This is a genomic window from uncultured Psychroserpens sp. (genome assembly GCF_947492715.1).
Taxonomy (GTDB): Bacteria; Bacteroidota; Bacteroidia; order Flavobacteriales; family Flavobacteriaceae; genus Psychroserpens.
On sequence record NZ_CANLNS010000012.1, the window covers coordinates 1 to 41,913 of the forward strand.

The window sequence follows — 41,913 nt, forward strand, 5'->3', positions numbered from 1 at the left end:
TGATAGTGATGATCCAAACGATCCAACCGATACAGATAACAATGGAGATGGAGAACCAGATGATCCAACGGATACAGATTTACCACAAACAACGTCATTAAATGTTGTTAAGGTTGCCGATATTTTAGATAATGGTGATGGTGTTGTAGGTGTAGGAGATGTTATTACTTATACGATAACAGTAACCAACGATGGAAACGTGACATTAGATAATGTAACTATTGTAGATACGTTTACAGATGCAAATGGTATTGTTTTAACACTTGATTCTGGTCCAATATTTGTAAGTGCAGATCAAGGTAGTGCAGAAGGTGATTTACTTGCTGGTGAAACAGCAACATATACCGCAACATATACAATTACACAAGATGATGTTGATGCTGGTGGATTGATAAATAGTGTTGTAGCAGATGGAACTGGACCAGATGGAACCACTACAACTGATACAAGTGATGATGGAGACGATACTGATGGAAATACGGAAGATGATCCAACAGAAACTATGACAGATTCTGATTTTGAATTATCAGTAACGAAAGAACTTGATATTGCCGAGCCATTAATTGGTGATGAAGTAACGTTCACAATAACAGTGGCAAACGAAGGGTTTGTAACAGCAACAGGAGTTGTGGTAGAGGACATTCTTCCAAGTGGATATACATTCGTTTCAGCCATTACAACGGCAGGAACATATTCTGAGATTGATGGAGAATGGACTGTCGGACAATTAAATCCAGGTCAAGTTGAAGTTTTACAAATAACTGTTGAAGTTTTAGGCTTTGGTGATTATTTAAATACAGCTACGATTACTCAATTTGCTGGTGGAGACGATCAGAATGAAAATAATAATAGTGATTCAGTTGGTGTAGATCCGATATGTTTAACGATTTACAACGAATTCTCTCCAAATGGAGATGGAGTTAATGAGTTCTTTGTTATCGATTGTATAGAAACTTTCCCTAATAATAAATTAGAGATTTATAACAGATGGGGAAATATTGTTTATGAAACAAGAACTTATAGAAATGATTGGGATGGTACTTCAAATGGAAGAGCTGTTCTTAGTCAAGGAGATAAGCTACCAGTTGGTACATACTACTATGTGATTGATTTAGGAAATGGTTCTGAACCAAGAGTAGGATGGTTATACATAAACAGATAATTAATAACGGCAAGATTAAAAACAATATTAAAATGATACAAAAATCATCATTAGTAAAAGGATTAATACTGTTAGTGTTTTGTGCACTAACCATTAATACTAGTTTTGCGCAGCAAGACCCTCAATATACCCAGTATATGTATAATACGATGAGTGTTAACCCTGCTTACGCTGGACAAAGAGAAGTGTTGAGTGTTACAGGTTTACATAGAACACAATGGGTAGGAATAGATGGAGCGCCTCAAACGCAAACTCTTGGAATCCATGCGCCACTCAGAAATGACAAAATAGGCTTAGGTTTATCTATTGTGAATGACGCTTTAGGTCCGGCAAATGAGACTTATATAGACGCTAATTTTTCATATACGATTCGATTGAATGAGTCACTAACCAAATTATCTTTTGGAGCTAAAGCTGGTGCCCATTTGCTCGATACAGATTGGAGTAGAGGTCGTTTCCAAAATCCTGATGCCGTATTTAATCAAAATATTAGCCTGTTTTCACCTACAATAGGTGCCGGTTTGTATTTGCATAATAGAAAATGGTATATTGGTTTATCTGTACCTAACTTTTTAACTACAGAGCATTATGATGATTTTCAGGAATCTGTAGCTAAGGAACGAATGAACTATTACCTCATTGCAGGTTATGTGTTTGATCTTAGTGAAAATACTAAACTGAAACCAGCAGCCTTGGTGAAAGCCGTTTCAGGAGCGCCGTTAATTGCGGACGTGTCGGCAAACTTCTTGTTCAATAAGAAATTCACTTTAGGTGTAGCATGGAGATGGGATGATTCAGTTAGTGGTCTAGCTGGTTTTCAAGTGACGGATGGCTTATATATTGGTTATTCTTATGACGCAACAACCACTAATTTAAATAATTATAATAGCGGTTCGCATGAAATTATGCTACGTTTTGAATTACAGAAAGTAGGTCGAATATTATCACCAAGATTCTTCTAAAAAAATGATTATGAACACACACAAAATTATATGTATCCTAACGTTGAGCTTGGTTTTTTCAATGGGATACGCTCAAAAAGGAAAAATTAGACAAGCGTCTAAAGAGTATGATAACTTAGCTTACTTGAAAACAAGTGAGATTCTTTTAGAAGTTGCTGAAAATGGCTATACATCTGTGGATTTACTACAAAAATTGGCCAATTCATTCTATTTCAACAATCAAATGGAAGAAGCTGCTAAATGGTATGGAGAACTCATGAAAATGGATGTTGATGGTATTGATCCAGAGTATTACTTTAGATATGCTCAGGCTCTAAAATCGATCGAAAACTATTCAGAATCTGACAAATGGATGAAAAAATTTGCTTCTGAAGATAGAAGTGATTTAAGAGGAAGAGCTTTTTCTTCAACCGTGGATTACCTTGCAATGATTGATGAAGCCAGTAGAGATTTCGAAGTTTATAATTTAGATATTAATTCTGAACTTTCAGATTTCGGGTCTACTCAATATAAAAACCAACTTGTTTTTGCATCGTCTCGTGGTGGCGGTAAAAAGTATAAATGGAACGAACAACCTTACCTCGATCTATTTTCAGCAGATAAACAAGAAGATGGTACTTATAGCAACGTTTCGAAATTTGATAATGATGTAAATACTAAATATCACGAATCTACCGTAGCTTTTACACCAGATGATCAAGTCATGTATTTTACACGTAATAATTATTACAATAAAAAGTATAAAAATAGTGAAGACGGTACCAATCGTTTAAAAATCTTCAAAGCGACTCTAAATGACAATGGTGAATGGGATAACATTGAATCGATTCATTTTAATAGTGATGAATACAGCGTTGCGCACCCAACAATCAATGTACAAGGAACAAAAATGTACTTTGCTTCTGATATGACTGGTACCTTAGGGAAATCAGATATTTTTGAAGTCGATATTAATGATGATGGCACTTTGGGAGAACCCGTTAATCTTGGAGCTGCTGTAAATACTGAAGGCCATGAAACGTTTCCGTTTATTAATTCTGAAGGCGATTTATATTTATCGTCAAATGGATTTAATGGTTTAGGCGGACTAGATGTTTTTGTTATTCGTGATTTTGAAAATAAAAGGGCCTTAAACCAGCCAATGTCTCTTGAAAATGTAGGCCGACCAATAAATAGTTCTATGGATGATTTTGGTTATTATGAAAACCTTGGAACGAAAGAGGGCTTTTTTACATCCAATCGAGAAGGTGGTAAGGGAGACGATGATATTTATAGTTTTACAATTCCAGAATGTGAACAGGTACTTGAAGGTACTGTTAGAGATAAGGAGACAATGGAACTATTGGCAGGAGCCGTTGTGACTTTATTTGATGGCAATGGAAATCAATTACAGCAAATGACAGTTGGAAATGATGCATCATATAAATTTGAAGGCTTAGCCTGCGAAATGGAATTTTTAGTTCGAGGAGAAAAAGATACCTACGCATCAGATGAAAAGCGTTTTTCAACTCCTAAGAAAAAACAAAAACTTGAAATAGAATTATTGCTCGAAAAAGATGAAGTAGCTTTAGAGCCATGTGCAGATTTAGCTAAAATTTTGGACATTCCGATTATCTATTTTGATTTTGATAAATATGACATTCGTTATGATGCCGAAGTTGAGCTACAAAAAGTATTAGCTGTGATGAACAAATATCCAACCATTACAATCGATGTTAGAAGTCATACAGATTGTAGAGGCCCAGCAGCATATAACGAAAAATTATCTGAAAATAGAGCACAGTCTACGCGTCAGTATCTTATTGATAAAGGTATTGCAGCAGATCGCTTAACGGCTAAAGGTTATGGTGAATCGCGATTGGTTAACGATTGTGGTTGTGAACCAACAAATAACTCGTCATGTAGTGAAGAAGAACATCAACTAAATAGACGTAGTGAGTTTATCGTAACGAGTATTAATGGTCAAAAGTGTCCAGAAAATTAATCTAGACACCATAATATCTATTAAATAAAAGTTAAAAGCTGTCTATTTATGGACAGCTTTTTTGTTTCTAGTATTTTTTTTAACATTTAGTTGTTATTTTTGTTAGCTATGACAGAAGAACATGTAATTCTTGTAAATGAAAACGACGAGCAGATAGGTACAATGGCTAAAATGGAAGCTCATGAAAAAGCCATCTTACATCGCGCATTTTCAGTATTTATCTTTAATGATAATAACGAACTAATGTTACAGCAACGTGCAAAACATAAGTACCATTCTCCGTTATTATGGACTAATACATGCTGCAGTCACCAAAGAGTGGGTGAAACAAATATTGAAGCTGGAAAGCGTCGTTTACAAGAAGAAATGGGATTTTCTGTAGATTTAAAAGAGACAATTTCGTTTATATACAAAGCACCTTTTGATAATGGATTAACAGAGCATGAATTTGATCATGTGATGATAGGGCATTATAACAAAGAGCCATTGATTAATTCAGATGAAGTCGAGGCATGGAAGTGGATGCCTATAGAAGCTGTTAAAGTAGATATAGAACTTCACCCAGAACTTTATACGGCATGGTTTAAAATCATTTTCGATAAGTTTTACGAACACATTAATATCATCAAGTAATGCGAGTAACAGTTAGTAGAAAAGCACACTTTAATGCAGCGCATCGCTTATATCGTAGCGACTGGAGTTTTGAAAAGAATGATGAAATCTTCGGAAAGTGTAATAATCCAAACTATCATGGTCACAACTATGAACTTATTGTAAGCGTAACTGGAGAAATTGATAAAGACACAGGATATGTCGTTGATATGAAAATATTAAAAGACATTATAAAATCTGAGGTTGAAGATGCTTTTGATCATAAAAATTTAAACGTAGAAGTCCCAGAATTCAAAAATTTAAATCCTACTGCCGAAAATATAGTGGTTGTTATTTATAATAAAATCAAGCCAAAGTTGAATGAGGATTTCGAGATTGAAGTTACGCTGTATGAAACACCACGTAATTTTGTAAGCTATTCTGGAGAATGAAAACTGAATTATATCCCTTAAAATTCCAACCCATTTTGAAAAACAAGATTTGGGGTGGACAGAAGTTAAAATCACTACTTAACAAAACATCTACATTACCTAATGTTGGAGAAAGTTGGGAAATAAGTGATGTAGAAGGCGACACATCTGTGGTCCTAAATGGTGTATTAAAAGGACAAACACTAAAAATGCTTCTTGATCATTACAAATCAGATTTGTTAGGCGATAGGAATTATAAAACATTTGGAAATAAATTTCCGTTACTCATAAAATTTATTGACGCCAAAGAAGACTTATCTATTCAATTGCACCCTAATGATGAATTGGCTGCGAAGCGCCATAATTCTTTTGGAAAAACAGAAATGTGGTATGTTATGCAAGCTGACGATGATGCCAATTTAATTGTTGGTTTCAATCAAGAAATGACAGCCGAAAAATATCTTAAACACCTAGATGATAAAACGCTTACGGAGATTTTAAACTTCGACAAAGTAAAACAAGGAGACACTTATTTTATAGAAGTTGGTCGCGTTCATGCTATTGGAGCAGGTGTTATGCTTGCCGAAATACAACAAACAAGTGATATAACGTATAGAGTTTATGACTGGGATCGTGTTGATGACCAAGGGAACGAAAGGGAGTTGCATAATGATTTAGCCATTGACGCGTTCGATTTTGAAATGGAAGATAATTTCAGAGTTAGTTATGAGCGTAAAAAGAACCAGTCAAATGAAATGGTAAGCTGTAATTATTTTACAACGAGTATGCTTCATGTTACAGAAACGATATTGAAACAAAACACCAAGGATTCTTTTTTTATTTATATGTGTGTTGAAGGTGAGGCAGTTATCGAAACGGAACATGGTTCTGAGTTATTAAAAACAGGGGAAACTATACTACTTCCCGCAGTGATAAAAACCTATAAAATAACAGCTACTAATGCAAAACTATTAGAAGTTTATGTTTAATTTTGTAGCAAATAAATTTTAAAATTATGGCAAATATTAGAGACCTAAAAAAAGACATTAATTTTGTTTTAGGAGATATTATAGAAGCAGTTTATGTGTGGGAATATAACAACACAGATAAAGGCACAAAAGAGAGTGAGGCTATTATTGATGAAGCAATTGCAACGTTTGACGAATTAATTGCGAAGGTTAATGATAAGAGTGTTGAGAATAAAAAAGCACACTTCAAAGCAATTAACAATGAGCTTGAAGAAAAAGGAAGAGCTTTAATTGATAAATTAAACAAATTAGGATAATTTTTTTTAAGAGTGTTTGCAAATTTAGATTTCAATATTATATTTGCACCTCTTAAAAAGCCGATGTAGCTCAGCTGGCTAGAGCAGCTGATTTGTAATCAGCAGGTCGTGGGTTCGAGTCCCTCCATCGGCTCAAAAAAAAATCCCAAACTTAAGTTTGGGATTTTTTTTTATTTATAGATGACTCTAGTCTTGGTTTTCTTTCGCTAGTTCGTCTTGAGCTTCTTGTCGCTCCTTTATAAAATCATTTAACTGTTTGCCGTATTTTGAACTTTTTATATGAGGTGTAAGCGTGTCATAAATTTGTTGTAAATAACTAATACTAGTATTAGGAATTTCGCTAATAGCCAAGTAAGGAGACACTTCGCTATCACGATGGTTCACAGCAAAGTTAATCGTATAACGATATTTACTTTTTAATAAATTGTCAAATTCTGTTTTAAGAGCATTAGTTTTACTCGTGTCATTCTTTTTTTGAGATTCTAAACTCTCTTTAATCATATCTAGATTTCGGTCATTATAATTAGACATCATATTTAAATATTCGTCTAAAACAGTTTGCTGTTTTGAGCCTTTTACGACAGCATCAAAATTAAACTTCTTTAAAGTAGAACTAATTTCCGTGATTCCCTTATCAGCGAAAAAAGCAATCGTGCCATCTTCGTTATCATTTTTGTCTAACTTTAAGAATAAAACTTCTGGTTCCGGTAGTTCCGAATGAAGAACAAAATTAGAGTCGCCATTCACAGCAATAGAATCTAAAGTTACCATGATGGTGTCTTTTTGTTTCTGTAAATAAACAGTCCCTTTTTTTAAACCTTTGACATGGCCATTAAGTGTAAAATCATGTTGTTCCTCTTTTCCACAAGAAACCATTAAAAGTCCAATCAATATAACAATGCAGTACTTCATTTAATTTTTAAATTTTAAGAGAGCAAATATCACATAATTATTTGTGAAATACTAACCAGCGGCAGCTAATTGCATAAGAGCAGTACAGCCTATAGCAGCTATAGTTCCTATAGCGTAACCAAAAACAGCGAGCAGAACACCTACAGTAGCTAATGATGGATGAAAAGCCGATGCTACAATAGGAGCAGATGCGGCACCTCCAACATTAGCCTGGCTTCCAACCGCTAAAAAGAAATATGGCGCTTTAATAAGTTTGGCAACTCCAATAAGTAATATGGCATGAATAGACATCCAAACGGCACCAATAGCAATAAGTCCTAGGTTATCAAAAATAAGAGTTAAATCCATTTTCATACCAATGGTTGCAACCAAAATATAAATGAATACACTACCAAATTTACTGGCACCTGCGCCTTCGTAATTTTTGGCTTTGGTAAACGATAATAGTATGGCAATCAAGGTAGCGATACTAATCATCCAGAAAAACGAAGATCCTAAGAATGTGAATATATTTTTTGTGGTTTCGTTTTCAATACCGTTTACCATATTTTCAAAGAAAGGTGCTAAAAATCCAGAACATAGATGTGCAATACTAACCGTTCCAAACGCAATTGCACCAATAATCATTATATCTGTAAGTGATGGGTTTCGTTTTACTTTTTCTGAAAAAGTCGATACTTTTTCTTTCAGTTCTTCAATTGACGAGGTATCGGCTTTTAACCATTTATTGATACGATTTCGTTTTCCAATTCCTATTAATATTAGCGCCATCCATACGTTGGCAATAACAATATCAACAAAGACCATTCCGCCGTATAATCGTTGATTATAACCATATATTTCTAACATAGCGGTTTGATTAGCACCACCACCAATCCAACTTCCCGCTAACGTAGATAAGCCTCTCCAAACGGCGTCTGGGCCAACACCTCCAACGGTTTCTGGTGATACGGCAGCAATTAATAAAATGGCAATCGGACCACCTATAACAATACCAAGCGTACCCGTAAAGAACATCACTAAGGCTTTCCAACCTAAGTTGAAAACGGCTTTTAGATCGATACTTAGTGTCATAAGTACAAGTGCTGCGGGCAATAAATAACGACTAGCCATGTAGTATAAACTTGAGCCATGCTCTACGATAGTTTTATCATCTGAAATGCTTTCCCACTCTGGAGCAATTAAACCTGTAGTTGTTAAAACGGCAGGTAACATATATGCTACAAATAACCCAGGAACAATTTTATAAAACTTAGACCAAAAATCTGATTTTATAGATTCAGTTAGGAATACAAAGCCTAATGCTAACATTAGTAAACCAAATACAATAGTGTCTTTTGTAAAGAGTGGAGGTTTTATATACGCTGTTGATGTCTTATTAATCACATCAACGTCTATTTTTTGGCCATTTTTATAAAATTCAAGATTATTAATTTCTAAAATTGGCGTGTCAATAAAACTTTCATCTGGCCTTATAACAACCTGAATGAGGTATTCAGAATTTAAAGCAAATACATTTTCAGAATTAAATTTTACCAAGGCACTATAATTCGAAATCTCACTTACCAATCCTTTATTTTCATGACCAAGGATGTCTTTTATTTTAGCAATAGAATCTTTTGTGGTGACTACAAATGAAAATTCGTCAAAACTGAGGTTTTTTGCTGAAATGGGAATGGCAAAATCTTTAGTGCTATTTTCTTCGACGCTTTCTATGGTTAGCGTTTGTGCTTGTAATGTGCTTGAAAATAAGAGTAGTATTAAAAATAAAATGCTGAAATTGGAAACTGCCTTCATATAAAAAGTTTAGATATGCAAAATACCAAAATAAAAGCGCATAAAAAAAGCGACACTGTTAAGTATCGCTTTCGTTATTTTTTTTTGGCTTGGGCGCTCTGTTTTTTTCTTTGAGGTATTGCATAAGCATCCACTCAATTTGCCCGTTGGTACTTCTGAATTCATCGGAAGCCCATTTTTCGATAGCCTTGAGCATATCTTCATTAATTCGTAATGCAAATGCTTTCTTTTTTGACATTTTATTGTTTTATAAAATCTTCAATTGTTGTTACTAATTCTTCAGACAAAGGCACGTTAGGTGTTGTATAAGAAACCATTTGTTCTGTATCTTCTGTTATAGTTTTAAGCGTATGATTCATGTTTTTGATAATAACTAACTTGGAATTTGGGCTGGCTTTATGCAATACTTCTGCGTCTTCAACAAATACTTGTATGTCTTTATCGCCATTTAAAATCAATATAGGCATTTTTAATTTTTTAATTTCGTCTATAGGATTATACTTCATCCAAGATAAAATAAAAGGTTGAGCAGGTTTATTAAATAAAGCCATTAAGTTAGGGTCTACCTTTTCTATAAATCCTTTTTCTGATAATTCGTTGAAATGTGACTTTACTAAATTAGCAATAGAGTCTCCATTTTGTAATCTCACCTGCTTAACAAGGGCAACATCCAAGGGATGACCAGCTCCTGCTAAAGAAATGTATTTGCTTACGTGTGTCTGATCTGCTAACATGGCAACTAATGATCCTTGACTGTGACCAATAAGCGTTATAGATGAGAAACGTTTGTCATCTTTAAAGCTATTGATGACTATGTTTACATCATCAACGTAATAATTGAACCGCGAGTCTTTAATTACTAATTCTAAATTTTCTGTTGTTGCAGATCGTTTGTCATACCTATAAAACGCAATATTTCGAACAGCTAAACTGTCACTAAGCTGCTTAATATAATTTGGATTGGCGCCAGCGCTAGCTTGATTACCATCTCTATCGACATTTCCAGAGCCATGAACGAAAATCACCAATGGTTGTTGGTTTAAGTTGCTGTTGTATGTTAACGTTCCTGGTAATTTAATAGTTCCGTTTTCTAGAAGAATATCCTCAGATATTAAACCTTGTTGAGAAAAACAAGCGTTAGTAACGCCTAAAACGAATACAACATATAAATATATTATTCTTACAATCATGATTTATTTATTTTTCTACTATAAATTAAAATGAAAACTGGAAGCATAACGCTAATGCCAATTGTAACAGGGATAAACCACGACCCTAAATTACTAGGATTGCCTTTAGTAGACTGAATGGTGTGAAAAGCTATTACAGCAAAAATTAAAATGACAAATAAATTTGTAAAACGCAGTATTCTTGTACTTAAACGATAGTTTTTTAAAGCATTGTCTTCTGTGATATTAACCATGTAATTATGAATGTGTGGAAACTTGTTTAAAATAGATAAACCCACAAACATGATAAGACCAAAACTTGGTAAAAGCCATAAAAAAGATTTTTGACTATGCCCATCAACTTCTCCTTTTGCATTAAAATGAGAAGGAATAATATCTGGCAAATCTGAATATGACATAAATGTATAGATGAAAAGTAACAATAATATGGTAACTGTTATTAAATCTACAATCATGTCTAAAGTCTCATATGGGACTTTTATTCTTGGTCTATTCGTTTTCATTTTACCTGTTTTTATCACGTTCAAAAATAACGCTACCCCAACCTTGGGTAATAGTGTTGACGGTCCAACCTTCTCTTGAGTATTGATTGAGTAAATCTTCAAAATGTTTAGTTCTATTTCTAAGACCTAATTTTGGTACAACTACTTTATATTCTTTCATCTTTTTAGCTTATGATTGTTCGTTATTTTTTGATTGATTATCACCTTTAAATACGAGTAATGCTAATACGACACCAATACCTGTTCCTATGGCAGAACCATAAACAACACCCATGGCTATATCACCAATAACGGCTCCTATTGTAGTGCCAATACTACTGCCTATGGCACTACCAATTGCAATACTGTATATTTGATTTTTATTCATTTTAGTGATTTAGTGTTCCCGTGTTTAATACTGGTGAAGCGTCTTTATCTCCACAAAGAATAACCATTAAATTGCTTACCATTGCAGCTTTACGTTCTTCGTCTAAATCTACAATTTGTTTTTTACCAAGTTCTTCTAAAGCCATTTCTACCATACTAACAGCACCTTCGACGATTTTATGTCTTGCTGCTACAATAGCTGTTGCCTGCTGACGTTTTAACATCGCGTTTGCTATTTCTTGAGCATAAGCCAGATAACCAATTCGAGCTTCTAAAACTTCAATTCCTGCAATAGCTAAACGTTCCTCAATCTCTTTTTCCAAGGCATTACTTACCTCATTTACACTAGAGCGTAATGTAATGTCTTCGTCATGGCCTTCATCTGCGAAATTATCATAAGGATACATACTTGCGAGTTTACGTACTGCAGCATCTGTTTGTACGCGAACAAAGTTTTCGTAGATGTCTACATCGAATGCAGCTTTATATGTATTATGTACACGCCATACAAGAATTGTACTTATCATTATAGGGTTTCCGAGTTTATCATTTACTTTTAAACGTTCACTGTCAAAATTTCTAGCACGTAAAGAAATTTTCTTTTTTGTATAAAAAGGGTTTACCCAATAAAATCCATTCTTTTTTACTGTGCCAATATATTTTCCAAATAACAATAGTACACGAGAACCATTAGGTTGTACCATAATAAATCCGGGTGCAATAATAATTGCTATTGGAAGTATTATTAAATACTCTGGGTTTTCTGTTGCAATGGCTGTAACTATTGATCCAAAGAATAATATAAGAAATACAAAAAGCATCAAGTAACCGTTTGCTGGGACTATTATTTTCTCTTCTTTCATCTGATTAGGTTTTAATTAAATAATTCAATATGATATTATTTTGATATCAAATGTACATCAAATATTTTTAATCTACAAATTGAGTTTGGCACGCCATTTGCTATATGTAAATTGTAAATGCTTATGAAGATGTTAGACAAGGAGTGATTACCTTATATAACGGAGTAACATTTATCATTTGGTTGGTTAGTTAGTAAAAACGCATCTCAGACTTTGAGATGCGTTTTTAACATTTAGTATGTAAATGAATGTTATTTTTTCAGTATAAAACTAGATACTATTGTTACGAGTTCTTCGGAAATTTTTCTAAAAGACTCATTGTAAGATTTGGAATTTTCAAGCTCATCACCTGGAATAATAAATAACACATGATTCATGTTCTTTATAATTTCTATTTCAGATTTACCTGAAGATTGATTTAGAATTTTTGCCTCATCCACAGAAACTTGTAAATCTTTAGTCCCGTTTATTATGAGAATAGGCATGTCCAGAGATTTAATAATATCTTGAGGATTGTATTGCATCCAGTTCATGATAAAAGGTTGAACATCTGCTCTAAAAATTGAGCTCAAGGCTTGTGGGTAATTCGTAGTTAATTGACCTTGTTTTAAACTTTCAAATGCCTTCTTAGTGTCTGCCTCTAACGAAGGATCCATTGCAGTTATTTGCTCTGTAATTACTGCATCAATAGATTTACTCGCACCAGCAAGGGAAATAAAACCATCGGCTTTATCTTTAGCGGCCAACATACCAACCAAACTGCCTTGTCCATGACCAATAACATAAACTTTAGAGTAGCTTTCTTGCGCTTTAAAATAATCGATAACAGCTGTTGCATCAGATACAAAATCATCAAAAGAAATATTAGGGTCTATTTTCTTTTTTAGAATTTGCTTTACAATGCGCTTATCATATCTAAAAGTAGCTATGCCTTTATTGGAAAGAGATTCTGCCAGTTTTTTTAACGAATTATTATTGGAGAAATTTTGATTTCCGTTTCTATCTGTAGGTCCGTAATCGGCAATAATAATAGCCAGTGTGGGTTTCTCAACATCATTTGGGACTAATAAGGTACCATCAATTAGTTTATTTACTGCTACTTCTTGAGCCACAAACTTAGGTTTTTGAGCATAGAGCATACTGCCAAAACATAAGAAGAGAACAGCGATGTAATATTTCATAGTCGTTTTTTTTATGATATCAATTATAGATGTACCAAAGTTAACTAAAAATCATAACGAAAATTATGTCTTTTTATGACACTAACTCTAAATTTTTTTAATTTTCAAGACTGCATTTCATCGATGAAATGCAATATTTCATCTTGAAATGTTAAAGTTAAGTGTATTTCATCGATTAATTATGTATTTTAACTTATAAATTAGAATAGAGTTTTATATTTGAAGTGTACTAAAATTTAGTTTTTAGTTCAATGGATTAATTAATTAATATTTGCATATGTGATGGCTTAGTGACCCTAAATCTACCACATATTTAAAAAGCAAATTAGGAGAACCAAGGTTGAGGGACCTTGGTTTTTTCTTTTTATATAATTGATCTCAAATGATACTTCTAAATGTGAGATTAATGCGAGCTCCAATATTTTTTTTGGTCTTAGCAATTTGATGTAACCAAAAGTGTTGCATCTCTCCTTTCATTACCAATAAACTTCCATGGTTTAGGTTGAGCTGGTACTTTTCGGCTTTAAGATGTCTATGTTTAAAATGAAAGGGTCTTACAGCACCAAAACTCACAGATGCGATAATTGGATTTTTACCAAGTTCCTTTTCGTTGTCTGCATGCCAGCCATTACTATCATTTCCATCTCGATATAAATTTAGTAAGACACTGGTAAATTGATGTTTAATTTCTTGTTCTATATCTGTTCTTATTTGAGACAGTTCTGAAGTAAATTGGTGTGGATGCATAATGATATTTGAGTAAGAATACGGTTTATCATTATTGGCGTATAGTGCTGTTAATCTGGGTTGTTTATGAGTTTTTCCAAAAATTGTGATATCATCTTGCTGCCATGATACTGTTTCTTTTAAAGTTTCAAAATAATGATTGGCTCTATCCAAATTATAAAAACAATCTATATAAATGAGTTCCGCATTCGGCAACTTTAATCGTGTTTTTTCTTCGGAAAATAAGTCCATCATTTAATTTTTATCTAAATTAGCTATATCATGAAGATTCACAAAATAATAATTCCTTTGGCTCTGGTGGCCATTTTAGGGTTTACTACTCAAGAAAAAAATGCACTCCCTGAAGGGTTTATACATGTCAAAGATGTTATTCCAGACATTGAAGTTGAACTGCGTTATTATTCTAAAAACAATTTTGTTGGAGATACCATTGTTGGTTACAAAGCCAATACTTTAATTTTAACTAAACAGTCGGCTGAAGCTCTAAAAAAGGTGCAAGACGAACTACAAGATCAAAACTTGTGCTTACTTGTATATGATGGCTATAGACCGCAACGCGCTGTGAATCATTTTATGCGTTGGGCAAAAGATTTAAACGATACTATAAATAAGCAACAGTTTTATCCGAATGTAGAAAAGCGGCATTTATTTAAAGAAGAATATATAGCCTCAAGATCTGGACATAGCCGAGGAAGTACTCTAGATCTTACTATTATTGATGCCAATACTAATGAGCCGCTAGATATGGGAAGCCCTTATGACTTCTTCGGAAAAGAATCTTGGGTAGATCATCCTGATTTAACTAAGAAACAGAAAGCCAATAGACAGTTACTTCAAAGAGTGATGTTGAAACACAATTTTAGAAATTATCCAAAAGAATGGTGGCATTTTACCTTACGATGGGAGCCATTTCCGAAAACATATTTCGACTTCGAAGTAGAGTAATATTAAAACGTACCTTTATATGTAATCGCCTGTTTGATATGGGCTAAATGATGATTGCTATGCCAAGCATAAGTTCCAATAGTTTCATCTAGTCTAAAACGTTGGCCATGTTCGGGATGCACAAACGTTCTTGAGAGTTCTTCTGATGATAAATTGCGTAGTAGTTTACCAAGTTTTGCGTGCAATCCTTTGAGTAAACTTAAAGTGTCTTCCAAATTGTCATCAGTTCCATCAACAAGGTTTGCCCAACGATCTTCGTAATAAGGTCTTATTGTTGGAGCGTCTTCGGTAAGTGCTAGTTTAAAACGTATAATGCTGTTCATATGACTATCAGCACAATGATGAACAACTTGTTTGATGTTCCATCCATTAGGTCTGTAAGGCCAGTTAAGTTGCTCGCTGGTTAAGTCTTTTGTGGTCTCTTCAACCGCCTTTGGAAAATGTTCAATGTCGTTAATCCAATCCTCAATAAGTTCTGAAGAGATGTGTTCTGGTGCATTGAACTTGCCAATTGGGAATTTTAATTTTTCAATTTCTTTTTCAACCATTTTTCTAAATCTTCGTCCGATTTTAGTTTTATTAATTTTTCTATTGCTCGTTCTTTTTCAATACCTGTTTCTTTATTTTTTTTGTAAACCTCAATTAGACTTTTAAGACCAGCTAAATTACCATTGAACGCGCTAGAATCGTCAGGGTTTTCAATAGCATACTTCGTCCAACCTCCTAAAAAAGTCATCAATAAGTCTGGATTTGATTCAATTAGAGGAATCACATATGACGACACTTCTATTGAAACCGTTGGTGATCCCGTCATCCATAGCATTAAAAAAGCGCTCGCGTTCTGTCTTTTAGTTTTTTTCTCGTTTATGGGTGTATTCTCTAACCAATTGATACCATTAATCACATCCTGATTATATTTTTTATAATCTTCAGCAGTGTTTAAAGTGACGTCTTTTGGGATTTCAAAATCTTGAGCTTTAACGGTTAAAGAAATTGAACATAAAAGAAAAGTAGTAAGCAGTAGTTGTAGTTTCATTTGAGATAGTTAATGTTTGATTTAAAAATACTAATTATTTAGTTTAGCATATAACATATGCCTCAAAATCGTACTCTAAAACTAATATTTGGAGTAATTCCTAAAGATAAATTTTCAATCGTAATAATATCACCATCTGTGTTTTCGGCAAAATAGGTGTTTATAATATTTTTTCTATCCAATAAATTCCAAATAGACGCACCAATAGATGCATCCATTTTATTAGTGAGTTTTAGCTGATAAGTTGCTGAAATATCTGTCCTAAAATAATCGCTTAATCTATCGCTATTTGGAGAGGCGTATTCTATTAAGGTATTTGTGTCATCTTGTTGTTGTAAGGGTAAGGTTAAGGGTTTTCCCGAATGCCAATTTACACCTAAGGCCAATTTTAAATCGTTAATAACATAAGTCCCTGCAAACGTAGCTGTATGTCTTACATCAATATTATTTGGAAAAGGATTTCCGTTATTTAAATCGTCAAACTCGTAATCATTTTTGCTGTAAGAGTAACTTAACCATGTACTAAAAGAATCGAATTGCTTATTAATCAAAAAGTCGATACCACTTACTTGATATTTTCCGATGGCATTAGAAAACTGAAACTGGTTTTGAAACCCTTGACTTCTTGTGGTAATTCCGTCAATATCTTTTATAAATGCTTCTGCGCTAATGAGCAGTTTGTTTTTGTTATAATGAATTCCTACAGCGCCTTGAGCACTTTTGATAATGGGAATATCTTCGTTATTAGATAAAATCCAACGACGCTTTTCGATGCCTAAAAAATCATTTTGCAAGTCGATAATTTGAGAAGCAGTCTGGCTTTTTAACTCGGCCAAGAATTCGAGTCTAAAATCGTTGTTTAGTTTATGACTAACAGATAGACGTGGTTCTGTGAAAAATTCTGAAAATTTTTCAATAAAATTAGTTCTCAAACCAATTCTAGCATAAGTACTTTTACTTGTAGAAGTAAATTCGGCTTCGCCGTAAATAGAATGCGTTCTAACCACTTCCTTGACAAAACTTTCCGAGAAAGGATTATCGGTATCTTCGGCATTACTAATGATCACCTCGCTAAATTGATAGCCACCATGTAATTTCAAATGCTCATCAATGTGATTAGTGGCATTAATCTTCAAACCTAAATCATTAACACGATTATCTTGATTGGTACGCTGGCTATTGGCGATGTCAAAATTGGTAGCTTTTAAATCGTAATTAGTATAGTAAAATTGTGCTGTTGTAGTAAGTTTGCTGTTCCAATATTTTAAGTATTCAAAGCCAGTGGCAAAATTATTTTGAATGAGTTCATTTTTTAATGGTGTTTCAGAATTGTCGTTCGACCTTTGATCATATGTGAGGTTATTATTAATGGTCAAAAAGTTAAATCGAAATTGATCTTGATCTGTAATATTGTATAAGAATTTGGTAGCAATATCATAAAAGTAAAAGCGCTCATTGTTTGAAATCACTTCAGAGCCTCCCTGTTGTGGGTTAGAAAAATCACTATCCTGAAATACACGCTGCAAATATTGGTCGTAGGTTGGTGTAAAAATGAAATCGGTTACTGATCGCCTTGCAGAAACTTGTATTTCGGCTTGATCATTTAGCGGCACTTTGGCAAAACCGTCGGCGTGAATAAGGTTGAAACCTGCACCAGCAATAAAATCTTGATCGAGGCTATTAGATTGCTGCATGTCTATAACACTCGAAACACCATCTCCAAATTTAACGCTAGTCCCATTTTTTGAGACATTAACTTCTTTAGTGAGATATGGATTAAAGGCAGAAACAAGACCGAAGAAATGTCCAGATTGATACATTTTTATGCCGTCCCATAAAATTAAATTTTGATCATGTGTGCCGCCTCTTACATTAATATTGGAGACACGTTCATCAACACTAATAATACCAGGAAGGGCCTGTATAGTTTGCAATATATCGGGTTCTATTAGTCCAGGAAGAATGCCAAAATCTTCAGTTTTGATATTTATTTTACCGTCACTCTTTTTGGAAATACCTTTGGTTAAGAAATTTGTAATAACGACTTCCTCCAGCTTTTGGGTAATAAAATTACTGAAAGGATTAGAGCGTTTTGAGATGACGATACTGGTCTTATTAAGAATAATAAAGTCTAGATTAGTTTCAGATTTTAAAAACTCTAGAGCGTCTTCAAGAGATAATTCGTCATCAGGTAATACTGCAGTTTTGTTAGCAATAGTCTGATCTAAATAGGTAAAATTGATGTTGAATTTTAGCTCTAAATGTATAATGATTTCGGCAAGTAGAAGTTTGGTTTTTGAATTGTTTTGCGAATAAATGCAGTTTACATTCAAAAAGAATAAGATTATAAAAAGATAGAAGACACCTTTTTTACTCACGTTTTAGCCTAATGATATTGTCCGTTTTACTATACTTTAATTGTAACGGTAAAGTAATGGATTTTAAGGCAATTTCAATATCATTATGCATAAAACTTCCTGTAAAGTTTTGTGACCCGTCAATATTATTAAATTCTACAGACACATTATATTGTCTTTCAAATTCTGCAATAACTTCCCTGTAAGGAATACTTTTGAATGTACTTTTACGGTTTAGCCATGACGGACTGGTTAATTCTTCTTTTTCTGTAGCAATATAATTCCCATCAATAATTAAAAATGTATCTCCAGGAAGGAGTATTTTTTCTATTTCAGTTGTACTAACACGAACTTTCCCTTCGTAACATGTAACTTCAAAATATTGGTTACGTTGCTTCACATTAAACTGAGTTCCTAGTACAGTTACGTTTCCAAATTGAGTTTCTACTGTGAATTTTTTTCCTTTGGCAACGTTAAAAAAGGCTTCTCCTTCTAAAGATAAACTACGATCCTCATCCCAATTAGAAGCATTAAACACAAGTGTAGACACGGCATTTAAGTCAACTTTAGAAGCATCAGGTAATTCTAGCGATTTGTATTCAGATGCTAAGGTATTTGCAGTGGTGTCTAATGACGTTGTGAAATAGTAGATTCCAAAACAAACAATTAGAATGGCTGCAATTTTAGATAAAGTAGGTAAAAGTTTAAACGATTTATTATGCGTAGTTTTAATCGTATTCCATACAGAATCTAAAGAGGCATCAGTATCCAAAGCGTTTGCTTTAAACCCTTGAAGCTCTAGATTTAGTTTCATTAAATCGTCATAATCCTCAAGTTGCTTGAATGCTTCTAGCTCTTGCGGATTAAGATCGTGGTCTAACCATTTTTGTATGAGGCTTTCTCTATTCATAATATAAATTCACTCATATAACAGTTGAAGTATAAAAACTCCTACCTTTTATAATTCGTCAATATCTTGTCTTAATTTTTTTAAGGCACCATATATACGCTTTTCAACGGCTTTCGTTGAAATACCTAGGATTTCGGCAATTTCCTTAAAGCGTTTTCCTTCAACTCTATTCATTAAAAAAGCAACACGTTGTGCTTCGGTTAAATTAGCAATTGCAAGCTCTAACTTTTCTTTGTATTGTTTTTCTTGAAGAAGAAATTCAGGGTCAATATTAGTGCTGTGTTTTGGTTTAATTTGCCGGTGTCTTAAAACTACTTTTTGATGCGCAAACTCGTTAAGCATCATGTTGTTTGCCGTTGTGAACAAAAAGCTCTTAGCCTTATGCTGAGGTACTTTAGCACAGTTTTCCCACAGTTTTACAAAGGCTTCCTGCATTTTGTCTTGTGGATTAAGCTGACTTCCAAATTTATAATAAAGAAAGTCATACAAGTCCTTCGAGTACTTTCTGAAAATAGATGAGAACAACTGTTCTTCACAAATATGGTCCTTTAGTGGTTTTGACATGTTTAATTTTGGTTGCGCTAAGTTATAAAAATTATTGTGGTAGGAATTTTAACGTTTTAGTTGTTCTATTAAAAATATAAGTAATCGTTAAGTAAACTTAACCGTTAGTTTTAGTTTTTAGTTGGTTAAAAAGGATTGTTGGTCATAGCAATCCTTTTTTTATGCCTTAATTTCAAACTTCGCTTTATAAATACATCACAAATCGTTAAATTTGCATCTTTAAAATTCTATAAACATATGTTTAATAATTTAAGTGAAAAGTTAGATAAAGCATTACACGTCTTAAAAGGGCATGGTAGTATTACCGAAGTCAATGTAGCCGAAACTTTAAAAGAAGTTCGTAGAGCCTTACTAGATGCCGATGTTAACTTTAAAATAGCTAAAGAGTTTACCAATAAAGTCAAGGAAAAAGCTTTAGGTCAAAATGTATTAACAAGCCTTCAACCAGGTCAATTAATGGTAAAGCTTGTTAAGGATGAACTAACAGAGCTTATGGGTGGAGATGCGGAAGGAATCAATCTTTCTGGAAATCCGAGTGTGATTTTGATGTCTGGTTTGCAAGGTTCTGGTAAAACGACTTTTTCAGGAAAATTAGCAAACTACCTAAAAAATAAAAAAACAAAACGCCCTCTTTTGGTAGCATGTGATGTGTATCGTCCTGCTGCGATCGATCAATTACATGTTGTAGGAGATCAAATTAATGTTGAGGTTTTTAGTGATAAAGGAAATAGTGATCCTGTTGCAATTGCTCAGGCTGGTATAGCTCATGCCAAAGCTAACGGATTTAATGTTGTTATTATAGATACAGCAGGTCGTTTAGCTGTAGACCAAGCCATGATGGATGAGATTTCTAATATCCATAGTGCTATTCAACCACAAGAAACCTTATTTGTTGTAGATTCGATGACAGGTCAAGATGCTGTAAATACAGCAAAGGCTTTTAATGACATCTTAAATTTTGATGGTGTTATCCTTACGAAATTAGATGGTGATACACGTGGTGGAGCTGCGATTTCAATTAAATCTGTTGTAAACAAACCAATTAAATTTATTGGTACAGGAGAAAAGATGGAAGCCATTGATGTATTCTATCCATCACGTATGGCAGATCGTATCTTAGGAATGGGAGATGTTGTATCTCTTGTTGAAAGAGCACAAGAACAGTACGATGAGGAAGAAGCACGTAAGATTCAAAAGAAAATTGCCAAAAATCAATTTGGATTTGATGATTTCTTGAAGCAAATACAGCAAATCAAGAAAATGGGTAATATGAAAGATTTGATAGGTATGATTCCTGGCGCTGGAAAGATGATGAAGAATGTCGATATAGATGATGATGCTTTTAAGGGTATTGAGGCTATAATTCATTCAATGACACCAGCCGAACGTTCAAACCCATCACTTATTAATGCAAGTAGGAAGAAACGTATAGGAAAAGGGTCGGGAACTTCAGTTCAAGAGGTCAACCAACTTTTAAAACAGTTTAACCAGATGAGCAAAATGATGAAGATGATGCAAGGTGGAAAAGGAAAGGCGATGATGCAAGCTATGAAAGGCATGAGATAATAACTCATGCTTTTTTTATATAATTAAAATACACAACAATCAACACATGGTAATTCTAGACGGAAAAAAAGTAAGCAACGACATTAAAAACGAAATCAAGCAACAAGTTGATAAAATGAAAGGCAAAGGAGAGAAAGTTCCCCATTTGGCTGCAGTAATTGTTGGAAATGATGGTGCAAGTTTAACTTATGTAGGTAGTAAGGTGCGTGCTTGTGAACGCGTTGGTTTTGAGTCTACTATGGTGCGTATGTCTAACACAACAAGCGAAATAGAATTATTAGACAAAATTGAAGAATTAAACCAAAATGATGATATCGACGGATTTATAATCCAATTGCCATTGCCACCACAAATTAACACGCAAAAGGTCTTGATGGCTGTAGATCCTAGTAAAGATGTTGATGGCTTCCATCCTGAAAACTTTGGTAAAATGGCACTTGATATGAGTACGTTCATTCCGGCAACACCATTTGGAATTTTAGAATTGTTAGATCGCTATGGTGTAGAAACTAAAGGAAAGCATACCGTTGTTATTGGAAGGAGCCATATTGTTGGACGCCCAATGAGTATCTTGATGGGACGTAAAGGTTTTCCTGGAAATTCAACAGTGACATTAACACATAGCCACACAAAAAATATTACTCAAATTACATCACAGGCAGATATTATTATCTCGGCGTTGGGTGTCCCAAATTTTTTAAAGGCCGAAATGGTAAAAGATGATGTGATTATAATTGATGTTGGAATTACTAGAGTTCCAGATGATAGTTCTCCTAAAGGATATATTATAACTGGTGACGTGGATTTTACCAATGTAAGCAAGAAAGCGAGTTATATCACACCAGTTCCAGGAGGTGTTGGTCCAATGACTATAGCTATGCTGCTTAAAAATACACTACTAGCTCGCGAGCAACGTATGTAATCTTCTTATTTACTTATATTGCGCTATGATTAAAGTCTTTACTGCTTTAGAACGCGTGCTCATTTTAAGCTGGGAACATCTCCTTCCAATTGTAATAGCCGTCATTTTTGCTGTTGCCGTAATACGCTACGCGAAATCAATTTCTAAAGAAAAACAGCAACGTCTCGTACATTATATTGCCTTAATTGTTTCTATTACAGTTCTTGGTTTTCATAGTTATTATATCACTATTGAGGACTATAATTTTAAAACCGACTTGCCATTATATCTCTGTAGTTTACTTGGCATATTAATTCCGATATATACCTATTATAGACGATACTGGATGTTTGAGATATTGGTATTCTGGATTATTGCTGGAACATTACAAGGCGTTATTACTCCAGATATTGCCGAAGGCTTCCCTAGTTTTGATTATTTCAGATATTGGATTGTACACTTAGGTTTGCTTATTGTGATCTTCTATAGTGTTTTTGTGTTTAAACTGAAACCTAAACTTAAAAGTGTTTTTAAGTCATTTTTTGCTTTGCAGATTTATATCGTATTAATGATTATGGCAAATTACCTTTTAGAGGCCAACTATTTTTATCTGAATGAAAAACCCAAATCAGCTTCTGTATTGGATTATTTTGGAGAATGGCCCTATTATATTATAGTTTGCCAATTGATTATTATTCCATTGTTTCTTATCATTTATTTACCATTCTATTTCCAAAGAAAATCACTTGGCAAATAGTTGATTAATATCTTTAAAGGCTTTAAATTCTAGCGCGTTTCCGGCTGGATCTAAAAAGAACATAGTGGCTTGCTCACCAACTTGTCCTTTAAACCTAATATAAGGTTCAATGATAAATGTTATTCCTTTTTTTACAAGCCTATTCGCAAAATTCTGAAAATCATCCCATGGTAATACCACACCGTAATGTGGCACAGGTACTGCTTTTCCATCAACAGGATTAGTATGGAGATCATCATTTGATTTTGGCTTGAAATGAATAACAAGCTGATGTCCAAATAAATTAAAATCTACCCAGTGCTCACTATGTCTGCCTTCTTTACAGTCAAGGATATCCCTATAAAAAACACGGCATTCGTTTAGATTATGAACAGGAATGGCGATGTGAAAAGGAGGTGTTGTTTTCATAAAAGGAAATGATTTACCCGTAAAAATAATGTTTAATTCTGAAATAGAATTTCAAAAAAAAGGCTTGCTAAACGCATTTAATCCATTTTAGCAAGCCATCATCACATGAGTAAACCATCAACTCATCATTCTGATTTTCGTTTGTATAAACCATCAAATGCATTGGTCCATGTTTGCCCTTGATCTGAGCTAGATTCTTGAACCTGTCTTACAGTGTCGTCGTTTTTGTTGTAATACCATGTCATTCTGTACCAAACCCCATTTCCTTTTGCTATCATGAGCATATCACCATTGGTTTCTGTTTTTGGTTGTTCGTAATGACTAACGCCTCCAGCAGCCACCCAGTTTTGCTTCCATGTTTTATCGTTAACATCGTAATAGCTTATAGAGTTACCTCCATTACTTCCTAGAGGGCGCCAGTTTTCTAAAATTCCACAGTCGCCATTCGTGTTGGTAATACTACTTTCGGCAATTTTTTGATTTTGTACGTAGACATCCCATTCGCCTAACCAGAAATCAAATTGTCTATAGCTTTCATTAAACTTGCATGGGTTTGCTCGTTTGTACATATTCTCTCGAACTTTTAAAAAACGTTTATTGTTTCTTAAGGCATCAAATTCTTGTTGGTCTAGTCGTTTGTAAAAACCAAACTGCATACTATCAAGTTTTTCCAATTGTACGAGTGCATTTTCGGTTTGATTTTCGGCTGTATAACTTTGAGCAAGTCTCAAGAGAATCGCAGGACCTATAAGACCGCTTTCTTTCACAATCTCTAAATTAGTAATTGCTTTTTTGTGTTGTTTTAAATTTGAATAACTAAAACCCATGAAGTAGTTAGCCATAGAATCTTTAGGATTGATTTTTAGTTGCTCTTGAGCTATTTCAATAACCTTATCGTAATTTTTATTATTAAAATCTGGTTGATACGGACTATTAGGTTGTGCTTTAGTACTTAATGTAAAAGTGAGTATTGCAATTAATGTGAAAAGGAGATGTTTCATAATGTTCGTTTTAAGATGACTCAAAACAACATATAAACGTTCACATGTAAGTTTGTAATTATAAAATTTTACTAATTAGTATGTGCCTTTTTGTATTCGGTAGGCGTGCAATTGTGTTTTTCTTTAAAGGCTTTGTAAAAGGTAACTTTATTGTTAAAACCTACATCAAAGTAAATCGTTTTAACGCTGTAGTTGTTTGGCGAAGTCAATAGTTTTTCGGCTTCTATTAAGCGATAATCGTTTATGAATTGGTTGAAATTCTTGCCAGATTTTTTATTAATAACTTTCGAAAGAAGATGAGTAGAATATCCAACTTGATCGGCAAGATGTGCCAAGCGCAAATCATTATCTATAAACGGTTTATCTACTTCGATATAGTTTACTAGATTATTATATAACTCGTTGATGAGATGATCCTCCAAGCTGTCATTTTTATTTTCTATGGGTAAGAATAAGTCAGAAAAAAACTCACCATCAAAAATTTTAGGTTCTTTATATACAAAATAACCAATGGTATAAATAGTAATGGACATGGCAATTGAAATCATATAATCCCATTGATTATTAAAGAACGAAAAGTTAACGAGAACATAGTAAGAGATATATGATGCTATAAAGAAGCCAAAGAGTAAGATTAATGTATTTACCCATTTAAGACGTATTTTTTGGACTTCGGTTGTTTTATTATTGTTGTGTTTTAGAACCCTTATGCAAAGCATGAGATATATCAATAAATGAATGATAACGTACATGTAATGTGAGACATAATTAAATAGTTTACCTACACGAAGATTATGATTGAAAAGGTGCTTCGAATTGATTAATAGTACGATGGCGATCCAAATAAAACAAGGTATAAAATGGAGAAGTTTATTGTTACTTTTTATGTTAAATAGCTTTAGAATATATATGTAAAGTAAAGGACCAGATGCATAGAGTCCAACAAACTGAAAACTATTAAAGTACGGAAACGTATAACTATAGTTTGTCCAAAACATCACATAAGAAAATAACGTTATTGAGAAAGCAAGGACTAAAAGAGCGATAGGATAGTTTTTTTTATTCCTATTACTTATTAAAATAAAGAACAGAAAGATTCCCATTGCGACTGCAAATAAGAATCCAGATGTCCATGTATCAAAAGAAGGTGTTTGTTGCATCTTAGGAGCTAAAGTAAATAAATTGCCGCTCTTTAAGTTTAGTATTATAAATATTTACCTATCTAAATTACTGATGCAACTGAGTCTTAATCCAATTAATTACGTAAGGAAACACAAGTTCGTGCGTCGTATTGGGTGTAGGTTTTTCCCAACTACCTCCAGTTTTACATTTTTTTAATGAGTGATTGGCATTCTCAAAAATTTTCCACTCGAATGGTCTGTTCCATTGTTTTTTTATCGTTTCTAAATCAATAACCGATTGGTACACTGGGATGTTTTTATCGTGTGAACCAAAAACCCAAAGAGAAGGAATAGTCATTTCCTCAATAAATGGATACGGATCATAACCAGCAGAGTGATGCTTGTCCATTTCCGATTTAATATAGGCTTCACTATTTTTGGTAGGAACTCCATTTGTGTCACCAGTTAGGTCGCTATAGACATTCTCTTCATAGATACTCACTGTAGGGCCAGAATAAACAACACTAAAAGCGAGGTCTTTTTTTAAAATAGAAACCACTATCGGAATAATAAAACCAGCCTGGCTAATACCAGAAACACCTATTTTTTTAGAATCGATTCGATGATCTAGTTTGATTTTGTCATATGCCGCGATAACATCCATTGCGTAGATAATCATAGAACTACTATAACTTCCAATATATGTGCCATCAGACTTGCCAACACCTCTTTTATCATAAGTTAATACTCCAATACCCTTCGCAGTATATTGTTTTACCATTTCAAGTATGAAACTGTCATTTCTGTCTGTTTTTCCGCTACCGTGAACAGCAATAATAATCGGGATTTTTGTATTCACTTTAAGCGGTAACCATAAGTCACCTCGAAGTGTTGTTGCTCTTGTGGATTTAAATTCTATAGGTTCTTTTTTAGCATTAGGAATTTGTCCGAAGGCAGAAATACCTATTAAAAAATGAAAAGTAAAGCATAGAATTGTTAGTGTTCTAATCATGATTTGATAAGTGTTTAGAGATAAATACAAGCTCTTCGGCTTCGGTGTAATTCCTCTCATCTATGGTTGTACCTTTTCCATGGCCAGCATGTCTTGAAACTTTAAGAAGGATAGGGTTGTTACAATCTTGTTGTTGCTGCGCCGCAGCTACAAATTTATAGCCATGACTTGGTACAGCCGTTTGATCGTTTTCACCTATTTGAATGATAGTAGGAGGTAAGCATGCTATTGTATTGAGATTATGATAAGGTGAGTATTTTAAAATTGTCATCAAATCTTCTTTAATTTCGGGGTTCCCAAATTCATTCATTTTGGTTTTTCCACCAGTGAACAAATGAAATCTGGTAAGGTCTAAAGTGGGTACACTTATAAGTGCAGCGCCATATAAGTCTGGTCGTTGCATAACACTAGCTATTGCAGTACTTCCACTAGCACTAATACCATTTGCTGCAATCATTCCAGAAGATGTGTATTTGTTGTTGATGAGCCATTCGGCTGCAGAATTAAAATCGTCAAAAGCGTTTTGTTTATTCTGTTTAATACCGCCTTTATGCCATGATTCACCATATTCACCACCACCTCTAATATTGGCATAAGCATATATACCACCCATATTTAACCATTGCAGGATTTGTGGAGAATATCCAGGGAAACCAACAGAACCATATGCACCATAGCCAAACAAAAGAACTTTGTTTTTTGAATTGCGTTTAATTCCTTTTTTATAGGTGATGTACATAGGAACTTTGGTGCCGTCTTTACTTTTGTAAAATACCTGTTTTAATTCGTAAGTGTTATTTAAGTTGTCCTTAAAACCTTGATATACCAATTCACTAGTATAAGTTTCGCTGTTGATTTTATAAATTTCAGCAGGGAAAAATGGTCCAAAAATACCAATGAAAGTTTCTGGTGAATCTATATGATCAGGATAGAAAACAATGTAACCGAGTTTAGGCAAGTTAATTTTGTTTTTAAAGTTGCCATCAAAACCATAAACATGAAGTTCTTGATGAGCATCTATGATATATTTGATTACAAAGCGATCTCCAACTCTGTTAATCGTATTCATTGGATGCTTAGTTTCTCTAACCGCTGTTTCCCAATATTGAGACGCAGGATTTTTTATGTTTACCTTAATTATTTTTTTATTTGGAGCGTCTAAAGTCGTGCTAAAAAACCAATCTGTTCCTTGTGATGCTTCATACGTAAATCGAGCTTTTGAATCTCCGAGTAATTTTGTTGCCGGGCTCTTTAAGTTACTTACGTCTTTATAAAAAATGTCATTTCCAGGAGCGTCAGAGTTAACTACTTTAATGATAATATATTGTTTGTCATTACTCAAATACGGAATGAAGTAGTTGTCTGGTTTGTCGGGCTGATTAAACACCAAAATGTCATTTTCTGAAGAGGTGTTTAGTTCATGAAACATTATTCGGGCGTTCGACAATGGTGTTGCTAATTCTTTTCCTGCGTCTGGTGCATCAAATCTCAAATAGAAAAAGCCGCTGCTATCGGCATTCCATAGAACATTCCCTGAAGGACCAATAGTTTGTATGCCTTCAATTGTGTCTGTTAAATAGGTATTTGATTCAATGTCTTTAATTTTGATACTGTGCCAAGAGGAGCTGCCTTTATTAGGTAATATGGCAAGGTAGTTACCGTTGTCACTTACATCGTGAAATCCTAAAAATGACTCATTTTCTTTTAGTTCTTTTTCTGGATCAAATATGATGGTTCCTTGATCTTTTAAACCCTTTTTTTTAATTATAATCTCTGCTTTTCGCTCAGGATCCTTTCGTCTGTAGAAAAAATAGCCTCCTTTTTGAAAGATAGGTTCATGCCATGTGAAATTTTGAAACGTATTCATACTCTCGAAAACTTCACCAACGTTTTTTTTGTCTTCTAAAAACTGAGAATTATAGAAACGTTCTTGATCGTCAATCCAGGTTTTTGTGTCTTTGTCGTCTAAATCTTCTAACCATCTGTAATTATCTGTAATTGTTTGATTAAATAAAGTGTCTGTAACAGGTGATGTTTTACTTATTGGAAAATGAATTGACATTTTAGGTTCTTGACAGGACACGATGGTTATTAGACCAAAAATGAGAATTAAATGTTTCATTTTATAATTGTTAGATTTTGCTTTCTCTTAATTTGGCGAATTCTTAATCGTGCTTTTTAAACGCAGAAATTGAGTCCAAATGGATTGAATATAAGTCTACATTGTTATTGTTCATTTCTACTTTAAAATTTTCATGTCTATTACTCGCAAAGTATAGGGTCTTGTTATGGATTTTAGGAGACAAATCACTTCCGCCAGAGTTGAGATCGCCTAAATATTGGGACTTACTCCATTGATTATTTTTAAAATAACTGATATACAAATCGCCATCATGTGTTATATTTTGATCCCTTCCGCTGGCTTCATAGATAATGAAATCTCCATTTGGAGAAATACAACTTCCCCATTCTCCTCCATTTGTGTTTAAGTTGGAACCCAAGTTGATAGGAGTTTGATATGTGTTATTCTTTAAATAAGAAACCCATATATCTCCAGATCCAAAACCGCCATCACGATAGGATCCAAAATAAAGATTGCCATGTTTATCTAGGGTAGGGCTATATTCAGATTTCTCAGAATTGTAAACTTGTAAGTGTTTGGGAGCACTCCATTTATTACTTTCTTTTTCAACATACCAAATATCTCTATCCTGTTTTTTTGTATGTCTGTTAATTGGACGATTTGAGGAAAAATAGATTCTGTTTCCATCTGGTGTTACAAAGGGAGACGAGTCGGAATATGTTCCAGAGAAACTAACTATTTCAGGTTTAGACCATTTTCCATCAATACTAATAGACTTATAGATTGTGCTTTTTTGGTTATTCGCATAAAAAGAATCCTTTTTAGCAAAATAAAACTCACGATTGCTAGGCATAAGTGTCGCTGAGGTTTCGACATTTTTAGAAAGGACACCTTCTGCAAAGAGGTTTGGAGCGGTTGTTTTATGAACTTGTGGTTGAATATAACGTGTATATAAATCAAAGATGTAATTTCCTTTTTGTAAATCCCAGGCTGTTATAACGACAACCATACTATTGTCCGGATCTACAATAATATATTGTCCTCCCGCACCTCTGGCCAAGTAGATGTTAGTATTGGTTTTAGGATTGCTTCCCATAGTCTCAGGTGTGTTCCACCAAAAATATCCATAGCCAAAGCGATAAAATCTATTATCTCGATGATTTTCAGTGATTGGAGTTTTAGCAGCTTTTTTTACCCAAGATTTGGGTAATATTTGTTTGTCATTCCAACGGCCATTGTTTAGATACAATTGACCTATTTTTAACATGTCTCTTGACTTTAAGAACAATAAAGCTGAACCATTACGTTTTGCACCTCCATTACCTTCCCAAAAGCGATAGGTTTTAATGTTTAAGGGATCAAATAAGTATGTTTTTGCAAAACTATCTATTGACATTTTAGATGCTTCCTGAATAATCCCTGATGTTAAAACTGGGGCTGCATTACTATAATTAAAGCGAGTACCAGGTTCGCATTGCATTGGTGAACTCAGTATTGATTTGTACCAATCGCCTTCAGTCGCTAATATTTTTCGCCAAGTGTTGTTGGGAGAATTCCAGGGTGATTCTTGCCATTTTAACCCATGCTGTTGGGTTAAGAGGTCTTCAATCGTCATTTCCTCTTTCCATTTATTAATATTTTCAGGTGCTTTATGCTTAAAGTAGGGAAGTACTTTTTGATTAACATCGTCTATAAAGCCTTCTTGTATGGCGATTCCCATTAACGTGGATATGACGCTTTTTGTAGCCGATTGCATCATATGCAAAGAATCTTCTGTCCAACCGTTAAAGTATTCTTCAAAAATAATGTCATTATTGTGCATGATTAACACACTATGAATGGTACCATAAGTGTTATTCTCGATAGCTTTCAAGCCTGCATTTAGCCTCATCTTATTTTGATCGAGATAACTCAAATTGTCTTCGCTACTTTTGGCAGAATTGCAAGCCATAAGTATTATGACTAATAAGATCATAATCACATTTTTCAAACAATTAGTATTTGATTTAGTTGTCATCCTTTATAATCATTTTAGAGACTCAACATTCCAAATGGTTGTTTGACCATTATCCTGTTCAAACATTACCTTTACAATATATGGTTTTGAATCTGAAAGCCAATATGTTGTCTTGACATTTCCAGCGTTGAGTACTTCTATTTTTTGCGTAGCTATTTTTCCAAGAGCTTTAATATCAAGTGTTTCTTTATGCGCTATTTTAAATGATTTTATATCAAGTCTTGGGTTTTTAGGTAAGCCTTGAACTACCTGTAATGAAAATGTGTTTTTAATATCTTGGTTAAGAATACTTATAAGAGCAAAACCGTCTGAAGACCAAGTGAAACCAGTATCGTCAAGTTCCTTTATGGATAATTTGGTGTTGCTCGTACTACGACTTAAAGCCGTACTAATATAGGTGTTATTAACAACATCTGTATGTTGTATATACTCTGGATTCCATCTAACATCTATAGATAATGGTTCTAAACTGTGCTTTTTTAGGACATCGGTTTTTGTGTATGTGTTATTAGATGTGTCTTGCCAGTGCATAGATCTAATAATACTATCACTATTAACGATGACTTTATCTGTCATGGTGTTAATACCTTTTCTTGTGGTGCCATTACTTTCAATAACTGTCTGAGACCAAACCAAGGTATAGGACTCAATGTGTACATTGGTATCTGACGGTTTTATAAGAGCATTTGTTTGAGCGAAACTTTCGATACTCAAAAAAAGGATGCAAGATATTGAGGTTAAGACAATTTTGAATGTCGTCATGATAAATTAGTCTTCAGTTCTTGTACATTCTATCTTCCATGTTGGATATGTTATTTTTTCGGTTTTATCTACCCATTCACCAATCCATTTATATCCTGTGTTACTCATATCATAAAAGGTTAATCGGAAATAACCTTCCATGCCGTTGGGTGCCTTTTGTTCTTTGTACAAACTAATTTTACCATCTTTTTTATTGCCTTCCCAAACAGGGAATTTTGTTGATGGAGTTTTTGTAGAGAACCAATGTACATACCAGCGACTACTATCTTTAATATATTGTCTGATGCTACCAGAATGTGAACCGTCTGTTTTTAATGTTTCATCTTGAACAGCAGTTCCGTTCATGATATATTTCCATCGCCAAATCATATCTTCGGCATCATTCCATGTACCATCTTGTTTGCGACTGGTAGATTTACAATTGCAAGAGCCTATCATAGCTTCATAATCTTTAATTTGTTCTGGGGCTTCAGGGTTTGGTTGCCCATATGGATGTTTTACCGAGGCGTCATATTCGTACTGCGCATAGGCCGAAGTTGTGAAGAATGCTATTAAAAGTAATAAGTACAATGGGTTTTTCATGGTATGTAGTGTTTGTTGTTAATGTCTTACTGAGCCCTCTCAACATCCTTTTCTTAGTAGAAGTTAGTTAGTCGTGTGAAATAGACTCAGAAAGACTAAATTCAAAAAATCAATTGAACTCAATATGTGAATTGAAAATCAACCTAATCAAAGCAATGAAAAAAGTCTGTGGTTTGTTAAGTAATTGCAGAGAGTTACCTATAATTTGCAGTAAACTAGGTTAACAAAATCCTAATTAAGAAAATCTTTTACTGTTTTTAGGTTACTTTTTGAAACAGGAATTTGTAAGTCGTTTTCTAGAATAAGATTGGGTGACCCCGAAATGTGAAGTTCCTTTGCAAATGACATATTTACAATGGCTTTTCTGTGTACTCTTAAAAAGTTAGTGCTCAGTTTCTCTTCTAGGGCTTTTAGAGAACTACGCATAGTATAAGAACCATTATTTGTAGTATGAACTTTTACGCAGTAATCATCGGCCTCTATCCAACTAATATCTTCAACAGGAATAATTTTACGTTTATTACCAATTTTTATATTTAAAACGGTAGCTTTCTCATCTATTGTAGAGTTGAGTTTTTTGAAAAGTCTGGCATTAGTGAGTTTTAATTCTGAAAGCTCCTGAACTTCAATTTGCAGCTTTTCATTTTCAAAGTATAGACGCAAAATCATGGCAATTGCAATGTAGCCAAGTGTATAGAGTGTTGCTTTTTGAAAAATAAAGAACGTTAAGTATTCTCCTAATAAGGCCAAACTAAAATTGTCATTTGAGTACAAGAGACGACTAAGGGATATTATAAAAACACATAAGAATACTAAGACGAAAATAACGAGTACATAGTTAACAATTCTAACATTATCCAGTTTCTTGTGAGATTGAGATTTAGAGTAAAAAAATAAAACAATAGACATTAAGCACCATATAACCCAGCTATTTAATTGACTTTTTAGAACATCCCAAAAAGAAACATTCTCTACAATATTGTACTTTGTTACAAAGTAAATTTGTTGAAATGTTTCAAAAATCACGGCAAGTATAAATACCAGAGCAATAATAAAAATACTTAGTTTGAAATTTGATATTTTGCTCATGAGATCTTTCATGACATTATGATTTGTGTTTACTAGATTTGAAAGTTTTATGAGAGTCTTCTAACAATAGACTTAGTTCTTTAAACTCTTCCTCGCTTAATTCACGATATTTACCCAAAGGCATGTCTAACTTGATATTCATAATACGAATACGTTTTAAAGTCTGTACATCGTAAGTTAAATAATCACACATTCTACGTATTTGCCTATTTAAACCTTGAGTAAGCACAATACTAAAGGTGTGCGAATTAATCTTCTTTACTTTACACTTCTTTGTTGTTTTTCCTAATTCGTCGAGATAAATGCCTCCAGACATTCGATTAATAAAGGTTTGAGAAATAGGCTTGTCTACTGTTACAATATATTCTTTTTCGTGATTATTACTAGCACGAAGGATCTTATTTACAATATCACCATCATCTGTTAACAAAATTAAACCCTCACTTGGTTTGTCTAATCGTCCAATAGGGAAAATTCGTTTCGGGTAATTAATATAATCTATAATATTATCCTTTTCAACTCGCGTGTCGGTAGTACAAACAATTCCTACGGGTTTATTAAAAGCCAGATAAACAAAACTGTCTTTAGTGTTTTTTACGAGTTCGCCATCTACTCTAACGTCATCATTGGGTGCAATTTTGGTTCCCATTTCAGGTACAACACCATTAATGGTAACACGACCAGCATCAATAAGTCTGTCTGCTTCGCGACGTGAGCAATAACCAACCTCACTTAGATATTTGTTAATTCGTTTTAACTGATTTGACATGTGCCAAAAATACAAAACTAAGTATTAATAAAATCGAGAATATAATCGTTTACTTCTTCGGCGCGCAAACCATGTCCGTATCCTTTGGTTTTGATAAGTTTTGATTTTTTGTAGAAAGTTTTAAAGTCTTCGGCGTCATTGTACGGAATAATTTTGTCCAATTCGTCGTGAATTATAAGTCCGTCCGCTTTAATATGTTCAGAGAGACGTGCCGCATTAAAGTAATCAGGTTTCTCATTAAAACGTTCCAAAATCAGTTCATTCATAGTTTGGGAGACACGTTCATTATAACTCATCATATTAACGTATCTTCTAAAAACGCCAACAAAATTTGAAGGTGCGCCTAGCAGGACTAACTTTTCTACAGATTTCAACTGGTATTTTTGTTGAAAAAAGGCAGTAGCCATTCCTCCAACCGAATGCCCTATAATAATATTAGCCTCAAATTTTTTTGCAACAATATTGATGCATTCGGCATATAAAATGGCGTTGAAAAGTTTTCCTGTAGAATGACCATGAGCAGGAGCATCGAGTGCCACAATATTATAATCTAAAGTCTTCAGTTTTTCTATTAGAGGTTTCCATCTAAAAGAGTTACTTTCCCAACCATGAGCTAATAAGATCGTGTCATTTTTTCCTAGCCACCTATAAGTTCTAATACTTAAGCCAGCGTACTTGATATCTTCTGTAAAAGCGGTGTCTAGAAAGTCTTTTTCTACTTCTTTTAATTTTATTTTTCGAGGTGACGAAAATAGCTTTATTGCCATTTTTCCTGCTGTTCTGGGTGAAATAAAACTAATTAAGTTAATGAAGAAACCGATAATTTTTACGAAAAATGCTTTCATCTAGCCCTCTCTATTTACTAAATTCATGGAAAAAGCGGGTAAGCAAATGGCTATATATTCGCATGATTCGATGAACGGATTTGAATATTGAACTCTGGTATTTTTCTCTATTTTAATAGATTGTCCAGCCTCTAAAATAACAATGTCGCCTTCAATATTAAATTGCTTTTTCCCCTTAATAATGTAGGTGTATTCATCAAATTCTGGTGTTTGAAAAGGTTCACTCCAACCAGCAGGAGCAATCATATGAGCAATACTTAGTTGTGCATCACCATTGGTTGCATTTCCAAAATGTTCTTCAATTAGTTTTCCATCTGTGGTTGGAACAATAAATGGAGACTTTTGAATGATGTATGGTTTTTTACTCAACATAAATTTTTAATACTACCAATGTAGCATAAAGTATTTGATTTTCGCATTATCTGGAATTTGAACCGCTTCAATGTTTAAAGTCATATCAAACCTCAGATTTGCAGGTAACTCTTTTTTATCAATAGTGAAGGATGCGTTAATCTCATTCACAGAAACCACAATAGAACTTATTAAATTATTAATACTAGAAATTTTGTAGTTGTCTTTTATGTCTTTAAACGTACTGAGTGTAGAAATGTTTTTATCTGTCTTAAAATTTTCATTTAAAATCTGAACACTGCTAATAACAGCTGTAGAGTCTAAAGTTTGGCTTGGTGTTAGGATAAGGGATTTTTTTCCTTCAATATAGATCTCTATATCATTGTCATCGCCAGCAAATTCATCGCCTTTTATGGAAGTAACAATAGAGTCTTTAGAAAAAACAATGTCTAAATCTTTAACCATTGTAGAATCTGAAAGCAAACCAATATGTTGTTTACCTATTTGAAAAGGGTCTTGCTTTTTTTCTTTTGTACAGCTTTGAATGCAAAGCGTTACTATAATTAATGCCGAAAAATATTTTAAATGCGTTTTCACGAAATGACTGTTAAATGATGTTTATTAATTTGAAAGGGGTTTATTTGAGCATTTTTGTTAAAATACCAAGAACACTTCTTATTACAGTAGGACTTGTCAAAACTTTAACAATAGGATTTTGTCTAGTGCTTCTACTTCTAGAGCGCGAAGCTTTTCGTTTACTTTCAGCTTTTTTAAGCGCTTCCTGTTCTTTGCGAGCTTTTTCTTTAGCTTCTTCTGCCTCTGCAACTTCAATTTTTTTATTGAGCATTTCGTAGGCACTCTCGCGATCAATTTCCTCGTTATATTTTTTTGCGAGTTTAGAGCTACCAAGAAGGCTTCCTAATTCGGTCTCCGTTAACACATCCATTCTACTCATAGGAGCACGCATCATCGTTGCAGCTAAAGGAGTGGGTTTTCCTTTTTCATTCAATGCAGATACTAAAGCTTCTCCAATTCCAAGTGATGTAAGCACGTCGGCTGTATCATAAAACGCCGTATCTGGATAGTTTTGAGCCGTTAATTTAATTGCTTTTCTATCTTTAGCCGTAAATGCTCTTAGTGCGTGCTGAACTTTTAGGCCTAGCTGACCTAATACCGCCTCAGGAACATCTGTAGGGTTTTGAGTGACAAAATATAGCCCAACGCCCTTACTACGAATTAGTTTTACAATGCTCTCAATTTGATTCAATAAAGCCTTCGAGGCTTCGTTAAAAATTAAATGAGCTTCATCAATAAACATTACTAGTTCTGGTCGACCGCTATCACCTTGCTCTGGAAATGTAGAATATATTTCGGCGAGCAGACTCAACATAAATGTTGAAAACAACTTTGGGCGATCTTGGATATCGGTTAATCGAATTATATTTATATAGCCTCTACCATTCTTATCAATACGCAATAAATCATCAACTTCAAACGAAGTTTCTCCAAAGAAAAGTTCACCACCTTGCTGTTCTATTTCAACTACTTTTCTTAGAATGGCACCAGTAGATGCTGTAGAGATTCTTCCATAAGCCTCTGTGAATTCTTTTTTACCTTCTTGCGTGGCATATTGTAATATCTTTTTGAAATCCTTTAGATCTAATAAGGGTAGTTTGTTGTCATCGCAATATTTGAAAATAACGGCAACAACGCCAGATTGAGCTTCAGTCAAATCTAAAATACGCGATAGTAATACAGGGCCAAATTCACTTACAGTAGCACGTAGTCTAACGCCATCTTGTTCAGAAAGTGTCAAAATTTCTACTGGAAATGATTTAGGGTCAAACGGTATGCCTATTTTTTCATGACGTTCATCAATTTTTGCATGTCCAGGACTAGGCTGCGCTAAGCCACTTAAATCACCTTTAATATCCATTAAAAGTACAGGTACTCCTTGTTCACTTAAATTTTCGGCTAAAACCTGTAATGTTTTTGTTTTCCCTGTTCCAGTAGCACCAGCAATTAGGCCATGTCTGTTCATCGTCTTTAGCGGTACATTAACATAAGCATTAGTTAATGTTTCTCCATCTAACATTGCAGAACCAAGCGTAATATAGTCACCCTTGTTCGTATTTCCTTCTGTGATTTCTTTTAAAAAATCGTCCGTTCTACTCATATTTCAAAATTTGCATAAAAATAGTGTAATTTTAGTCAAGTTTAAAATGAACTAAAATGAAAAATAGATCTCTTATTATAATTTTAATATTTCTTTTTGGAATGAACTCTTGCAAGGAAAATAAACAAGACGTTATATTTCATAAATCTCATGAGCCTAAAAAACTACAGGCTCCATTTAGTGATGTTGTTGAAACCAATGATTTTTTATTTCTGGCTGGTCAAGTTGGAATGGATCATACTACAAGAACATTGGTTAAAGGTGGTATAGAAGCAGAAACGAAACAATGTATCGAAAACATTAAAGATGTTTTAATGCAACATGGGGCGTCTTTGGATCGCGTTGTGAAATGCACAGTGATATTAAAAGATATTAATGATTTCGCAGCATTCAATAAAGTTTATAAGACCTATTTCCCAAATAAACCGGCGAGAACAACATTTGCGGCTTCTGGGTTAGCAGTCGATGCTAGTATTGAAATAGATGTTATTGCTGTGAAATAAGTATAACTTTTAAATTATATTTGCAAGCTATGACAAGAAGAGAACGACAAGAACAGATAGATAAAGGGTTGCTACTGCCTTTAATGGAAGAATTTTATACGATTCAAGGTGAGGGATATCACAAAGGAACAGCTGCATATTTCGTGAGAATTGGCGGATGTGATGTTGGATGCCATTGGTGTGACGTTAAAGAAAGTTGGTTGGCTGAGTTACATCCACCTACAGAAGCTAAAAAAATTGTAGAGAATGCGGCAAAATATAGCAATACGATTGTGGTTACTGGTGGAGAGCCATTAACCTGGGATATGGGACCATTAACTGAGCAACTTAAGGCTAAGGGACTGCAAACACATATTGAGACTTCTGGAGCTTATCCATTGTCTGGAACTTGGGATTGGATTTGTTTATCTCCTAAAAAAATGAAGTTACCCACAGAAGAAGTGTATAAAAATGCACATGAACTTAAGTGTATTATTTATAATAAAGACGATTTCCGTTTTGCTGAAGAACAAGCAGCCAAGGTGAATAAAGACTGTATTCTATATTTGCAACCAGAATGGAGTAAACGTGACAAAGTAGTACCACAAATTGTAGATTATGTTATGGCTAATCCAAAATGGAAAGTATCACTTCAAACACATAAATATTTAAATATACCATAGCAAAAAGCCCTGAAATTTCAGGGCTTTTCCTGTCTAATTACAAAAGCAATTATTTTGAACAGGTTAGTCTCTTATTTACTTAATGGTATTGCAATACGTAACGTATCCCATCCCAAATTCAAGCTACCTTTTGAAAAGGCAATTGAAAATGCTTCTAGTGAATCTTTTCCAGAAGTAACAGGTACTTCTATTCGAGCAACATCTTTTCCTTCGTTATATGAATAGGCGCCCCAAGTATATAAATCGGAATTTAAAATCACAGTCCAATTTTTTTCACCAGGAATTGTGAAAAGCGAATATGTTCCTGCTTTTACCGATTTTCCACCAAAGTTTACATCGCTGTAAAATGTAATCTCAGTTGTTTCATTTGCTCCTGTACGCCAAACTTTTCCATCTGGAGCTAAAGATGCTAATGATCTTCCTTTTAATTGAGGTCTACTATATACAATCTTAGCAATAGGAGGTGCGCTTCGCGATGTTTTATAATAGGCAATGTCTAATGGACTTTTATCAAGGCCAGGAAATTTTTGTGCATTCATGTTAAATGATACGAGCATCATAAATGCCATGAATAATGTTGAAATAGCTGCTGTTTTTTTCATAATATTTAGGTTTTATTGATTGAAACTAAAATTGAATATTGCATGCTGAGTCGGAAAGAATCTTGAGACTTTACGATTATTAAGTTAAAGCTTTCATAAAGTTGTTTGTGCTTAATTTTTAGTTGTAAATTACTGTATTTAGTTATAATATGTAATCATAATTAAGTTTAATGTTTTATAATTATAATCTTGGTCTCATATTTGTACTATCAAATTAAAATAATAATTATAAAATATAAAGATTAAAGTTATGTGTGGAATTGTATGTGCGTTTGATTTAAAACAGAAATCTGAAGACTTAAGGCCTCAATTATTAGAAATGGCTCAAACCATTCGTCATAGAGGTCCAGATTGGAGTGGAATTTATAGCAATGAGAAAGCAATATTAGCTCATGAGCGATTAGCAATTGTCGATCCAGCTTCTGGAAAGCAACCTTTGTTAAGTGCTGATAAGAAACTTATATTGGCAGCCAACGGCGAGATATATAATCACAGGGATTTAAGAAAACAATTTGAAGGTAAGTACGAATTTCAAACAGAAAGTGATTGTGAAGTTATTTTAGCACTATATCAAGAAAAAGGCGTTGATTTTATAGATGATATGAATGGAATTTTTGGATTTGCCATTTATGATGCTGAAAAAGATGAATATTTTATTGCTAGAGATCATATGGGAATTATTCCATTATATATTGGCTGGGATCAAAACGGAACATTCTATGTTGCTTCAGAATTAAAGGCTTTAGAAGGTGTATGTACTAAAATTGAGTTATTTCCTCCTGGTCATTATATGTCAAGTAAAGATGGTGAATTTGTACAATGGTATAAGCGCGATTGGACCGATTATGAGGCTGTTAAAGACAATGAAACTGATATTGCAAAAATTAAAGAAGCCCTTGAAGCTGCTGTGCACAGACAATTAATGAGTGATGTTCCTTATGGTGTATTGCTATCTGGTGGCTTGGATTCATCTGTAACTTCTGCAATTGCAAAAAAATATGCACAAATGCGAATTGAAAGTGATGATACCTCTGAAGCGTGGTGGCCACAATTGCATAGTTTTTCAGTGGGATTAGAAGGGTCTCCTGATTTAGCCGCAGCGCGTAAAGTAGCCGATCATATTGGGACAGTTCATCATGAAATTAAATTTACCATTCAGGAAGGTTTAGACGCTATTCGAGATGTGATTTATAAATTAGAAACTTATGATATCACAACGATTAGAGCTAGTACTCCTATGTATTTAATGGCAAGGGTAATAAAATCCATGGGAATAAAAATGGTGTTGTCTGGTGAAGGGGCAGATGAGCTTTTTGGAGGATATTTGTACTTTCATAAGGCACCTAATGCGAGGGAATTTCATGAGGAAACCGTTAGAAAGTTGAGTAAACTTCATATGTATGATTGTTTACGAGCCAACAAAAGCTTAGCTGCTTGGGGTATTGAAGGTCGAGTGCCATTTCTCGATAAAGAATTTATGGACGTAGCGATGCGCATCAATCCGAAAGATAAAATGATTAACGGAGAACGCATGGAAAAATGGGTGGTAAGAAAAGCCTTTGAAGATATGTTGCCTGAAAGTGTGGCTTGGAGACAAAAGGAGCAATTTAGTGATGGTGTAGGTTATAGCTGGATTGATACGTTAAAGGATATTGTAGCAATGGAAGTTACCGATGAGCAACTTGCTAATGCTAAGTATAAATTCCCAATTCAAACGCCAACAAATAAAGAAGAATTTTATTATCGTTCTATTTTTGCAGAGCATTTTCCAAGTGATGCCGCCGCTATGTGTGTGCCTCAAGAGGCTAGTGTAGCATGTAGTACACAAATTGCGTTAGAATGGGATGAAGCATTTAAAAACATGAATGATCCATCAGGTAGAGCTGTTGCTAAAGTCCATGAGGATGCATATTAATGAAAACAAAAAAGGAGGCTAAAAGCGCTCCTTTTTTTTGAGTAATACTTCCCTGAATAGTATTACTCTCCATCCCAAATTTTTTATTTCAAATTAGTCTAAACCACTATTAAATGATAAATGGTAATAAGGCTATTAATAGCTACAACGCTTGCTATAGTAAATAGGGTAGTCCATATAATATTATAAAGACTAAATTGTTTTTTATTAGTACTTTTCATGGTGAATTTTATTAAGGGAAGGTTGTCTTTATTACAAGACTCGCCTTCCCTTGGGTTAACAGCGCGATTATCTTTTTACGATTCTCTTTGTAACTGTAATATTATTATTTGAGTCTGTAATGTTTATTAAGTACACCCCGTTTTCGAAACCAGATACATTAATTTGTAAATCATTGTTTAAATCTGATGTATTTTGATAAACACGTCTTCCAGTAATATCATAAACTTCAATTAGCGCATCTATCGATTGATTTGATACGTTTTTAATATTTACAATATCACTAGCAGGATTTGGATAAATACTGAATGAATCTGAACTAAACTCATCTACACTTAATGAATCACAATCTGCTCCTGTTAGGCGTGTTACTGTAATTGCATTATCAGATATATCCGAACAATCCAAGTTATCTAAAGATGAGAGCGGTAAACCTATTTGATCGAGCCCATTATTAGGAACGCCTCTATAAGACCATCCCCAAATTTCGCACACACCAGCACCTGCACCATCTAAGTCTATTGTGTTCGTATTCACTACGTTTAAAATCAAACCAGTATTTGCATCTGTAATGACGTATCTATACGATAGATTTTCTGCACCTGGATTTTCATGTATAACTTCCAATGGATCGGCGATTGCATCGCCAGCACAAATTGAAATTTCAGTATCTCCATTTGAAAGACTAACAGTACCACCATCCGCAGCCTCACGGATTACAGTTACGGCATTATCAGAGATATCCGAACATTCAGCAGCATTAAGATCACTAAGCGGTCCGCCAAT

At 33.9% G+C, this 41,913-nt stretch carries 45 protein-coding genes and 1 tRNA gene; 15 read left to right on the forward strand and 31 right to left on the reverse strand.

The annotated features are described in order from the left end of the window. From Q0787_RS18840 to Q0787_RS18875, 8 genes are all read left to right on the forward strand, one after another. Window positions 1-1,162 (forward strand): gliding motility-associated C-terminal domain-containing protein (locus Q0787_RS18840; protein WP_298904886.1); only part of this gene is annotated, 1,162 nt, incomplete at its 5' end. A 32-nt stretch (window positions 1,163-1,194) separates the two neighbouring features. After that, complete coding sequence (locus Q0787_RS18845; protein WP_298904889.1) at window positions 1,195-2,124, forward strand: type IX secretion system membrane protein PorP/SprF; 930 nt, start codon at window positions 1,195-1,197, stop codon at window positions 2,122-2,124. 10 nt (window positions 2,125-2,134) lie between these two features. Beyond that, window positions 2,135-4,108, forward strand: coding sequence for an OmpA family protein (locus tag Q0787_RS18850; RefSeq protein WP_298904893.1), 1,974 nt, complete (start codon window positions 2,135-2,137; stop codon window positions 4,106-4,108). Between the two features lie 108 nt (window positions 4,109-4,216). Beyond that, window positions 4,217-4,741 (forward strand): isopentenyl-diphosphate Delta-isomerase, encoded by a 525-nt coding sequence (gene idi / locus Q0787_RS18855; RefSeq protein WP_298904896.1) that lies wholly within the window; start codon window positions 4,217-4,219, stop codon window positions 4,739-4,741. Then, complete coding sequence (locus Q0787_RS18860; RefSeq protein WP_298904898.1) at window positions 4,741-5,151, forward strand: 6-carboxytetrahydropterin synthase; 411 nt, start codon at window positions 4,741-4,743, stop codon at window positions 5,149-5,151. Before idi ends, Q0787_RS18860 begins: the two co-directional genes overlap by 1 nt. After that, window positions 5,148-6,119: a type I phosphomannose isomerase catalytic subunit gene (locus Q0787_RS18865; protein WP_298904901.1), complete on the forward strand. Its 972-nt coding sequence runs from the start codon at window positions 5,148-5,150 to the stop codon at window positions 6,117-6,119. The genes Q0787_RS18860 and Q0787_RS18865 overlap by 4 nt, the downstream gene beginning before the upstream one ends. A gap of 26 nt (window positions 6,120-6,145) precedes the next feature. Continuing rightward, entirely contained in the window at window positions 6,146-6,415 is a 270-nt protein-coding gene (locus Q0787_RS18870; protein ID WP_298904904.1) for a hypothetical protein, read from the forward strand. Between the two features lie 59 nt (window positions 6,416-6,474). Next, window positions 6,475-6,548: transfer RNA gene (locus Q0787_RS18875), tRNA-Thr, on the forward strand. A gap of 53 nt (window positions 6,549-6,601) precedes the next feature. Here Q0787_RS18875 and Q0787_RS18880 read toward each other — a convergent pair. From Q0787_RS18880 to Q0787_RS18925, 10 genes are all read right to left on the reverse strand, one after another. Then, window positions 6,602-7,327 (reverse strand): DUF4369 domain-containing protein, encoded by a 726-nt coding sequence (locus tag Q0787_RS18880; protein ID WP_298904907.1) that lies wholly within the window; start codon window positions 7,325-7,327, stop codon window positions 6,602-6,604. 51 nt (window positions 7,328-7,378) lie between these two features. Next, window positions 7,379-8,638: a DUF819 family protein gene (locus Q0787_RS18885; protein ID WP_298905006.1), complete on the reverse strand. Its 1,260-nt coding sequence runs from the start codon at window positions 8,636-8,638 to the stop codon at window positions 7,379-7,381. A gap of 544 nt (window positions 8,639-9,182) precedes the next feature. Further along, window positions 9,183-9,362, reverse strand: a complete 180-nt coding sequence (locus tag Q0787_RS18890; protein ID WP_298904910.1) for an Arc family DNA binding domain-containing protein — start codon at window positions 9,360-9,362, stop codon at window positions 9,183-9,185. A gap of 1 nt (window position 9,363) precedes the next feature. Beyond that, entirely contained in the window at window positions 9,364-10,314 is a 951-nt protein-coding gene (locus tag Q0787_RS18895) for an alpha/beta hydrolase (protein WP_298904912.1), read from the reverse strand. Then, window positions 10,311-10,817 (reverse strand): DUF1648 domain-containing protein, encoded by a 507-nt coding sequence (locus tag Q0787_RS18900; protein WP_298904915.1) that lies wholly within the window; start codon window positions 10,815-10,817, stop codon window positions 10,311-10,313. The genes Q0787_RS18895 and Q0787_RS18900 overlap by 4 nt, the downstream gene beginning before the upstream one ends. A 1-nt stretch (window position 10,818) precedes the next feature. After that, complete coding sequence (locus Q0787_RS18905; protein WP_298904918.1) at window positions 10,819-10,977, reverse strand: hypothetical protein; 159 nt, start codon at window positions 10,975-10,977, stop codon at window positions 10,819-10,821. Between the two features lie 9 nt (window positions 10,978-10,986). After that, complete coding sequence (locus tag Q0787_RS18910; RefSeq protein WP_298904920.1) at window positions 10,987-11,184, reverse strand: hypothetical protein; 198 nt, start codon at window positions 11,182-11,184, stop codon at window positions 10,987-10,989. 1 nt (window position 11,185) lies between these two features. Further along, a complete protein-coding gene (locus Q0787_RS18915) occupies window positions 11,186-12,046 on the reverse strand; it encodes an SPFH domain-containing protein (protein WP_298904923.1) in 861 nt (286 codons plus the stop codon). Between the two features lie 251 nt (window positions 12,047-12,297). Further along, window positions 12,298-13,227, reverse strand: a complete 930-nt coding sequence (locus Q0787_RS18920) for an alpha/beta hydrolase (RefSeq protein ID WP_298904926.1) — start codon at window positions 13,225-13,227, stop codon at window positions 12,298-12,300. Window positions 13,228-13,605: 378 nt separating this feature from the next. Continuing rightward, window positions 13,606-14,205 (reverse strand): alpha-ketoglutarate-dependent dioxygenase AlkB, encoded by a 600-nt coding sequence (locus Q0787_RS18925; protein WP_298905008.1) that lies wholly within the window; start codon window positions 14,203-14,205, stop codon window positions 13,606-13,608. A gap of 30 nt (window positions 14,206-14,235) precedes the next feature. Here Q0787_RS18925 and Q0787_RS18930 point away from each other — a divergent pair, with 30 nt between their 5' ends. Then, complete coding sequence (locus Q0787_RS18930) at window positions 14,236-14,919, forward strand: M15 family metallopeptidase (RefSeq protein ID WP_298904929.1); 684 nt, start codon at window positions 14,236-14,238, stop codon at window positions 14,917-14,919. 2 nt (window positions 14,920-14,921) lie between these two features. Here Q0787_RS18930 and Q0787_RS18935 read toward each other — a convergent pair whose 3' ends face one another. The 5 genes from Q0787_RS18935 to Q0787_RS18955 form a co-directional block, all read right to left on the reverse strand. Continuing rightward, window positions 14,922-15,467 carry a YfiT family bacillithiol transferase gene (locus Q0787_RS18935; RefSeq protein ID WP_298904932.1) on the reverse strand — a complete coding sequence of 182 codons (546 nt, stop codon included), beginning with the start codon at window positions 15,465-15,467 and terminating at the stop codon, window positions 14,922-14,924. Further along, window positions 15,440-15,955, reverse strand: coding sequence for a hypothetical protein (locus Q0787_RS18940; protein WP_298904935.1), 516 nt, complete (start codon window positions 15,953-15,955; stop codon window positions 15,440-15,442). The genes Q0787_RS18935 and Q0787_RS18940 overlap by 28 nt, the downstream gene beginning before the upstream one ends. A 62-nt stretch (window positions 15,956-16,017) precedes the next feature. Then, window positions 16,018-18,288 carry a TonB-dependent receptor gene (locus Q0787_RS18945; RefSeq protein ID WP_298904937.1) on the reverse strand — a complete coding sequence of 757 codons (2,271 nt, stop codon included), beginning with the start codon at window positions 18,286-18,288 and terminating at the stop codon, window positions 16,018-16,020. Between the two features lie 37 nt (window positions 18,289-18,325). Further along, window positions 18,326-19,222 (reverse strand): FecR family protein, encoded by an 897-nt coding sequence (locus Q0787_RS18950; RefSeq protein WP_298904940.1) that lies wholly within the window; start codon window positions 19,220-19,222, stop codon window positions 18,326-18,328. A 48-nt stretch (window positions 19,223-19,270) separates the two neighbouring features. Next, the gene (locus Q0787_RS18955; RefSeq protein WP_298904943.1) at window positions 19,271-19,786 is read right to left on the reverse strand and encodes a sigma-70 family RNA polymerase sigma factor; all 516 of its coding nucleotides are present in this window, start codon (window positions 19,784-19,786) and stop codon (window positions 19,271-19,273) included. A 237-nt stretch (window positions 19,787-20,023) separates the two neighbouring features. Between Q0787_RS18955 and ffh the strand changes: the two genes are divergently transcribed. The 3 genes from ffh to Q0787_RS18970 are packed head-to-tail and all read left to right on the forward strand — an operon-like array spanning window position 20,024 to window position 23,010. Beyond that, the gene (gene ffh / locus Q0787_RS18960) at window positions 20,024-21,352 is read left to right on the forward strand and encodes a signal recognition particle protein (RefSeq protein WP_298904945.1); all 1,329 of its coding nucleotides are present in this window, start codon (window positions 20,024-20,026) and stop codon (window positions 21,350-21,352) included. Window positions 21,353-21,398: 46 nt separating this feature from the next. Next, window positions 21,399-22,274 (forward strand): bifunctional 5,10-methylenetetrahydrofolate dehydrogenase/5,10-methenyltetrahydrofolate cyclohydrolase, encoded by an 876-nt coding sequence (locus Q0787_RS18965; protein WP_298904947.1) that lies wholly within the window; start codon window positions 21,399-21,401, stop codon window positions 22,272-22,274. Between the two features lie 25 nt (window positions 22,275-22,299). Further along, window positions 22,300-23,010 carry a TIGR02206 family membrane protein gene (locus Q0787_RS18970; RefSeq protein WP_298904950.1) on the forward strand — a complete coding sequence of 237 codons (711 nt, stop codon included), beginning with the start codon at window positions 22,300-22,302 and terminating at the stop codon, window positions 23,008-23,010. Here Q0787_RS18970 and Q0787_RS18975 read toward each other — a convergent pair. The 14 genes from Q0787_RS18975 to Q0787_RS19040 form a co-directional block, all read right to left on the reverse strand. Next, the gene (locus Q0787_RS18975; RefSeq protein WP_298904953.1) at window positions 22,996-23,418 is read right to left on the reverse strand and encodes a VOC family protein; all 423 of its coding nucleotides are present in this window, start codon (window positions 23,416-23,418) and stop codon (window positions 22,996-22,998) included. The genes Q0787_RS18970 and Q0787_RS18975 overlap by 15 nt on opposite strands. Before the next feature lie 125 nt (window positions 23,419-23,543). Then, complete coding sequence (locus tag Q0787_RS18980) at window positions 23,544-24,419, reverse strand: hypothetical protein (protein ID WP_298904954.1); 876 nt, start codon at window positions 24,417-24,419, stop codon at window positions 23,544-23,546. 71 nt (window positions 24,420-24,490) lie between these two features. Then, the gene (locus Q0787_RS18985) at window positions 24,491-25,579 is read right to left on the reverse strand and encodes an AraC family transcriptional regulator (protein ID WP_298904956.1); all 1,089 of its coding nucleotides are present in this window, start codon (window positions 25,577-25,579) and stop codon (window positions 24,491-24,493) included. Window positions 25,580-25,646: 67 nt separating this feature from the next. Then, complete coding sequence (locus Q0787_RS18990) at window positions 25,647-26,552, reverse strand: alpha/beta hydrolase (protein ID WP_298904959.1); 906 nt, start codon at window positions 26,550-26,552, stop codon at window positions 25,647-25,649. After that, window positions 26,545-28,674: a prolyl oligopeptidase family serine peptidase gene (locus Q0787_RS18995; RefSeq protein WP_298904961.1), complete on the reverse strand. Its 2,130-nt coding sequence runs from the start codon at window positions 28,672-28,674 to the stop codon at window positions 26,545-26,547. Before Q0787_RS18995 ends, Q0787_RS18990 begins: the two co-directional genes overlap by 8 nt. A gap of 43 nt (window positions 28,675-28,717) precedes the next feature. Beyond that, complete coding sequence (locus Q0787_RS19000) at window positions 28,718-30,610, reverse strand: serine hydrolase (protein ID WP_298904964.1); 1,893 nt, start codon at window positions 30,608-30,610, stop codon at window positions 28,718-28,720. A 51-nt stretch (window positions 30,611-30,661) separates the two neighbouring features. Further along, window positions 30,662-31,414: a hypothetical protein gene (locus tag Q0787_RS19005; RefSeq protein ID WP_298904967.1), complete on the reverse strand. Its 753-nt coding sequence runs from the start codon at window positions 31,412-31,414 to the stop codon at window positions 30,662-30,664. Between the two features lie 6 nt (window positions 31,415-31,420). Then, window positions 31,421-31,996: a hypothetical protein gene (locus Q0787_RS19010; protein ID WP_298904970.1), complete on the reverse strand. Its 576-nt coding sequence runs from the start codon at window positions 31,994-31,996 to the stop codon at window positions 31,421-31,423. Between the two features lie 231 nt (window positions 31,997-32,227). Next, window positions 32,228-33,097: a LytTR family DNA-binding domain-containing protein gene (locus tag Q0787_RS19015; RefSeq protein WP_298904973.1), complete on the reverse strand. Its 870-nt coding sequence runs from the start codon at window positions 33,095-33,097 to the stop codon at window positions 32,228-32,230. A gap of 4 nt (window positions 33,098-33,101) precedes the next feature. Next, the gene (locus Q0787_RS19020; protein WP_298904976.1) at window positions 33,102-33,854 is read right to left on the reverse strand and encodes a pseudouridine synthase; all 753 of its coding nucleotides are present in this window, start codon (window positions 33,852-33,854) and stop codon (window positions 33,102-33,104) included. A gap of 17 nt (window positions 33,855-33,871) precedes the next feature. Then, window positions 33,872-34,699: an alpha/beta hydrolase gene (locus Q0787_RS19025; protein WP_298904979.1), complete on the reverse strand. Its 828-nt coding sequence runs from the start codon at window positions 34,697-34,699 to the stop codon at window positions 33,872-33,874. Next, the gene (locus Q0787_RS19030; RefSeq protein WP_298904982.1) at window positions 34,700-35,071 is read right to left on the reverse strand and encodes a cupin domain-containing protein; all 372 of its coding nucleotides are present in this window, start codon (window positions 35,069-35,071) and stop codon (window positions 34,700-34,702) included. It abuts the gene before it with no gap. A gap of 12 nt (window positions 35,072-35,083) precedes the next feature. After that, on the reverse strand, window positions 35,084-35,647 hold the full coding sequence (locus Q0787_RS19035) for a hypothetical protein (RefSeq protein WP_298904985.1): 564 nt from the start codon (window positions 35,645-35,647) through the stop codon (window positions 35,084-35,086). 40 nt (window positions 35,648-35,687) lie between these two features. Next, complete coding sequence (locus tag Q0787_RS19040) at window positions 35,688-37,226, reverse strand: helicase HerA-like domain-containing protein (protein ID WP_298904988.1); 1,539 nt, start codon at window positions 37,224-37,226, stop codon at window positions 35,688-35,690. Window positions 37,227-37,282: 56 nt separating this feature from the next. Between Q0787_RS19040 and Q0787_RS19045 the strand changes: the two genes are divergently transcribed. After that, on the forward strand, window positions 37,283-37,729 hold the full coding sequence (locus tag Q0787_RS19045) for a RidA family protein (protein ID WP_298904991.1): 447 nt from the start codon (window positions 37,283-37,285) through the stop codon (window positions 37,727-37,729). 29 nt (window positions 37,730-37,758) lie between these two features. After that, window positions 37,759-38,391, forward strand: a complete 633-nt coding sequence (locus tag Q0787_RS19050) for a 7-carboxy-7-deazaguanine synthase QueE (RefSeq protein ID WP_298904994.1) — start codon at window positions 37,759-37,761, stop codon at window positions 38,389-38,391. Between the two features lie 71 nt (window positions 38,392-38,462). Here Q0787_RS19050 and Q0787_RS19055 read toward each other — a convergent pair whose 3' ends face one another. Then, the gene (locus Q0787_RS19055) at window positions 38,463-38,993 is read right to left on the reverse strand and encodes a DUF2911 domain-containing protein (RefSeq protein WP_298904997.1); all 531 of its coding nucleotides are present in this window, start codon (window positions 38,991-38,993) and stop codon (window positions 38,463-38,465) included. A gap of 250 nt (window positions 38,994-39,243) precedes the next feature. Between Q0787_RS19055 and asnB the strand changes: the two genes are divergently transcribed. Continuing rightward, window positions 39,244-40,908, forward strand: coding sequence for an asparagine synthase B (gene asnB / locus Q0787_RS19060; RefSeq protein WP_298905000.1), 1,665 nt, complete (start codon window positions 39,244-39,246; stop codon window positions 40,906-40,908). Window positions 40,909-41,196: 288 nt separating this feature from the next. Here the strand turns inward: asnB and Q0787_RS19065 are convergent. Further along, window positions 41,197-41,913, reverse strand: a 717-nt coding sequence (locus Q0787_RS19065) for a T9SS type A sorting domain-containing protein (RefSeq protein WP_298905004.1), incomplete at its 5' end; no start/stop codon positions are given.

Bases quoted from the DNA above. Each gene is read 5' to 3' on its own strand.
- Q0787_RS18845 (WP_298904889.1), top strand. From the start codon at position 1,195: ATGATACAAAAATCATCATTAGTAAAAGGATTAATACTGTTAGTGTTT.
- Q0787_RS18850 (WP_298904893.1), top strand. From the start codon at position 2,135: ATGAACACACACAAAATTATATGTATCCTAACGTTGAGCTTGGTTTTT.
- idi (WP_298904896.1), top strand. From the start codon at position 4,217: ATGACAGAAGAACATGTAATTCTTGTAAATGAAAACGACGAGCAGATA.
- Q0787_RS18860 (WP_298904898.1), top strand. From the start codon at position 4,741: ATGCGAGTAACAGTTAGTAGAAAAGCACACTTTAATGCAGCGCATCGC.
- Q0787_RS18865 (WP_298904901.1), top strand. From the start codon at position 5,148: ATGAAAACTGAATTATATCCCTTAAAATTCCAACCCATTTTGAAAAAC.
- Q0787_RS18870 (WP_298904904.1), top strand. From the start codon at position 6,146: ATGGCAAATATTAGAGACCTAAAAAAAGACATTAATTTTGTTTTAGGA.
- Q0787_RS18880 (WP_298904907.1), bottom strand. From the start codon at position 7,327: ATGAAGTACTGCATTGTTATATTGATTGGACTTTTAATGGTTTCTTGT.
- Q0787_RS18885 (WP_298905006.1), bottom strand. From the start codon at position 8,638: ATGTTAGCATTAGGCTTTGTATTCCTAACTGAATCTATAAAATCAGAT.
- Q0787_RS18890 (WP_298904910.1), bottom strand. From the start codon at position 9,362: ATGTCAAAAAAGAAAGCATTTGCATTACGAATTAATGAAGATATGCTC.
- Q0787_RS18895 (WP_298904912.1), bottom strand. From the start codon at position 10,314: ATGATTGTAAGAATAATATATTTATATGTTGTATTCGTTTTAGGCGTT.
- Q0787_RS18900 (WP_298904915.1), bottom strand. From the start codon at position 10,817: ATGAAAACGAATAGACCAAGAATAAAAGTCCCATATGAGACTTTAGAC.
- Q0787_RS18905 (WP_298904918.1), bottom strand. From the start codon at position 10,977: ATGAAAGAATATAAAGTAGTTGTACCAAAATTAGGTCTTAGAAATAGA.
- Q0787_RS18910 (WP_298904920.1), bottom strand. From the start codon at position 11,184: ATGAATAAAAATCAAATATACAGTATTGCAATTGGTAGTGCCATAGGC.
- Q0787_RS18915 (WP_298904923.1), bottom strand. From the start codon at position 12,046: ATGAAAGAAGAGAAAATAATAGTCCCAGCAAACGGTTACTTGATGCTT.
- Q0787_RS18920 (WP_298904926.1), bottom strand. From the start codon at position 13,227: ATGAAATATTACATCGCTGTTCTCTTCTTATGTTTTGGCAGTATGCTC.
- Q0787_RS18925 (WP_298905008.1), bottom strand. From the start codon at position 14,205: ATGGACTTATTTTCCGAAGAAAAAACACGATTAAAGTTGCCGAATGCG.
- Q0787_RS18930 (WP_298904929.1), top strand. From the start codon at position 14,236: ATGAAGATTCACAAAATAATAATTCCTTTGGCTCTGGTGGCCATTTTA.
- Q0787_RS18935 (WP_298904932.1), bottom strand. From the start codon at position 15,467: ATGGTTGAAAAAGAAATTGAAAAATTAAAATTCCCAATTGGCAAGTTC.
- Q0787_RS18940 (WP_298904935.1), bottom strand. From the start codon at position 15,955: ATGAAACTACAACTACTGCTTACTACTTTTCTTTTATGTTCAATTTCT.
- Q0787_RS18950 (WP_298904940.1), bottom strand. From the start codon at position 19,222: ATGAATAGAGAAAGCCTCATACAAAAATGGTTAGACCACGATCTTAAT.
- Q0787_RS18955 (WP_298904943.1), bottom strand. From the start codon at position 19,786: ATGTCAAAACCACTAAAGGACCATATTTGTGAAGAACAGTTGTTCTCA.
- ffh (WP_298904945.1), top strand. From the start codon at position 20,024: ATGTTTAATAATTTAAGTGAAAAGTTAGATAAAGCATTACACGTCTTA.
- Q0787_RS18965 (WP_298904947.1), top strand. From the start codon at position 21,399: ATGGTAATTCTAGACGGAAAAAAAGTAAGCAACGACATTAAAAACGAA.
- Q0787_RS18970 (WP_298904950.1), top strand. From the start codon at position 22,300: ATGATTAAAGTCTTTACTGCTTTAGAACGCGTGCTCATTTTAAGCTGG.
- Q0787_RS18975 (WP_298904953.1), bottom strand. From the start codon at position 23,418: ATGAAAACAACACCTCCTTTTCACATCGCCATTCCTGTTCATAATCTA.
- Q0787_RS18980 (WP_298904954.1), bottom strand. From the start codon at position 24,419: ATGAAACATCTCCTTTTCACATTAATTGCAATACTCACTTTTACATTA.
- Q0787_RS18985 (WP_298904956.1), bottom strand. From the start codon at position 25,579: ATGCAACAAACACCTTCTTTTGATACATGGACATCTGGATTCTTATTT.
- Q0787_RS18990 (WP_298904959.1), bottom strand. From the start codon at position 26,552: ATGATTAGAACACTAACAATTCTATGCTTTACTTTTCATTTTTTAATA.
- Q0787_RS18995 (WP_298904961.1), bottom strand. From the start codon at position 28,674: ATGAAACATTTAATTCTCATTTTTGGTCTAATAACCATCGTGTCCTGT.
- Q0787_RS19000 (WP_298904964.1), bottom strand. From the start codon at position 30,610: ATGATCTTATTAGTCATAATACTTATGGCTTGCAATTCTGCCAAAAGT.
- Q0787_RS19005 (WP_298904967.1), bottom strand. From the start codon at position 31,414: ATGACGACATTCAAAATTGTCTTAACCTCAATATCTTGCATCCTTTTT.
- Q0787_RS19010 (WP_298904970.1), bottom strand. From the start codon at position 31,996: ATGAAAAACCCATTGTACTTATTACTTTTAATAGCATTCTTCACAACT.
- Q0787_RS19015 (WP_298904973.1), bottom strand. From the start codon at position 33,097: ATGAAAGATCTCATGAGCAAAATATCAAATTTCAAACTAAGTATTTTT.
- Q0787_RS19020 (WP_298904976.1), bottom strand. From the start codon at position 33,854: ATGTCAAATCAGTTAAAACGAATTAACAAATATCTAAGTGAGGTTGGT.
- Q0787_RS19025 (WP_298904979.1), bottom strand. From the start codon at position 34,699: ATGAAAGCATTTTTCGTAAAAATTATCGGTTTCTTCATTAACTTAATT.
- Q0787_RS19030 (WP_298904982.1), bottom strand. From the start codon at position 35,071: ATGTTGAGTAAAAAACCATACATCATTCAAAAGTCTCCATTTATTGTT.
- Q0787_RS19040 (WP_298904988.1), bottom strand. From the start codon at position 37,226: ATGAGTAGAACGGACGATTTTTTAAAAGAAATCACAGAAGGAAATACG.
- Q0787_RS19045 (WP_298904991.1), top strand. From the start codon at position 37,283: ATGAAAAATAGATCTCTTATTATAATTTTAATATTTCTTTTTGGAATG.
- Q0787_RS19050 (WP_298904994.1), top strand. From the start codon at position 37,759: ATGACAAGAAGAGAACGACAAGAACAGATAGATAAAGGGTTGCTACTG.
- Q0787_RS19055 (WP_298904997.1), bottom strand. From the start codon at position 38,993: ATGAAAAAAACAGCAGCTATTTCAACATTATTCATGGCATTTATGATG.
- asnB (WP_298905000.1), top strand. From the start codon at position 39,244: ATGTGTGGAATTGTATGTGCGTTTGATTTAAAACAGAAATCTGAAGAC.